This is a genomic window from Mesorhizobium sp. M0633 (genome assembly GCF_040320645.1).
Lineage (GTDB): Bacteria > Pseudomonadota > Alphaproteobacteria > Rhizobiales > Rhizobiaceae > Mesorhizobium.
The window spans coordinates 114,895-170,654 of the sequence record NZ_JAMYQC010000007.1 but is presented as its reverse complement, the minus strand read 5'-3'; the positions used below and the strand labels follow the sequence as shown (position 1 = coordinate 170,654).

Here is a 55,760-nt window from a genome sequence, read left to right as displayed (position 1 = left end):
GCAGCGTGATCGTGCCGAATACCCATAGCGGATTGGCGCCGAGCGTGCCGGCGGCCGCCTCGATTTTGCGGTCGACGGCCTCGATAGACAGCCGGATGGCCCGCACCATCAGCGGAAAGCCCATCACGCCGCAGGCGAGCGCGGCGCCAGTCCAGCGGAAGGAAAAAACGATGCCGAAATGTTCGGCCAGGAAAGCGCCGGCCGGACCACGTTTGCCGAAAGTCAAAAGCAGCAAATAGCCGGTCACCACCGGCGGCAGGATCAGCGGCAGATGCACCAGACCATTGAGCAGCGTCTTGCCCCAGAACTGGCCGCGGGCAAGCACAAGAGCGATCAGAATGCCCGGCGGCAGGCTGGCAATCATCGCCACGGTCGCCACCTTGATCGACAGCCGGACCGCATTCCATTCGTCGGGAGCGAGATCCAGCAGCCAGTTCATGTGCGGTGCCGTACGTCAGTTGCTCGGCGCGAGGATTGTAAAACCTTGCGCCTTGAAGAGTTCGCCAGCCTTGGCGGATTGCAGGCATTTCAGGAATGCCGGGGTATCCCTGCTCTTCGAATCGGCAAGCTGGGCGACCGGATAGATGATCGGCGGATGGGTACCCGCGGGGAAAGTGCCGACCACCTTGACGCCAGGTTCCGCATGCGCATCCGTGGCGTAGACGATGCCGAGTGCTGCCTCGCCGGTCGATACCAGTTTTAGAGCGGCGCGGACATTCTCGGCCTGCGCCACCTTGCCTTCGACCGAAGACCAGGCACCGAGCGATTCGAGGGCTGCCTTGCCGTATTTGCCTGCCGGCACAGCTTTGACATCGCCCATGGCAAGTTTGCCGTCACCGACGAGCTTGGCAAGATCGAAACCCTTTTCGATCCTGGTTTCAACCTTGGAATCCCGCGGCGCAACCAGCACGATCTGGTTACCGAGCAATTTCACTTCGGTGCCGGGCTTGGTCAGCTTCCTGTCGGCAAGATATTTCATCCAGTCGAGATCGGCCGAGATGAACAGGTCTGCCGGCGCGCCGCTTTCAATCTGCCTGGCCAGCGCCGAGCTCGCCGCGTAGGAAATGGTCGCCGCCTCGCCGACATCGGCCTCGCAGGCCTTGTTGACGGCATCGAGCCCATCCTTCAGGCTCGCCGCGGCAAACACGACCACCTTGTCATCGGCATGGGCCGCCGGCACCGCGGCCATCAGCATGGCGGCGAGACCCGCGATGGCAATCGTCGTCGAACCTTTGCGCGCCAGCATGAAACTCTCCTCGTCTCAGAACGCCCGAAGCCGTCCATCGATATATCCATGTGAACATAACAAGGAAAGGCTCTTTACCGCCGACGGCATTCTGAGCTGAGGTTTTCCCGGCCTGCGATAATCGTCGTTGGATACAGCGGCGTCGAAGCCGAAGGAAATATTCACATAAAATCAGCGACCCGGGATTGCGCGTGAGGTCGACGTCGGCCGATCGAGATTGATGCTGACAACGCCCGAGGGCGCAGCCGCAGTAGGCAATTTCGATATGGATGGTCAGGTATGGTGCTAGACCGCGATCGGCGCCTTGATCGTCGCGTCGGCGAAATAGTTCTCGAGCCGGAAATCCTCGAAGCGGAAGGCAAAGAGATCCTTCACCTCGGGATTGATCCACAGCGTCGGCAACGCCTTGGGCGTGCGCCGCAATTGTTCGCGCGCCTGTTCGAAATGGTTCGAGTAAAGATGCGCGTCGCCGAGCGTGTGGATGAAATCGCCGGGTTTCAATCCGGTCACCTGCGCCACCATCAGCGTCAGCAACGCATAGGAAGCGATGTTGAACGGCACACCGAGAAAGATATCGCCCGAACGCTGGTAGAGCTGGCAGGAAAGCTTGCCTTCCGAAACATAGAACTGGAACAGGCAGTGGCAGGGCGGCAAGGCCATGGCCTCCACCTCGGCCGGGTTCCACGCCGAAACGATCAGCCGCCGCGAATTAGGATTTTTGCGTATCTCCTTCAGAAGATTCGCAATCTGGTCGATGGCGCCGCCATGGCCGTCCGGCCACGACCGCCATTGTTTGCCATAGACCGGGCCGAGATCGCCGTTCTCGTCGGCCCACTCATCCCAGATCGAGACGCCGTGATCGTTGAGATATTTGATGTTGGTGTCGCCGGCCAGGAACCACAAAAGCTCGTGGATAATCGACTTCAGGTGCAGCTTCTTGGTGGTGGTGACCGGAAAGCCGCGGGCCAGGTCGAAGCGCATCTGGTAGCCGAATACCGAGCGCGTTCCGGTGCCGGTGCGGTCGCCGCGATCGGCGCCGTTTTCCAGCACATGCTTCAGAAGGTCGAGATACTGGCGCATCGGCTCCGGTCCGATTCGGGTTGTCAGCCATCATAGCCGAATGACCGTCGGCCGAACACAGCAAAGCGACACGATTCCAGCAGAAGCCTCACCAGCACCGGCGGCGAGGTTGCTCAGAGCGAGCCGAGCATGCCCAGATCCTTGGCGACGAGGTAATAGAATGTCACCCGGCTCTTGCTGTTGTCGGCCGCCATAGCCTTGCAGGTCTTTTCGATAGCCGCATCCGCCTTGGCACCGTCGGTGACGCCGAGCTTGCCGGCGACCCAGCTGTTCCTGACGCGCTTCAGTTCCTCCGGGTCGGTGCAGGACACCAGCGAGGAATCGCGGTTCCTGAGCGCGATGCCCAGATGCTTGACGATCTTGGCGACCGCGTCGGCATCCGCCGCCGCATCATATTTCTTTACGTCTGCGAGATAATCGGCCATCGAATTTCCCCTCGTCGGCGCCACGGGATCCGGTCAATGAGGATTGTGGCGCGCTGCCGCAAGTATGCGCTAGGTCTCCTCACCGCCACAAAGCTTCGGTTGAGACCGGCTGCAAGTCAACCCCTTGATGATCCACTTTAACACGGACGAAAGTGGCATTCCGGCCTTTCATTTTCCACCGTCAGTCCCTATATTCGCCTCGTCGGCTCGACCGACTATGGCGATAAACAGGCGATGAAATAAGCCGTTCGGACCCGGGGGCGGTACCCGGCGCCTCCACCAAAAACCGCTGCTCAGGAGCGGCTTTTGCTGGGGGCGAAATAGGATCGACGAAGGTGTAAAGATCGTACTTTTGCCCGGCATTGTACCACCGTTATCGGGCTAAACTTATAGTTGCCAACGACAACTATGCGGAAGCACGTCTCGCCGCGTAAGCGGTGCGATAGCTTCAATTCAAGCCCTAGTGGTTCGCACTTCTAGGCGGGGTTCGGAGGTACCTGGCAACAGAAACCTCCATTTCTCCCTCTCGACATATGCAGAAGCAGGCCCCGCCGGCCGGGCTTTCATGTGCCCTGACGGGTCCAAAAAATCCCTGTCTTCATACTTCCCCCATCCAATCCATGGATCAGAAATGCGAAACGATTCCAATCGGTTTTTCGTGCTGACCGGCGGTCCGGGCTCAGGCAAGACAACATTGATCGACTCTTAAGGTGGCAGGCCTCGCAACCTCGGGCGAAGCCGGGCGCAGCATCATTCACGACCAATTGGCGATAGGCGGCAAGGCCCTGCCCTGGCGGCTCTGTTCGCCGAGTTGATGCTGTCTTGGGAGTTGCGCTCCTACCGGATCGCGGGCGAGCAATCCGGCCTGGTCTTCTTCGATCGCGGCGTGCCGGACACTCTTGGCTATCTGCGCCTGACCGGGGTGCCGGTTCCCGATCACGCCACGAATGCCGCCCGACGCTTCCGCTATGCCAGGCGCGTCTTCGTCGCGCCGCCATGGCCAGAAATCTTTCGGCAGGACAACGAGCGCAAGCAAACGATGGACGAGGCTGAACGCACCTTTCACGCACTCGTCGCCGTTTACACGGAACTAGGCTACGAGCTGGTGCCGCTGCCCTTGGCGCCCGTCGAAACGCGGCTGCGGTTCGTCCTCTCCGAGACAGCGTCGTAGCGAAGCGCCGCAAGCGACGGTTTTGCGAAAGCCCAAGGGCCTCCCATCATCGGAACCTCCGATGGCAGCATTCGTTTCTTCCCGTTTCCCTTCTTCCACGCCTTTGCGGGACAAGGCCTCAGTTTCTCGCCGCGTGTGGTCATGCCCGGCGAGCTGCCTCATGGAGAGATAAGATGAACCAGGAAACCACACCGAAACACGAACGCATCCTGATCGTTGGCGGCAGTTCCGGCATGGGGCTGTCGCTGGCCGAACAGCAGCTTGCCGCCGGCGCCGAGGTTACGATCGTCGGCCGCTCCGAGGACCGGTTGTCGGCCGCACGGCAGCGCGTGCCTCACCCCGAAAGGCTGAGGACGATCGCAGCCGACGTCACTAGCGAGGACGAGGTCCAGCGCCTGTTCCAGGAGGTCGGCACGCTCGACCACATCGTCTCGACCGCCGCCGACGTCACCGGCGTCTATGTATTGCTTCCCGAGATGGACATCTCGGCGGCGCGGAAAGTGATGGATTCCAAAGTCGTCGGACCGCTTCTTCTTGCCAAGCATGGCGCGCCTCGTCTGACGCCTAGGGGATCGATCACGCTGACCTCAGGCATCGCCGCCTATCGTCCGGCGGCGAAAGGCTCGGTGGTGGCAGCCGTTAATGGGGCACTTGGCTCACTCGCCTACGCGCTTGCCGTCGAACTGGCGCCGATCCGCGTCAACGTCGTTTCGCCGGGCTGGGTCGACACGCCGATTTGGGATGCCGTCGTCGGCAGCGGAAAGGTGGCTGCGCTGGAGGCCATGGCAAAGCGTCTGCTCGTCGGCCGGATCGGCCAGGCAACCGACATTGCCCAGGCCATCACGTCCCTCATGCACAACGGCTTCATCACCGGAACCGTGCTTCATGTCGATGGTGGCCAGCGGCTGGTCTAGTGACGGCCAGACCTCGCGAACCATTGCGAGGAACAGCCGCATGACCGGCGCTTGAATGCGCCGGTGGCGCCATACCATGATGACCGGCGTCACCGGGCTGCTTGCGACCCAAGGCAACACGACAACATTGGCGTCAGCCGCGGAAGCCACGAGACGCGGAACCAGCGCGCATCCAAGACCGGCTGCGACAAGGCCCCGTATCGCACCCATGCTGGCGAACTCGCCGACGAGTTTTGGACGGTCAGGCAACGTTGCGGCAAACGTTTCGTCGAACATCCGCCTATAGACGCAACCGGGCTGGGTCACGAGGAAGGCCTCGTCAGCCAGGTCGTCGGGCGTCATGGCAGAATGTCCAGCCAATCGGTGATTTGCCGGCATTATGGTGACGAGCTCTTCCACTGCCACTTGCTCGCTTCGCAGCTCCGGCGCCGCCGCCGGGACGGCTCCGAAATGGAAAGATACGTCCAGCGCCCCGCTTGTCACGCCGGCACGCAACCCACTGCTATCGTCCGCCCTGAGGTTCAGTTTCACATCGGGATGGCGCCGATGGAATTCCGCCAGCAGAGCTGGCAAGCGTGTCGAGCAAAGCGTCTCCAGGCCGCCGACAGTCAGGCGACCGGCAACCGTGCCGCTCGCGTCGGCGACTGCGGAACGGGCTTCGTCCGCGAGGTCGAGGAGATCGTTTGCGTAGTCCAGCAGGCGTTGTCCCGCCGCCGTCAGCTTCAAGCCACGCCGTGACCTGTCGAACAGCGACGTGCCTAGATCGCTTTCCAGCGCCTGGATCTGTTCGGTCACGCTCGATTGGGCAAGATGAACCCGCTCGGAGGCGCGTGTGATGTTCAAGGTGGTGGCGACCGCCACGAAGGTTTTGAGATGTCGAAGCTGCATGTCCTGAACCCGTCATATAGGCATAGACTGCTTTGAACCGGGACGGCAAACGTGAAAAGGCCGGGAACATCGCCCGGCCTTTTTGTCTCGATAGGCGAAGTTTACTCCGCCGGCGCTTCCGCGACGTCCCGGCTGCGGCCGAGCGTTATTTTGGCCAGTGTGAAGGAGATCGCCGCGCAGAGCGTGATGCCCGCCACCATCGGCAGCGGCGTGCCGTCGAAAAACACGCCGGCGACGCCCATGGCGACCGCGCCGATGGCGAAGTGCAGCGTGCCCATCAGCGCCGACGCGGTACCCGCGATCTCGCCATGCTCTTCCATGGCCAGCACCGACGTCGTCGGGATGACCAGGCCGAGAAAGCCGTAGCCGATGAACAGCAGCGCCGCCATCACGTCGAGCCGGTCGACACCCGATGCCATCACCGCGAACAGCACCACCATCGTCGTCGCATAGCCGGTCACCGCGACGCGCACCACGCGCTGCAGCCCGAACCGCTCCGACAGCAACCCGGTCAGCTGCGACATGCCGATAAAGGCAACCGCATTGATCGAGAAGAACACGCTGTAGACCGAAGGCGACAGGCCATAATGGTCGATCAGGATGAAGGACGAGCTCGACAGATAGACGAAGAAGCTCGCAATGCCGAAGCCGGCGATGGCCGTCAGGCCAAGGAAGTTGCGGTCGCCCATCAGGAAGCGGTAGCCGGAAAGTGCCGTCCCGAAGGACGACCCGGCGCGCTCCTCGACCGGCCGTGTCTCCTTGAGCGAGGTCGCCAGCAGGATGGTGGCGAGCACGGCCGCGCCCGTCACCGTCCAGAACACGGCGCGCCAGCCGAAATTCTCGATGATCTGGCTACCGGTCAGCGGTGCCAGGATCGGCGACACCGAAAACACAAGCATCAGCAGCGACATCAGCTTGGCGGCCTCGGTGCCGGTATGCAGATCGCGCACGATCGCGCGCGGCACGGCCATGCCGGCGCTGGCGCCGAGCCCTTGCAGGAAGCGGAAGGCGATCAGCCATTCGATCGAGGGAGCCAGCGCCGAGCCGACGCCGCCGACCATGAACAGCGCCAGGCCGCCGTAGAGTGGCAGCTTGCGGCCGACCATGTCGGAGATCGGTCCGACGACGATCTGGCCGAAGCCCATGGAAAGAAAGAAGATCAGCAGGCTCATCTGCACCGCGGCAGTGCCGGCATGCAGATCCTCACCGATTGAAGGCAGGGCCGGAAGATACATGTCGATGGCAAACGGGCCGATCGCGGACAACAGGCCGAGCACGACCGCAATGCGGAGGAATTTGGCGTTCATGATAGCAGGCTCTTTCGAATTCTGGTTGCCGCCGAGGACCGGCGTATAACCCTAGGACGTTCCATCCCGTGGAGTTCCGACTCTTCTGCGGAACGAAACCCCTTCGTGCAAGTCCACAAATTTAGACAGGCTTGTCTAATTCGTCAACCACCTCTATATAGTTTTGCATGAAGGCCAACGTCTCTCCTGACATTTTCCCGCCGCGAGGCCACGAGGCCAAGCGCATGTCGATTGTCGATACCGCCGCCTCGGTCTTCTGCCGCGAAAGCTTTGCCGGTGCCAATATCGACATGATTGCCGCCGAGGCCGGCGTCTCCCGCCAGACCATCTACAATCATCACGGCGACAAGGAAAAACTCTTCGTTGCCATCGTCCGCGACCTCACCGAACGTTGCAATGCCGGCATCTTTGCCACGATTTCCACTTTTCCCGATCAGCCGAAGGATCTCGAGGCCGACCTCATCGCCTTTGCTGTGCGGATGAACCACAACTGCATCTGCAACCGCGACGGCAAATTCCTGCGCAAGCTGATCCAGACCGAGGGCGGGCGCTATCCCGAGTTGTTCGCCGAATGGCGCGAAGAAGGACCGGGCAGGACATGGCCAGCGATCGCCGCCCGCTTCGCCCGCCTCGCTCATGCCGGCTTCCTTGACATCGACGATCCCGATGTCGCAGCGCGCCAGTTCATGGCGCTTGCCAATGCCGAGTTGCAGACGACGTTCATGCTCGGCGGCACACCGACCGAGGACGAGGTGGTGCAGTCGGCGACAAATGGCGTGCGCACCTTCCTGCGCGCCTTCGGCAAGCGGCAGCCTATGGCCCGGGCAAGCAAACAGGGCGCGCTCGCCAGCGCTTGACGATCAAAGCCGTTTGACGATCAAATCGTCGGCAATGGGCTTCGCTTCCGCACGCCGGCGATCTATATCCGGTTTACGCCGCGCTCAAGCTTGATTACAGCTATCAGGACGATTCAACGGAACCCGACAGCCACATGGCCGACGACCACATCCGCTACGACATTCTGGCCCAGGAGGCGTTGCGCGGCGTCATGCGCAAGGTCCTGGCCGAGGTCGCGCGCACCGGTCTCCCGGGCAACCATCATTTCTTCATCACCTTTCTCACCGGCGCGCCGGGCGTGCGCGTGTCGTCGCGGCTGCGCGAGCGCTATCCCGAACAGATGACCATCGTCATCCAGTTCCAGTATTGGGACCTGAAGGTGAGCGACACCGGCTTTGAGGTCGGGCTGTCGTTTTCCGACGTGCCGGAGAAACTGGAAATCCCGTTCTCGGCCGTACGCGGCTTTTACGACCCGTCCGTCAACTTCGAGCTCGAATTCGACGTCAAGACCGATACCCCGGCGGAACAGGAGACAAAGGCCAAGCCTGCTCCCGAACCGCTGGCCATCGTCGCCGAGAAAAAGCCCGAGACGAAGAAGAAAACCGCCGAGGCGGAAAAGAAGCCTGCCGCGGCCGACGCCGGCGCCAAGGGCGCCGACGTGGTGTCGCTTGACGCCTTCCGCAAGAAGTGACCCGACGGGCGGCGTGACATGGCCGAGATCGTCAATCTCCGTCAGGCACGCAAGCAGAAGGCGCGAGCCGAGAAGGAGCGCCTGGCCGAACAGAACCGGGCGCTGCATGGCCGTTCCAAACCCAGCCGGGATCGCGACCGCCTGATCGCCGACAAGGCCGATAAATTCGTCGCCGGCCATCGCCGCGAAAATTCGGGCGATTCGGACAAATCCGATGCTTGAAGTGTGAGTAGGATCGTCTCGTGAGCCCGGTGGAAAAGCGCTCGGTCACCATTCGCGGCCACCGCACCAGCTATTCGCTCGAAAAGCCTTTTTACGACGACCTGGTCGCCATCGCGGCCGTGCGAAAACTGACGCTCGCCGCCCTTGTCGCCGAAATCGACGAGAGCCGCCCGCGCGATGCCAATCTCTCCTCGGCGCTCCGGCTCTATGTGCTGGATTGGGCCAAGCGCGGCAAGTTGTAGCCTTCAGGCAACGCTATCCTGTTTCCTGCGCCGGATACGGAAGCCCAGCAAAGCCGAGCGGTCGCGTTCTTCGGCCTGTTTCTTCGATCTGACGCGCATCAGGTCCTTCCAGCCGACATAGCCCACCAGCCGGGCATTTTCTCGCGTGACGACCGGCAAATGGGACACGTTCGCCATCAGCAGCTTGTCGGAGAGGCCCTCGAGATACTCATCCGGATAGGCCAGCGTGACCTTGCTGCCGGCCAGCAGTTCGCCAAGCGGCGTCGTGCGGTGCTTGCCGGCGCGTCTCCAGCGCAGGATCGCCGGCGGGTCGATGACGCCGAGCACGTGGCCTTCTTCATCGACGACCGGAAAGCTCGGATGCGTCATCACCTCGCGCACCCTGGTCAGGGCGAACGGATCGACACGGTATTCGCGAACCATGTGATGCCCTCGCCTTGCGATTTTTTCGGTGAGGATCGAACGCTTCATCAATAGCACGGTCACCGCATGCGCGGTGGCAGTCGCCGCAATCAGCGGCACCAGGACATGGGTGTTGCCGGTCAGTTCGACCGCAAAGAAGGTGGCGGTCAGCGGCGCACGCATGGTGCCGCCCATCGTCGCCGCCATCGCCAGCAGTGCCCAGCAGCCCGGATCCGCGGCCGGCAGGAAGCCGGCGAGGACCGCGCCCATCGCCCCGCCGATGATCAGCAGCGGCGCCAGCACACCTCCCGACGTTCCCGAGCCGAGTGCGACCGACCAGATGATCGCCTTCACCACCAACAGGGTGAGCGCGGCGGTCGCTATCGTGCGGCCATCCAGCATGTCGGCGATATTGTCATAGCCGACGCCGAGCGCCTGCGGCTCGATCAGCCCGCCAATGCCGACCACCGGGCCGCCGAGCATCGGCCACCACATCCAGTGTATGGGCAGCTTCTGGAAACCGTCCTCGCAGGCATAGACCATCTGGGTCAGCAACCCCGATAGCAGCCCGGCTGCCATGCCGACCAGCACCCAGCCGGCAAGGCCGGGAAATGAAACCTCCATGCCGCCCTGAAACGGGAAGATCGGCCCCGGCAGATGCAGCATGGTGCGCTCGACCTCGGCAATGATCGAGGCGACCGCCACAGGAATGAAGCTGCGCGGCGTCCATTCGAAGAGCAGCAATTCCACCGCAATCATGCCGGCCACCGCACCCGCCACCAGCAGCGTCTTGCGTTCATTGTCACTGACCGGCAGCATCTGCGCGATCAGCGAACCGATGGCGCCGCCGGTCATGATGATCGGCCCTTCCGCGCCGAATGGCCCGCCGGTACCGATCGAGACCGCCGACGACAACGGCTTCAGGATTGCCACCTTGGCGTCGAGCCGCGAGCGTCCGAGCAGGATCGCCTCGATGGCTTCGGGAATGCCATGGCCGCGAATCTTTTCGCTTCCGAAGCGAGCCATCAGACCGATGATCAGTGCCCCGATGACCGGAACAAATACCGAGGCATAGCCAAGCGGCGTATCCTGCAGTTTCAGGTCGGCGAGCGTAAACTGGCCAAAATAGGCGATGTTCGTGGCAAGCCGGATCAGCTTCAAAAGGGCAATGCCGGCAAACAACCCCGCCGTCGCCACCACCACCGCTATGCCGGCAATGAGCAGCACCCGGGCATCGGTGGTAAAATCGCGCAGATGGCCGGGGTTGGCGTGATCGGACTTCATTTGCAGACCTTGCTTTCTGGCGGCGTGCCGACTTGCGGATGGGTCGCCGGCCGTGCCACCGAAGATGGCGGGCACGAGCCATGTTGGTGCGCTCTGTATCGTAACACGATATAAATGTTCAAGGCCCGTTTGCGGCTTTGTCGGAAAGGAATCGATGGCAGACACTTCGAAGCCACAAAAGCGCGGCGCAACGATCGGGCCTGCCGACTACCAGAGGCTGTCCGAATTTCGTTACCTGATCCGCCGCTTTCTCGAATTCAGCCAGATCCAGGCGCAGGAAGCCGGCCTGACACCACGCCAGCATCAGGCCCTGCTTGCAATCAAAGGGTTTCCCGGCGGAGGGCCAGTGACCATTGGCGACCTCGCGGAGCGCCTGCGCATCCGCCATCACAGCGCAGTGGAATTGGTCAACCGTCTTTGCGAAGCCGGGCTCGTCGCAAGGGACCACGACGAGGAGGACCACCGCCGCGTGCTGCTGCGGCTGACCGAGCGCGCCGACGACAGTCTCGCCAACCTGTCAGCCGCTCATCTCGACGAACTCGGGCGGATCGAGCCGATGCTGAAGCGCTTGCTTGCTGGACTCGACACATAAGGGATGCGCCGTCACCCGCCATTCAGCGATTTTAGCAGATCGTCGATCGACGAGGGATCGAACTTGAGCTTTGGCGGGGGCTGCACTGGCGGTGGCACGTTATTTGCGGCCGGTGGCGCCCGTTCCGCTCGCTCCGCCGCGGCCTTGCGTTCGGCGTCGAGCCTTGCCTTCTCTTCCGAGGCGATCCGCAACGCCTCTTCCGCCCTCTGGCGTTGCTGTTCTTCGGCCTGCGCTGCTTCCTCGGCAGCCTGTTGCGCCGCCTTGGCTTTGGCTTCGGCCTTTGCAGCCGCCTCGGCTTTCGCCCTGGCCTCGGCTTCGGCCTTCGCCGCTGCATCCGCCTTCGCCTTGGCTTCAGCCTGCGCCCTGGCCTCCGCTTCGGCTTGGGCCTGCGCCTCAGCTTCGGCCTTTGCCTTGGCGTCCGCTTCAGCCTTCGCTTTGGCCTCAGCCTGGTCCCTCGCCTCCGCATCCGCCTGTGCCTTGGCGTCCGCTTCAGCTTTCGCCTTGGCTTCAGCCTGCGCCCTCGCCTCGGCTTCGGCCTTTGCCTTGGCGTCGGCCTCGGCCTTCAGCCGCGCTGCTTCCTGTTGTCTGCGCAGTTCCTCCGCCGCTCTTTCACGCTCGGTTTGCAGCGCAGCGTAGTAGCGCACCTCCCGCCGCAGCCTTTGTTTCTCGAGCAGTGCGGCTTGCATGGCTTCGACCCGCTGCTGCTCCTTTTCCAGCGCACGCTGGGTCAGGAACTGTGCCAGCGGCTCGCTGTCGAACTGCCGTTTGGTGGCGCCGAACGGCCCGTCGACGCTGAAATTCAAAATCGGTTCGGAGCCGACCAGCGCCTCGTCGCCGGGCCGGTAAGCGATCTCGCCCTTGGCGTCGACGGTGCTGGTGTTCAGATCGGCGGTGATGTCGGCGGACAGCGTCGCGCCCGGGCTTTCGAATTTGACCGGCGGCGCCCTCAGCGTGCCGCCGGCGATGGTTAAGGCAATATCGGTGTCCTGCGCCGGAAAACTGCCCGCCGCGGCGATCTGCGGCACGAAGCCGGCAGTCTTCGACGCGTCGATATCGCGCCCTATCGCATCGGCCTTGGCGATGAATGCGCCAAAGGCATCGGGATTGAAGCCGGCAATAGTCATGCCCTTGAGCGTTGCCGTGCCGGAACCGGACAGCGCCGCAACCATCGCGTCGACCGATTTGCCGCTGGTCGAAAGCGCCGTCGAGAACTCGCCGCTTCCGCTGATGCCGGCCTCCGGCAGCACGGCTGCCAGATCGGCGCCGGCGAGTTTCATCTGACCGGAGAAAAGCCCGGTGCCGTCATTGTTCTTGAGCTCGAACAGGCCACTCAACGCGCCGCCGAGGAACTTTGCCTTGAGGTCGGAAACGCGGATGCCCTCCTGGTCGAGCTGCAGCGACAGCGCAGCGTCATAGGCGGTGGCAAGCGGGCCGGCGGCAAGCGACGCCGCCGTCAGATCGAGATCGGCGGTAAATGGCAGACTGGATTTCTGGCTGAACGGTGCTGTCGGCCAGGTCCTGTCATTGACAAGGAAGGCCTGGTCACCGAACAGCATCACCGCGATCGGATCGAGGTCCAGCTCGTCCAGCGACAGCGCGCCGGCAAGATGCGGCAGCCCCTCTTTGATGTCGATATTTACGTCACCGGAAACCGCCGCTTCGTTGACGGCGCCGCTGAGGCCGCTCAGCACCAGGAGACCATTGCCGTAATCGGCATCGGCTGCAAGCGACGTCGACATGCCGGTGCCCATGCCGGGCAGGCCGACGCCGGTCGTCATCAGCCATGGCTCGATGTCGGCCGTTTCAAGGCTGACCTTGCCCTTGGCGGCCGCGCCCTGAGACGTGTCGGCAATTGTCCCGTCGAAACCAGCTTTGAAGTCGTTGCCGGCCAGGCTGAAGCGTGTCGCCAGGCCGCCGCCAAGTGTGCCTTTGGCCGAGACGTCGGTGGTCGCCTCGCCGAGCATGCCGAGCGGCAGTGCCGGCAGACCGTAAAGCGCCAGAAGTGCGGTGGCGTCGGCATTCCTTGCGTTGAAGGTCAGCGTCACCGGCGCTTCGAGAGGCCGGTCGAGCGCCCCTTTGCCGGACAACGACGCCGAAAAGGCCGAGCCACCGGCCTTGCCCTGTGCGCTCATTGCCAGTCCGGTCGTACCGTCGCCATTGTCTGCGGCACTCGTGACCGCGTCGATACGCGCATCCTGGAACAACTCGGGATAGGCAGCAGCACGCTCCGCCAGCCCCTTCAGCACCGCATTATCCGGATAATGCCGGACGGCGACGTCGATCAGCGGCTTGAGGTCGACGGCGACCACCGAGGCGTCGAGCTTGCCGGTCGGGCTCGCCGGGAAATCCTTGATCCGGCCGGTAGCGCTGATCGAGGCGCCGGCAAGTCCGCCGACCGACAGTCGGTCGATCTCAAGCAACCCCTCGCGCAATCTAAGCGCAGTATCGACGCTATCGGCGGTCAACCCGCCGGCGCTGACCGGCCCGGCCTTGATCTGGAAATCGAGGTCGCGATCGGAAAAGCGGTTGGCGCCCTTGTCGCTGACGAAGATCGAGGCGAAGGCGGCGAGCCCATCGACATCGAGTTCGCCACCTTCCAGTTGCATCAGCACCGATGGACGGGTGTCGTCGGGCTGGCTGGAATCGATGCGGCCGGAGAACTTCGCCTTGCCGAGGATGAGTTCGAGATCGCTGAAGGCCTGGTGCTTCTCGCTCAAATCCACCTTGGCCTTGAAGCCGGCGGCCGGCAAGCGGCGGATCGCCTCGTCGACGTCCTTCGACAGCCATGCGGCGAAGCCGGAGGGCTGCGCCACCGCCAGAAGCAGCGATCCGGTGAAACCGAAATGGTCCTCGACGCTGACCAAGCCATTGGCTTCCAGCTTGGCGCGGCCGGGCAGCGTGGCGGCCAGCGATTTTACCGCCCAGCCGCCCTCGGCCGGTTCGGCGGACAGATGCACGTCGCGAACCGTGGTGTCGCCTGCAACCACGGCCGGCAGTTTCACCTCGACCGTACCCGGTATGGTCGGCTTCGGTAGACCGAGCAGCGCCTGCTCCAGCGCCGCCACCCGCTCGGACAGCGTCAATCCGGCGCCGGCCGCCGCCCCTACGGCCTCGTCGAACTGCACCTGCGCGCCATTGGCCTCGATCGAGAAATGCGGCTTCAGCCCAAGGTCGACCGCAGCCTTGCCGTCGGCGGTGTAGGGATTGTCGAGCGGTCCCGTCTCGAAGCGGAATTCGTCGACGCCGAGCTTCTGGTGGTCGAGCGAAAACTTGCCGTTCAGCCTGAAGCCCGGGTCCGGTTTGCCGGCGCTGACTTTCAGTGCCTCGCCGCCGGTGCCGCGCAGCTGCGCCGCAGTTCGGTCTGCGCCCGATATCTTGAACTGGCCCGAATAGACCGCGGCGCCCTCGACGAGGCCCACATTGCCGTCGGTCTCGATGACCAGCGGATAGTCATCCGGATCGGCCTTGAGCCTGAGCCGCATTTGCCCGTCCGGTTCGGTCTTGCCGGTGGAAGCGGCGATCGTGGTCCGCAACCCGTCCAGCAACAGCGAGCCGTCCAGCCGCCAGGGGCCGGCCAGCGACTTGGCCGAGATCGTCGAGTTGATCTCGGAAATAAGATGGCTGCGCCCGCCGGCGGCGTGGCTGAGCGCGATCTGTCCTTCCGTCACCGTCAGCTTCTCGATGGAGATCTGGCCGGGATCGAAAGGCGAGGACGGCCGTATCGTCCAGTCGACCGTGCCGTCGGCGGCGATGTCGATCGTCGCCTTCGGCCGCACCAGGCGCATGTCGAAGATCAGCACCTCGCCGCGCAGGAATGGCGCGAGTTCTGCATCCATCGAAAAGGTTTCGACGGTCATCGCCGGCTGGCCGTTGGGGCCACCGGCAACGGCGACGTTGGAAAAGGTCACCGAGGGGAACGGCAACAGCCTTGCCGTCGCATCGCCTCGCACGGTCACCTTGCGGCCCAGAACGGCACTGGCCTCGCGCTCGAAATCGGCACGGTAACCTGTCCAGTCGACAAAGTACGGCACCACCAGCGCCGCACACAGCACCAGCACGAGAAGCCCACCAAAGATCACGAACAGGCGTGCGAGCATGAACTCCTAGACAGTTGATAGTAAAGTCAGTGGCACTCTACCCGCATCAGCGTGTCGATAAAGAGGCAAATCGGGGCGCGGCAGCGGCCTGATGTCAGTCCTTTCCCGGCAATATCTTGCCCGGGTTCATGATGTTCAGCGGGTCGAGCGCCTGCTTGATCGTGCGCATGATGTCGACGCCATGGCCGAGCTCATGCCGCAGGAAGCCGATCTTGCCTTGCCCTATGCCGTGCTCGCCAGTGCAGGTGCCGTCCATGGCGATGGCGCGCATATTGAGCCGCGCCACGAATTTTTCCGCCAATGCGATCTCCTTCGGGTCGTCCACGTCCATCAGCACCAGCACATGGAAATTGCCGTCGCCGGCATGGCCGACGATCGGCGCGATCAGGCCCATCTCGGCGATATCCGCTTCGGTCTCGGTGACGCATTCGGCAAAGCGCGAGATCGGCACGCAGACATCGGTCGAGAGGCCCTTGGCGCCCGGCCGCAGCGTCAGCGACGACCAGTAGGCATCGTGCCGGGCCTTCCACAATTTCGTCCGCTCTTCGGCGACGCTGGTCCACAGGAACGGACCGCCGCCATTTTCCTCGGCGATCATGCCGAAGGTCTCGGCCTGTTCGGCGACGCTGGCATCGCTGCCGTGGAACTCGACGAACAGGCAGGGGCTCTCCGGATAGTCGAGCTTCGAATAGGTCTTCATCGCCCGCATCTGCAGCGCGTTGACCAATTCTATGCGCGCCACCGGAATGCCCATCTGGATGGTCGCGATCACCGCGTTGCACGCCGCCTCGAGGCTGGGGAACGGACAAACGCCGCCTGAAATCGCCTGCGGAATGCCCTGCAGCTTCAAAGTCAGCTGGGTGATGATGCCAAGCGTGCCCTCCGAACCGATCAGCAGCCGCGTCAGATCATAGCCGGCCGAGCTTTTCTTGGCGCGCTTGCCGGTCGTCACTGCCTCGCCGTCGGCCATCACCGCCATCAATGACAGGACGTTTTCGCGCATCGTGCCGTAGCGCACCGCGTTGGTGCCCGACGCTCGTGTCGCCGCCATGCCGCCGAGCGAGGCATTGGCGCCCGGGTCGATCGGAAAGAACAGGCCGGTGTCGCGCAGGTGCCGGTTGAGATCCTCGCGCGTCACGCCGGGCTCGACGGTGCAGTCGAGGTCCTGCGGATTGACCGCAATGATGCGGTTCATGCGTGACGTATCGAGTGAGATGCCGCCGCCCGGCGCATTGGTGTGGCCTTCCAGCGAAGAGCCGACGCCGAAGGCGATCACCGGCACGCGATGCGCCGCGCATGCGCGCACGATCTCCTGCACCTCCTCCGTCGTCTCGGCAAAGGCGACGCCGTCCGGCGCCTGCGTCGGGATATAGGTCGTAGTGTGCGCGTGCTGGGCGCGGATCGCCTGGCCGGTCTGGAATCGCTCGCCGAGCCGCTGCTTGAGGATGCCGAGTACGGCGGCGATCCCTTCTTCGTTGCGCTCGACCGGATTGAGGTCGCTTAGAGCCATCGATTCCTCCGCGGATGGACCAGCGTCCACCCTTGTTCTGCATCTACGGATGCGTAGTCTCACCAACCACGCTCTGTCCAGTCCATGCTCATCCCGGCATGACGAGAAGGAAGTTTCCGATGCCCATCCCCGCCCCTTTCGTCTCTCGCGCCATGGACATCGAGGAGGCCTGGATCGACTACAATGGCCATCTCAACATGGCCTATTACAACGTGCTGTTCGACCGGTGCTCCGACGAAGCCTTCGAGATGATGGGGATGGGGCCGGACTATGTAAGGGAACGGCGGCTGACCATCTACACGGCGGAAGTCCATGTCTGCTACGTCCAGGAGTTGCATCTCGACCACAAGGTCACGGTCTCGTTCCAACTCCTCGACCATGACGAGAAGCGGCTGAGGGCCTATCAGGAAATCCGGCATCTCGACGGCTGGCTTGCCGCCACGTCCGAAACGCTGTCGCTGCACGTCGACATGGCTGGCCCGAAGGTAGCGCCCTTCCCCGCCGACGTCCTGGCCAGGGTGGAAGCGATGCGCGCCGCCCATGCCGCCCTGCCGATGCCGGAGCGCGCCGGCCGCTCGATCGGTATTCGTCGTAAGCCGGCTTGAACCACGGTCAAACCGCCGTTAACCTTACCGAGGTTTTAACGTGAACAAGCCGAATTGAGACGTTGAACGACTCAGCGCGGCGTTGGAAAACCGTCCGCATCGAATTGCGATACGGGCGGCGGAGCAGCAGCGGTTCGGGGAACGTGCATGAAAACCGATATCAAGGTCGAGGCGGACAGGCTGGCGGCTGATCCACGCATCACCGACTATGATTTCTGGCGCTCGCTGAAGAACCTCAATAACGAGATCTTCCACATCGCCAACAACAACGAGCCGATCCCCTTCGCCATGATCCGCTGGCGCGCCATCCTGAAGCAGGCGCGGATGAAACGCGGCCACGCCTGAACGGTGGGGGAAGAAACAGACCGGCCGTCCGGTTTGCATTTCTGATGATGTGCTGACGAACGATCCCAAGCGTCAAGGCTGGCGCTTCACCGCCCCCAGCGGCGAGCGCGCTGTCACCGGCGACGACTGGATGATCGCCGTATTGGTCATCGCGAACGGAATGATCCGGTCGATCACCCGCTCGAGCTCGGCCACCGAGGCGACATGCGCCAGCGCGATGAAACAGTCTTCACCGGTGACCCGGTCGCATTGGGCGATTTCCGGCAGGTCGCGGATGATTTCGGCCACGACGGCGAGCTGCCCCGGCACCGGCCTGATGCGCAGCCATGCCGACAGCTTCATGCCGAGCGCGGCCGGATTGATACGCACCGTATAGGCCTCGATCACACCGCTTTCCTGCAGCCGCTTGATGCGCTCGGCAACGCTCGGCGCCGACAGGCCGACCGACCGCGCCAGTTCGGCGGTGCTGGTGCGGGCGTCCTTTTCCAGCAGGCGCAGGATTTTCAGGTCCGCCGGATCCAGATCGCTATTTTCATTTCGAAGGCGTTTCAGCGGAATACTTCTTGCTTTCGGAAAGGAAATGGCCGCAATGCCCGGCCATCATCCATATCAATGGCAAAAATCGCCTGCGATACTGATCCCATGCAAGATCGGACGCAAGCCCCCGCAGCAAGTCCGGCACTCGCCGGCCCCGCCTTTACCTTGGCAAACGCGGTCCCGCCGCATCTCTGGTTCGGCGTCAGCGCCGTGTTCCACTATCTCGGACCGGCCTTGGCGGTGCTGCTGTTCCCGCATGTCGGCGTGCTGGGCATGGCTTGGCTGCGCATCGCCACCGCGGCACTCGTCTTTGCCCCATTGACCCGGCCATGGGCGGTCTTCGCCCGCGCCGATCGCTCGACGCGGTTGTTGCTTGTGGCTTTCGGCGCCTGCCTTGGGGTGATGAATTGCTCGTTTTACCTGGCGCTCGACCGGCTGCCGATCTCGCTGGTGGCGGCGATCGAATTCGTCGGCACCATCGGCGTTGCGCTTGTTGGCCTCAGAAGCCCGCGCAATCTCGCCGCCCTCGCAATCGCTGTCGCCGGCACCCTGTTGCTGATCGACGTCAAATGGTCGAGCGATCCCGTCGGCCTGTTCTGGGCCTTCCTCAACGGCACGCTGTTCGTTGGCTACATCGTGCTCGGCCACCGCGTTGCGCGCGGCGGCGCCGGCGATGGCATCGCCGGGCTGGGTGCCGCCATGGCGGTCGCCCTTCTCGTCGTTCTGCCGATCGGTTTCGCCGATGCTCTGCCGGCTTTCTCGGCGCCGCCGCTGCTGCTTGCGGCGGTCGGCGTCGGCATCTGCTCGTCGGTCATTCCCTATATTTGCGACCAGCTTGCCATGTCGCGGCTGCCGCGCTCCAGCTTCGCGCTGATGCTGTCTTTGCTGCCGGTCACCGCGACGTTGATCGGCGTCATTGTGCTGCGGCAGGTGCCGAGCCTCACCGACTGCATCGGCATCGCGCTGGTGGTGGCCGGCGTCGCCCTTCACAAACCGGCGCCGGCGCCCACCTGATCAGGCCAGCTTCTCCTTGAGGAAAGCGATCGTCCGGCCCCAGGCGAGGTCAGCCGCCTTCTTGTCGTAGCGGGCCGCCGACGTGTCGTTGTTGAAGGCATGGTTGGCGCCTTCATAGACATAGACCGAGTATTCGACATGAGCCGCGTCGAGTGCCTTCTTGAAGGCATCGATGCCGGCATTGGTGCGGGTGTCGAGCCCGGCATAATGCAGCATGAGCGCGGCCTTGATCTTCGGCACGTCCTCGGCCTTTGGCTGCATGCCGTAATAGGCGACGGCGGCGGCGAGGTCCGGCGCGTTGGCGGCCAGCATGTTCACCGTGCCGCCACCCCAGCAGAAGCCGACGGCGCCGACTTTGCCGTTGCCGTCCTTGTAGCCTTTGAGATAGGCGACCGTTGCCACGGCATCGGCGGCGACCTGTGCTGGATCGAGCTGGGAAAACAGGTCACGTGCCCTGTTTTCATCGTCCGGCGTGCCGCCGAGCGGTGTCATGAAGTCCGGCGCAAGCGCCACGAACCCTTCCAGCGCAACGCGCCGCGCCACATCGCGGATATGTGGGTTGAGACCCCTGTTCTCGTGCACCACGATGACGGTGCCAAGCTTGCCGGTCTGGTCCGCCGGCTTGACCAGATAGCCCTTCATCTCGCCAGCGCTGCCGGGATAGCTGATGTCCTCGCCATTCACACGCGGATCGTCTTCCGCCACGATTGCCGCCTGGGCCGAGTTCGCCGCCAGCAGCGGCGCGATCGCGGCAGCTGCCGCACCCGATCCGGCAAGCCTGGTCAATTGCTCCATGAAGCGCCGCCGGTCGAGCGTCAGATGCGCGTATTCGTCATAGGCATCGATCATCGCCTGGGTAATGACAGGCTCGGCGACAGTGGGTCCGGCAGGTGTTGTCATGGCTTGCTCCTCGGCCCCCCGCGGCAACATAGAGCCGAAGCTTGCCTGGTCCAGTCACGGCTGAGTGAGGCTGCCATAAGTCCCTGCACGAGGGCCGTGATGCCGCGCGCCGCACTGTTGTTAAATTTTGGTCCTTTGTGGCAATGCTAAATGCACGCACCACAATGTAAAAAGAAGGGCTATGCCTTACTCGGGCCATTTGGCGAACGAGAATGGCCATTTGGCGGGAAAAGAATGCCTGATTGACGACGAAGGAATACGCCCATGACCTTTCCCTCCCCGCTTCTGGCAAGTGGGTTCGCCCTCGCCGCTATGGCTTTGCTGGCGCTGCGGTTCACTGCCTTCACCGCATTCAAACGATCGTTGATCAAAATCCGCGCCAACCGGCACCCGCCCGCAAACACCAAAGCCTGAGGAAAGGTCATGGACGTTCAGGACATCATCAACACCGTCTCCCAGAAATCCGGTCTCAACCAGGCTTTGACGGAAAAGATCGCCGGCACGATTTTCTCGGTGCTCGAACACGAGGCGGAAGGCACGACTCTGTCCAGCTTCTTCGCCAAGATCCCGGGAGCCGACGCCCTGGCCAAGCAATATGATGTCATGGCTCCCGGCGCAGCTTCCGGTGGTGGCCTCCTGTCCTCGCTGGAGGGCGCGCTCGGCGGCGCTCTCGGCGAAAAGACCGGCGCGCTGATCAACGGCGTCGCCATACTAAAGGCATCGGGCCTCACGCTGGCACAGATCAGCCAGGCCGGCACGATGCTGGTCCAGCAGGCCGAGACAGCCGCCGGCCCGCAGCTGACCAGTGAGGTACTTGCATCGGTACCCGACCTGAAAGGGCATCTCGGGCTCTGAAGGAACTTCTCTATTTCGGCAGCGTATAGGCCATCACATAGTCGCCCGGCTTGGTACCGACCGAGCCGTGGCCGCCGGCAACGATGACGACCAACTGGCGCCCGTCGGCTACCGTGTAGGTCATCGGTGTCGACTGCCCGCCCGCCGGCAGCCGCGCCTGCCAGAGCTGTTTGCCGGTCGTCAGGTCATAAGCGCGCACATAGTCATCGACCGCCGCACCAAGGAAGGCGACGCCGCCGGCAGTGATCATCGGCCCGCCAATGCCGGGCACGCCGACCTTGAATGGCAGCGGCAATGGCGTCATGTCGTAGACGGTGCCGTTGCGATGCTTGTAGGCGACCTTTCCGGTCCGAAGGTCGGCACCCGCCACATAGCCCCAGGGCGGCGCTTGGCAGGGAATGCCTAGCGGCGACAGGAACGGCTTCAATATTACTGCGTAAGGCGCACCGTCATTGCGGTTCAGGCCTTGTTCGCTGCCCTTGGTGTCACCGGGCGGCGGCACGTCGGCGCGCGGCACCAGCTTGGAGATGAACGCCAGGTATGTCGGCATGCCGAACATCACCTGCCGGACCGGATCGACTGCCACGCCGCCCCAGTTGAAAATGCCGAAATTGCCGGGGTAGATCAGCGAGCCCTGCAGCGACGGCGGCGTGTAGCGGCCCTCATAGCGCAACTTCCGAAGCTCGATCCGGCAGGCCAGCTGGTCGAACATGGTAATGCCCCACATATCGGCGCCGGTCAGCGGTTTCGGACTGAAGCTGAGATCCGAGACCGGCTGCGTCGGCGAGGTATGGTCGCCTTCGATCGCGCCGCCCGGCGCCGGCACTTCCTTGACCGGAACGATCGGCTCGCCGCTGCGCCGGTCGAGCACATAGAGGTCGCCCTGCTTGGTCGGCCCGACCAGCGCCGGCACCACGCCATTTTCCGTGGTGATGTCGACCAGCGTCGGCTGCGCCGGCACGTCCATGTCCCAGAGATCGTGGTGCACGGTCTGCCGCACCCAGCGCAATTGTCCGCTGTTGAGATCGAGCGCGGTGATCGAAGAGGAGAATTTCTCGTCATTGGCGCTGCGCCCGGCGCCGAGCTGGTCCGGCGTCTTGTTGCCGAGCGGCACATAAAGCAGCCCGAGCTTCTCGTCGACGCTCGCCGTCGACCACATGTTGGGTGAGTTGTTGGTGTAGGTCTGGTCCGGCGGCAGCGGCGTCGTCTGGTCCGGATTGCCGGAATCCCAATTCCACAACAGCGCGCCGGTGTCGGCATCGTAGGCACGGATGACCCCGGACGGCTCCTGCGTCGAATAATTGTCGTTGACCGCGCCGCCGACGATGATCTTGTTGGCGACGATCAGCGGCGCCGAGGTCGAATAATAATAGCCCGGCTTCGGATATGGCATGTTGGCGAGCAGGTTCAGCGTGCCGCCTTCGGCGAAAGTCGGGCAGACCTGGCCATTCGCCGCATCGAGCGCGATTAGCCGGGCGTCGGATGTCGGCAGGTAGATGCGTGTGGCGCAGGGCTGGCCAGCGGCGACCTTGGCATCGGCATAATAGGACACGCCGCGGCAGGTCTGGTGCTGGCGGTCCTTGTTGAGCTTGACCTGCGGATCGAAGCGCCATTTCTCCTTACCGCTCGCGGCATCGATGGCGATGGCGAAATTATGCGGCGTGCAGATGTAGAGCGTGTCGGCGATTTTTAGCGGCGTCACCTGATAGGTCGTCTCGCCGATGTCGTCGGGCCCTTTCACGTCGCCGGTGCGATAGGTCCAGGCCGGCTGCAGATTGGCAACGTTTTCGGCGGTGATCTGGTCGAGCGGCGAATAGCGCTGGCCATATTGCGTGCGACCGTAATAGTGCCATTCGCCAGCCGGCACGTTGCCGCCGAGATCGGCCGTCGGCGTCACCTTGTCGGTGTTGAGTTCACCCGCAATATCCTTTGGATCGGTCGTCATCGAATAGCCGGCGACCGCAAGCGAGGCCAGCACGGCGAGGATCAGCGGCGCGCGTCCGTCGGGACCGGTAAGCCCGCGCCGCGCCCATGGCGTCAACAGCCATAGCGCGACAAGCACGATGATGCCGCCGCGCGGGCCGAGCTCCCACCAGTCGAAGCCGATCTCCCAGACCGCCCAGGCGAGCGTGCCGAGCACGATCGCCGCGTAGAGCCACAGCGCCGTGGATCTGCGCCTGTAGAGCAGCCAGGCCGCGACAAGGAAAGCTAGACCGACGATGACGTAGTACCAGCTGCCGCCCAGCGTCACGAGCCAGATGCCGCCGCCGCCAATCGCAAGGCCGATGAGGAAAAGGATCAGGGAGGTGATGACCACAGCCAAGACGGTGCTCCTTCGACTGGTGCGCTCCGCGACGCGTCCATGGGCAACCCCGCATTGCGTTCCTGCCCCCACGCAACTTTCTCCGGCCCGCTTCCCCTGTCAAGCAAGCTCGGCGTTTTACGGTGCCGGCCCATCGCAAGCCCGGCGTTTTGGTTAGCGGACCCATCCAGATTGTGAGTCTACCGACTGGACAGAGAACAAAACGGAGACACTTCTGGCCTTTCGCTGCCGAATCACTACATTCGGGGGAGATGTCCGGCTTTTCGGAAGACATGCCCTTTTTTGACGAACCGAACGCGCGGCCCGTGGCCCCGTCGGGCATTGCCGCGCGCGCCATGGCTGCCCGCAGCAACCAGAACAACGCGCCCGATTATCTCAACGGCCTCAACCCCGAGCAGCGGCTGGCGGTGGAAACCACCGAAGGCCCGGTGCTGGTGCTGGCCGGCGCCGGCACCGGCAAAACGCGCGTCCTGACCACCCGCATCGCCCACATCCTTGCCACCGGCAAGGCTTTCCCCTCGCAGATCCTCGCCGTCACCTTCACCAACAAGGCGGCGCGCGAGATGAAGCAGCGCATCGGCCTGTTGATCGGTGAAGGCAATGTCGAGGGCATGCCGTGGCTCGGCACCTTCCACTCGATCGGCGTCAAGCTGCTGCGCCGGCACGCCGAGCTGGCCGGGATCAAATCCGATTTCACCATCCTCGACACCGACGATGTCGTGCGCCTGATCAAGCAGCTCATCCAGGCCGAGGGCCTCGACGACAAGCGCTGGCCGGCCAAGCAGTTCGCCCAGATGATCGACGGCTGGAAGAACAAGGGGCTAGGCCCCACCGACATCCCCGAGGGCGATGCCCGTGCCTTCGCCAACGGCAAGGGCCGCGAGCTCTACAAGGCCTACCAGGAGCGGCTGAAAACGCTGAACGCTTGCGACTTCGGCGATCTCCTGTGCCACCCGATCCGCATCTTCCGCGCCAATCCGGACGTGCTGAAGGAATACCACAAGCGCTTCCGCTACATCCTCGTCGACGAATATCAGGACACCAACACCGCCCAGTACATGTGGCTGCGCCTGCTGGCCCAGCGGCCTCAATCCTCCCCCCTTGAGGGGGAGGTGCCCGCGAAGCGGGCGGAGGGGGTTGCCGCAGAAGGCACCGCTAGAGCGTCGAGCACTGCCGCCGGTAGGTCGAGCACTGCCGCACGGACCCCACCCGACCGGGCGTCGCCCGGCAACCCTCCCCTCAAGGGGGAGGGAAGCCCGCGCCTGTCCACCGTAAATATCTGCTGCGTCGGCGACGACGACCAGTCGATCTATGGCTGGCGCGGCGCCGAGGTCGACAACATCCTGCGCTTCGACAAGGATTTTCCCGGCGCCACCATCATCAGGCTGGAGCGCAACTACCGCTCGACCGCGCACATCCTCGGCACCGCCTCCCACCTCATCGCCCACAATCAGGGCCGTTTCGGCAAGACGCTGTTCACCGAAAAGATCGCCGAGGACGACGAGAAGGTGCATGTCCACGCCGCCTGGGATTCCGAGGAGGAGGCCCGCGCCGTCGGCGAGACCATCGAGGCCTATCAGCGCCAGAAGCACAATCTCAACGACATGGCGATCCTCGTCCGCGCGTCCTTCCAGATGCGCGAATTCGAGGACCGCTTCGTCACGCTCGGCCTCAATTACCGCGTCATCGGCGGCCCGCGCTTTTATGAGCGGCTCGAGATTCGCGATGCGCTGGCTTTCTTCCGCGTCGTCGCGCAAGGCGCCGACGACCTCGCCTTCGAGCGCATCGTCAACGTGCCGAAGCGCGGCCTTGGCGAGGCCACCATCCGCCAGATCCACGACACCGCACGGGCGCTGCGCATCCCGATGCTGGAGGCGGCGGCAAAACTTGCCGAAAGCGACGAGCTGAAGCCGAAGCCGCGCGCCGCGCTGCGCGAGGTCGCGGCCAATTTCGAGCGCTGGCAGAAGGCGCTGGAAACCACCCCGCACACCGAGCTCGCCGAGACCATTCTGGAGGAGAGCGGCTACACCGACATGTGGAAGAACGACCGCTCGGTCGAAGCACCCGGCCGGCTGGAGAACCTCAAGGAGTTGATCCGCTCCATGGAGGAGTACGAATCGCTGCGCTCCTTCCTCGAACACGTCGCACTCGTCATGGACGCCGAGCAGAATGCCGAGCTCGACGCGGTCAACATCATGACGCTGCATTCGGCCAAGGGCCTCGAATTCGAGACGGTTTTTCTCCCTGGCTGGGAGGAAGGGCTGTTCCCGCATCAGCGCGCGCTGGACGAGGGCGGCCGCTCAGGGCTGGAGGAGGAACGCCGTCTCGCCTATGTCGGCCTGACCCGCGCCAAGAAGAACCTGCACATCTGGTTCGTCTCCAACCGCCGCATCCACGGCCTCTGGCAATCGACCATCCCGTCGCGCTTCCTCGACGAACTGCCGGAAGCTCATGTCGAAGTTTCCGAGAGCGGCAACTCCTATGGCGGCTACGGCAATGCCTATGGCGGCGGCTCGTTCGCCTCCGGTCGCGGTGGCCAAGGGGCGGGCAGGCAGAACCCCTATGGAGCATCGCGCTTCGACAACATCGGCGGCAACAACGGCGCCGAGAAATCCGGCGCTTTCTCCAGCACCTATGCGACGCCGGGCTGGCAACGCGCCCAAGCGAACCGCACCGAGGCCACCGACCGCAATTGGGGCACGCGCTCCGGCCACCAGGTCGAGCGCATCGGCTATGGCGAAACCGACTCCGGCTACGGCGCCGGCCGCACCTCGGTCAAGGGCCGCACCATCGACGGCGAGCTGGTCGCCAAATCCGTCGCCGACACGCCGTCCCCCTTCAGCGTCGGCGACCGCGTCTTCCACCAGAAATTCGGCAACGGCAACATCTCGGCCATCGAAGGCAACAAGCTGACCATCGACTTCGACAAAGCCGGCCAGAAACGCGTGCTGGACGGGTTTGTGACGGGGGTTTGAGGTCGCCGGTCACCGATACCGCGCCTGGTTCCACTTATGGCCGAGCAGCGACAGGATGATGATCAGCCCGTTGAAGAACTGGACGTAGAAGCCGCTCAGGCCTGCCGCGACGACGCCGGTCTGGATGAAAGAGACCGTGACCGCGCCGATCGCGCCGCCGACAACAGTGCCGATGCCGCCCCAGGTCGGAGTGCCGCCGACGAACACCGATGCCAGCACCGGCAACAGGTATCCGTCGCCCGCCGTCGGCCACCAGGTGAAGTTGATCATCACCGAGAACGTGCCGGCGATTGCCGCGCCGATGCCGACGAAGACGAACACTTTTACCCTGACGCGCTTGACGTCGATACCCATCTGCTGGGCGCTGTCGGGATTGTCGCCGACCACCTTGACCTGCGCGCCGAAGCGATGGCGGTTGTAAAGCAGCGCCGACAGCACGACGAAGGCGATGGCCCAGAAGATCTGCACCGGGATGCCGTAGAGCTGGCTGGAGAAGATCTTGTAGGCCCAGCTGTCGGCAAGGCCGGTCAGCGCCGTCGACCTGCCCTCGTTGATGATCTGGATCAGGCCGCGCAGCAGGAAATTCATGCCGAGCGTGGCGATCAGCGACGACAGCCCGCCATAGACGACCAGTGAGCCGACCAGGAAGCCGAGCAGCATGCCGGTGACCATTGCGGCGGCAATGCCGAGGAACGGGTCGTAGCCGGCCTGCACGACCAGCGCAAACACCCAGGAGGCAAAGCCCATTGTCGCCGGAAACGACAGGTCGATCTCGCCGCAGGTGACGACGAAGACCAGCGGCACCACCACGAACAGCGCCACCGGCAGCGTGGTGAGTACGGAGCTGTAGAGATACCAGGTGGTGAACACGATCGGGTTGGCGATCATGAACACCGCCATCATGACGATGAACACGGCAAGCGTGCCGAGCGCGGCGCGGTTGTCGAGGATGAACCCGCGCAGCCAGTTGTCGGACGGGTGTCTCCACTCTTTCCCGGCGGTTTCGCCATGCGTGCCGCCGAGGGGGCTCTGCAGATCGGGTTCCATGGTCTTGCTCATCGTGCCGCCCTCCCCGCATCGCCCGCGTCGTGCAACCCCGGCAATCCGCTGGGGTGGGCGACGTCTTCCATGAAATTGATCAGGTCCTCGGCCGATTTGACCTCGCTGCGGTCGGCGGTGAGCGCGACCTTGCCGCGGTCCAGCACCACGAAGCGATCGGCGATATCGAAGACGTGGTGGATGTTGTGGCCGATGAACAGGATCGAGCGCCCGCTCGCCCGCACCTGGCGCACGAAGTGGAAGACCTTGGCGGTCTCGGTCAGCGATAGCGCGGTCGTCGGTTCGTCGAGGACTATCAGCTCCGCCTTCTTATAGATGGCGCGGGCGATCGCCACGCCCTGGCGTTCGCCGCCCGAGAGCTGGCCGACGATCGACTGTGGCGTGAACACTTTCGAGGTGAAGCCGATCTCGCGCATCAGCCGGCTCGCCTCCGCGATCTCCTTGTTGACCTTCAGCCAGCCAAGCCAGCCGGTGAGCTCGCGGCCCATGAAGATGTTGCGCACGATCGTCTGCTGCACGGCGAGCGCCCGGTCCTGGAACACGGTCTCGATGCCGGCGTCGCGCGAGCGCGCAGGGCTCCATCCGGTCACCGGCTTGCCGCGGACGAGAATCTCGCCGCTGGTCGGTTTGACCACGCCGGACAGGATCTTGATCAGCGTCGACTTGCCGGCGCCATTGTCGCCGATCAGGCCGACCACCTCGCCGCGATCGACGCTGAGATTGACCCCGCCCAGCGCATAGACCTGGCCGTAGGACTTGGTGATGTCGCGCAGTTCGATGATGCGTTCGGCCATGGCGATCCTCGCTTGATTGTCGCGTGCCGGCCTTTTCGCCGGCGGTCCCGCCGGCCGGGCCCGATCCCGGCCGGCGGCTTGGGAGGTCAGCGCAGCGCCTGTTTGGCGAGCTCGGCGACGATCTCGTAATTCTGTGGCGTGACGAAACCGGCGCCGGTATCGACATTCATCGGCGCAAGGCCGAGCACCACCTGCTGGCAGAGGCTGAGGATCGGCAGATAGCCTTGCAGGAACGGCTGCTGGTCGGCCGTCAGTTGCACCCAGCCGCCCTTGAAGCCCTCGACGATCTGCGGGCTGGTGTCGAAGCCGAAGTTGAAGATATCGCCCGGCTTCCTGCCCGCCGCCTGCATGTAAGTCGGGACGTTGCCCAGCATCTGTCCGCCGGGATAGCCAACCGCCTTGACGTCGGGATTGTTGAGCAGTGCCGCGGTGATCACCGGAAGGGCCAGATTGGGGTCGGAAGCCCATTCGCCGCTTGGCGGCGAGGAGAGCTGTATGACCTCGACGCCCGCTTCCTTGAGGGCAGCGACAGTGCCGCGCTCGCGCGCGCCGCGGCTCTCGTTTTCGAACGGGCCGATCATGATTGCCTTGTCGCCGGCCTTGAGCCCGGCCAGCTTGACCGCCTCGGCGCCGAGCGCGCGGCCCTGCTGCTCCTGCTGGGCGCCGACATAGCCGCCGCCGAACGCCGCCGTGACCGTCGGCACCGGCACGTTCTGGTACATCATCTTGATGCCGTCCTTGTGCGCCTGTTCGGCCAGCGGCATGATCGCGGCGTCGCCGGGGTGGCCCATCATGGCGATGCCTTGGGGCTTGACCGCGACAGCCTCGCGCAATTGCTGCACCATCTTCTCGACATCCCACTGGGAAAAGATGTAGTCGACCTTCGGCCCGAGATCGGCCGCCGCCTGCTTGGCACCATTATAGACGATCGTGCCGAAGGCATCGCCCTCGGCGCCGCCGACGAAGAAACGGATATGGACATCCTTGCACCACTGGGCATCGAGCGCCTGCGCCGGCAAGGTCGAGAGTGCGGCGGCGAGCGCCATCGCGGCCGCCGCGACGGTCGAGCGCAGAACTGTCCTTCTCATCGTAATGCTCATGCACTTATCCTCCCTTTGTTCCCTCGCTAGCCGAGGGGTTTTGACGATCGCTTCGGCATTGCGCCGCAATCTTTCGCTGGCCGGCACCTCCCGCCGGCTTGTCCTGTTTTTATGCATGTCGTTATCGCAAAACCGCTGGGCACTTTTGCGCGACATGCATTAGCCTCACACCGGGTTCGGCAGATAGCTCGCGCCTCCCCGGCATTGTTGGAGATAGTCCAGCGCACGCGCCTGGCCGGTGATCTCGAGATCGCCGCGGTAGACCGGGTCGTGCCAGCCCTCGATGTCGATGGCGCCCTTGTAGCCGGCCAGCCGCAGCTCGCTGATCACCCGCGTCCAGTCGCTATCGCCGAAGCCAGGGGTGCGCATCTGAACGAACGGCAGGCGGCCGAACACGCCATGTTCGCGGATCACGTCCCAGCGCACCGTCGCGTCCTTGCCGTGGACGTGGAAGATACGCGGCGCCCATTTGCGGATCTGCGGGATCGGATCGATCAGATAGACCAGCTGGTGGCAGGGCTCCCACTCCAGGCCGAGATTGTCATCCGGCAATTCGTTGAACATCAGCTCCCAGGCGTCCGGATTGTGGGCGATGTTCCAGTCGCCGCTGGCCCAGTTGCCGTCCATGGCGCAGTTCTCGAAGGCGATGCGCACGCCCTTGTCGGCGGCGCGCCTGGCCAAGGGTCCCCAGACCTCGCGGAAACGCGGCAGGCTGTCGGGCAGCGGCTTGCCGCGAATGCGGCCGGTAAAGCCGCTGACCACGTTGGTGCCGAACAGATGCGCGTTGTCGATGATCGTTTCCCACGCCTGCAGGACGCCGCGATCGACTTCGCCGCTCTCCAGCGGGTTGCCGAACACGCCGATCGACGAGACGACGACATCGGCGTCGCCGATCGCCTCGCGGATCTCGCCCGCCAGCCGTGGAATGTCCTTGCCGCCCAGCGTCTGCCAGAAGAACGGCTGGATGCTCTCGAAGCCGAGCGGCAGAATCTGCCTGACATAGGCGGCGGGGTCGTCGAGATTGGCCCGCACCATTGTGCCGATCCTGATATCGAGCAGCGGGTTTGGCATCATGATCCTTCCTGTGCGGCGATGGCGACCCGGCGCCCGGTTTCGGCGCTCTCGATCGCAGCGAAAACCATGGCCAGGCTCTTGATGTTGTCGGCGCCGCGCGTCTCCGGCTCGGTGCCGGTCTCGACGGCGCGGACGAAATCCTGGATGATGCCGAGATGGCCGCCGACGCGATCTGCCGGGTCGAGCGGCGGCACGGCTATCGGTTCGGTGCGGTCGAACAGGCCTTCACGGACCGGCCGCACGACTTCCGCCTTCAACCCGTCCGCGCCGTCCCAGACAATGCTGCCGCGCTCGGCGACGATCCGCCATGTACTGTCCCAGCTGGTACGGAAGCCGGCCGCGCACCAGCTGCCGGCATAGGTGAACAGCTTGCCGCCGCCGAGGTCGAAGCTTGCGGTTGCCGACGACCCTTGCCGATACCAGGAGTTGGCCGGCTCCCACTCCTGGCAATAGACGCCGGCCGGCTCGCCGGCGACCATGTAGCGGGCCGCATCGAATGTGTGGATCGCCATATCGAGCAGCAGCACATGGCGCATCTCTTCGCGAAAACCGCCGAAATGCGGCGCAACGAAGAAATCGGCGTGGATGCTGGTTGGCGCACCAATGGCGCCGGAATCGAGAAAGCGCCGGATGCGCCTGACATTGGCGACATAGCGGCGGTTCTGCACGACGGCATGGATGCGGCCGGCGCTGCGGGCCGCCTCGACAATGGCACGCGCATTGTCCGGGCTGTCGGCCAGCGGCTTTTCGGTCAAGAGATGGCAATGGTGGGCAAAGGCGGAAAGCGCGACCTCGCGGCGGGCGGCGGGAACCACGACGTCGAATACCGCGTCGGGCCTGGTCTGGTCGAGCACGGCGTCGAGCTCGGTTCCGATGACGGCGCCGGAAAGCTCGTATTCGCGCGCCCTTGCCCGCGCCCTTTCGGCGTCGATATCGACCAGGCCGACAATGGCGAGCCCGTCGATCTGCTTGGCCGCATCGAGCCAGGCTTTGCTCATCGCGCCGCAGCCGACCAGGACGACATTGATCATCCAGCACTCCTCCCTCTCGGCCCCTCCAGACCGATCGTCACGGCGTTCACGGCAGGGCCGCAAACGTTCTTCCGTAAACGTTTACGAGAACACACCCGATGGCGTAGAATGTCAATTGGCCGATAGCGAAAAACGTGATGCCGGCTTGGCCTGAAGAGCGGCCGGTGCTAGCCAAGCAAGGGGGAGAACTGTCCTTTGGCGTCCAGTATTCACGACCTTGCACGTCACCTGAATATTTCCATCGGCACGGTGTCGCGCGCGCTCAACGGCCGCGCCGACGTCAATGCCGACACGCGTCAGCGCGTGCTCGATGCGGCCAAGAAGCTGAACTATTCACCGAACCAGTCCGGCCGCAGCCTGCGGCGCGGCGCTACCCATTCGATCGCCTTCATGCTGCAGCCGCATCCGGGCGACCAGGAATATGGCGAGCCGTTCTTCATTCCGTTCCTGACCGGGTTGCAGGCCAAGCTCGCCGAAAGCGGCCTCGACCTGATCGTAGTGATGGGCGCGCCGGGCGACTATCAGCAGGAGCGCCTGCGCCGTGTCGTCGAGACGCGGCGGGCCGATGCGGTGGTGCTGGCCTGGACGCGGCGCGAGGACGAGCGCATCGACTATCTGACCCAGGCCGGTTTCCCGTTCGCAACGCTCGGCCGCAGCCGCTCCGGCGGCGATTCCTATCCCTCGCTCGACCTCGATTTCGAAAAAGCCGGGGCTGACGCGGTCGATCGTCTCGTCGCGCGCGGTCACCGCCGCATCGCCGCCATCCGCCCGTCGCTCGACCTCAATTTCGGCTATCTGTTCCTCGCCGGCTATCGCAAGGCGTTGCGGCGGCACGGCATCGAATTCGACCCCGAGTTGATCGCCGACGGCTTCATCAACGAGGCCGGCGGCTACGCGGTGACGCCGAAGGTCATGCGCTCCAAGGACCCGCCGACCGCCATCATCTTCAACAACGACGCGATGGCGCTTGGCGGCTGCAAGGCTTTGGCCGAGGCGGGCATCAAGCCCGGCCACGACATCGCGGTGATCGTCATCGTCGACACCCCGCTCTGCCGCTATTTTTCCCCGGCGCTGACCGGCTTCCGCCCGGCGCTTAAGCCGATGGGCGAGCGGTTGGCCGAAATGCTGCTGGCATCGATCCCGGCTTACGCCGGCGCCGAAGGCGCACGCATCATCCGTGAAGTCTGGCCGCTGGAACTGATCGCGCGCGACAGCGATTGAATCGCGGCGGTCACTGAGCAGGCTCAGATTGATCAAGACCCCCGCGCTCGCGCTCCGGCGTTGCGACCAGCGAGGCAGCGGCGGCATTGGCGGCGGCAAGTGCCGCCTCGACGGGCTCTCCACGCGCAAGCCACGCCGCAAAGGCGCCGACGAATTCATCACCGGCACCGTGGGTGCTGACCACCTCCACCGGCATCGCCGGCAAGGCGAATGCCTGGCCGTCGCGGTCGCAATAGGCAACGCCCTCGCCGCCGGCCGTGACGATTGCAGCCGGATAGAAACCGACGAGCATGCCGGCCGCCTTCGCAGCACCCTCGAGCGTGTCGACGACCGAAACGCCGGCCAGGAACTCCGCCTCGATGGCGTTGACGATGACGATGTCGGTCAGCGCGATCAGTTCGGCTGTCAGCTTTCGCGCCGGCGCCGCATTGAGAACGACGCGGCCGCCATACGCCTTCACCGCTCGCGCCGCGGCGATATTGGCGGCTTCCGGCACCTCGTTCTGCAGCAGCAGAACCGCCGTTTGCGCCATCAGCTCGGTCGCCTCCGCAATGTCCTTTTCGCCGAGAGTGAGATTGCTGCCCGAGACGATCACCGCGCCATAGTCGCCGCTGTCGTCGAAAATCGCCACGCTCATGCCCGAGCCGGCGCCCGAAGCCACTCCCACGAAGCGCTGGTCGACGCCGTTGCGACCGAGATTGTCGAGAAGCGCGCGGCCGAAATCATCGTCGCCGACAGCTCCGATCATCGCCGCACGCACGCCGGCCCGCGCTGCCGATACCGCCTGGTTGCCGCCCTTGCCGCCGCATTTCGGATGCCAGGCATGGCCGGTGACCGTTTCGCCCTTGCGTGGGCGATCGGGGGCTTCGACCATGACATCGTAATGCAGGCTGCCGAATACTGTCACTAGCGGCGGAGGAGCCGTCATGTGCCCTTATCTTTCCGTTTCGACGTCACCGCAGACATGGTGCGGCCGAGATTGCGCTCCGCCGCCTGGTAGTCGCGTTGCGCGACCGCGACGAACAGCGCGTCGAGGATGTTGAGCTGGGCAATGCGCGCCGCTGCGTTCTCACCCATCAACGGCGAGCCTTGGGCGGTCGAGCAAAGCACGATGTCGGCGACGGCTGCCAATGGCGAGTTGTCATAGTTGGTGATGGCCAGCGTGCGCGCGCCGCTTTTGCGCGCAAGTTGGATGGCGTCGATGACGGCGCTCGTGTTGCCGGAATGCGAAAAGCCGACGGCGATGTCGTCGGCGCCGAGCAGCGAGGCCGACATCAGCATCATGTGCGAATCGTCGTAAACGGAGGTGCGGATGCCGATGCGCAGGAATTTGTGCGAGACGTCGCGCGCGATCTGCGCCGAGCCGCCGACGCCGTAGAAATCGCGATTCCTGGCGCGGTAAAGCAGATCGGCGGCACGGTCGAAATCGTCCATGTCGAGGATGGCGAGCGTCTCCTCCAGCGCCTGGATAGAGGTGCGGAACACCTTCTGCACGATTTCCGCCGAACTGTCGTCCACCGACAGTTCCTGATGCATCTCGGCGGTCGGCAGGCGGCTGTATTCATAGACCGCCGTGCGAAAGTCGCGATAGCCGGAAAAACCCAGCTTCTTGGCGATCTTGACCACCATCGCCTCCGAGACACCGGCCTCCTCGGCGATCTGCTTGAGCGGTATGGTCTCGTCGAAGCCGCGCCGTCCGAAGACGGTTTCAACCACCTTCGCCTCGAGCGGCGTCAGATGCGGCATCATCATGCGGATGCGCGGTCCTACTGCTTTCAGGTCCAGCCCGGTCAAGGTCATCCACGTCCCCTCGTCACGCGATCGATAAGCATCGCGGCGAGGATTATAAGGCCAGTTGCCAGGAGCTGATAGAAGGACTGCACGTTCATCAGCGTCAGGCCGTTGCGCATGCTGCCAAGGATGACGGCACCCAGGATGGTGCCGACGACGCTGCCCTTGCCGCCCATCAGCGAGGCGCCGCCGATCGCCGCCGCCGCTATGGCGTCGAGCTCCCAGAGATTGCCCAGAATGGGTTCGGCCGCACCCAGCCGGCCGATCAGGATCTGCGCTGCAAGCGCTGCCAGCAGGCCCGAGATCATATAGGCGGCGATCTTGGTGCGGGCGATCGGCACGCCGGCTATGTAGGCCGCCTCCTCATTGCCGCCGACGGCGAGCAGATATTCGCCAAACGGCGTCTTCTTGAGGATGATCCAGGCAATCAGCGCGACCACGGCCACGATGATGACCGCCAACGGCAATCCGAACAGCGAGCCGTTGAAGATGGCACGGAAACCGGCAGGCAGGCCGAGCACCGGATTGCCGCCGGTATAGATCAGCGCCAGCGCCCGGTAGGTGCTGAGCGTTCCCAGCGTGACGATGAAGGGCTGCAGCCCGACATAGGCGACCAGCACGCCGTTGAGCAGTCCGCAGGCAAGGCCGATGGCGAAGCCGGCGGCGATGGCCAGCGGAAACGGCACACCGGCAACCAGCATCGAGGCCGAGATGACCGCCGAAAGGGCTGCCGTCGGCCCGACGGACAGGTCGATGCCGCCCGAGATGATGACCAGCGTCATGCCCAACGCCAGGCAGGCATTGATGCTCGATTGCTGCAGGATGTTGATCAGATTGCGCTCGGCAAAGAAGCCCGGGACCAGCGCCCCGAAGACGGCGAGGATCACCACCAGTCCGATCAGCGTGCCGGCGTCGCGCACGGAAAACCGGTGCAGGAAATCTGCCCTTGGGCGCGCTGCTGTGTGTTGGGTTATATCGGTCATCCGCTGGTCCTGTCCGTTATGCACCGGCCCGATGGCCTTGCGTCTTGCCGGCCTCAATCTCCGTTTGGGGTATGGCGTGCGCGGCGATCGCTTGTTCGCTGAGACTTGCGCGGCCCAGTTCGGCGGCGACCGTGCCGTCGCGCATGACCAGCACGCGGTCGGCGAGCCGGATCACCTCGGGGAGTTCGGACGACACGACGATTACCGAATGGCCTTCGGCGGCGAGTTCCTCGATCAGGTGGTAGATCTCCGCCTTGGCGCCGACATCGATGCCGCGCGTCGGCTCGTCGAATAGAAGGATCCGCGTTCCCGCCGCCAGCCAGCGGCCGATGATCGCTTTCTGCTGGTTGCCGCCGCTGAACAGGCGGATCGGCCGGTCGAGCAGGAACGGCCTGAGATTGACGCGTTTCATCTTCTCGGCTGTCACGCGCTTCAGCCGGCGATGGTCGATGAGGACGCGCGGCGCGAACACGCCCATCGAGGCCAGCGCCATGTTGCTGGAGATCGACCGCAACGGCACGATGCCTTCGCGCTTGCGCTCCTCCGGCACCAGGCCGATGCCGGCCGCGATCGCGTCGCGCGGACTGGAAAGTTTTACCGCCTTGCCGTCGATCTCCATTGCGCCTGATGAGGCCCGGTCGGCGCCGGCCAGCAGCCGCAGCAGTTCGGTGCGGCCGGACCCGACCAGGCCGGCAATGCCCAACACCTCGCCGCGATGCAGGTCGAACGAAACGTCACGGACCTTGGTTACCGAGGCGAGGCCACGCACGCTCAGCCTGATCTCGGGGGAAGCATGCGAGCGGTGTTGTTCCTGGGCGAGCTCGCGGCCGACCATCATCGAAACGACGGCCTTTTCCGACACCTGCGCGAGATCGACGGTTTCGACCACAACGCCGTCGCGCATGACAGTGGCGCGCTCGCAGATACCGAACACCTCGTCCAGCTTGTGCGAGACATAAACGACGGCGACACCGTCGCGTGCCAGACCTGCAATGACTTCCGCCAGTCGTTCGAACTCGCTCGGCGTGAGGCTCGACGTCGGCTCGTCCATCGCCACGATCCTGGCGCGGTCGAGCAGCGCCCGGGCAATCTCGACGATTTGCCGCTGCGCCACCTTCAGCGAGCCAAGCGGGGCTGCCGGGTCGATGGTCGTATCGATGGCGGCCAGGGCTTGCGCAGCGCGGCGTTCCTGCTCGCGCCGTGCGACGAAGACGCCGCCGCGCGTCAGCGGATGGCCGAGGAACATGGTCTGGGCGACGCTGAGGCGTGGCACCTGCTGTAATTCCTGATGGATCATCGCCACGCCCGCGGCGCGTGCGGCGACCGGATTGTTCAGCGTCACCGGCTTGCCGTCGATCAGCACGCTTCCCGCCGTCGGCCTGTAGACCCCCGACAGGATGCGCAGCAGCGTCGATTTGCCGGCGCCGTTTTCACCGAGCAGTCCATGGATTTCGCCGGCGCCGGTTACCGGGGACGCTGGCGATGACGTCGAACTTGCCGGCCTCGGTGATCGTGGTCTTGAAACCGTCGGTACGCTGGACGGCGGCGTAGACGCCGGCCTGGCCCTCGACGATGGCGACCTTGCCGCCGTCCGGCCGGTTCTTGATGAACCATTTGGCGACGCGCACGCCATTGTCGCGCTGGACATTACCGACATAATGCTCGGCCTGCGGAATAACAGCATCATTGACGTTGACCACCGGCACGTTGGCCGCCTTGGCCTGGTCCATGATCGGCTGCAGGTTGGAGTCGGTCTGCGGCGAGACGAGCAGCACGTTGTAGCCCTGTGTGACCAGGCCTTCGGCGATGGTGAGCTGGCCGAGCTGGTCGCCCTCGCTCTGCGCTGCCTGGTAGACGACGGGCACGCCGATGCGGTCGCCGAACGACTTGTAGCCCTCTCCCAGCGAGCGCCAGTATTCATTGGTCAGCGTCTTGGAGACCGCACCCGCCTTGGTGCCCTCGGGCAGCTTGGGGAACGCACCGAACCTGGCCTCGAGCTGCGACCAGTCGATGCGATCCTTCTCGGTGTCGGAATTGAGCGGCGCGAGGTCCGCGGAAAAAGCCGAGCCGATTGACAGCGCCATCAGGGCAGCGGCAGCGGTGGCAAGTAGAAATTTCATGGTCTTTCCTCCCTGGTTGAAAACGGTGATGGCGCCGGAGCTTCAGCTGTCCGGCCCGAGCATGGCTTCCTGGATGATGGCCTGCGAGGCGACCGCGTCCTGACGGTCGACGGCAGTGGACAGGCGATTGTCCTTTTCCAGCCGATCGACGACGCGCAGCATGCGCTTGACAGTCGCGATGTTGACTTCGCATTCGTGGACCGGGTCGAGCCCGGTCATGTCGGGGAACGTGTCGAAGTAGATGGCGCCGGCATAGCCGTCTCGACGGATCTGCCTGAGCAGCTCGATCGTCTGCAGCGTATGCACGGCCCCGACCATCAAGCCGTCGTCGCGCTTGGCATAGCCATCGTTGAGGTGCACGCCGAGCAGCTTGCTGTGCCGTGCCACGAGCGCAGCGGCGAAAGCCGGCTGCTCGTCGGCGTAGAGCACATGGGCGAAATCGAGCGTCACGCCGAGATTGGGCAGGCCGATCTCGCGGATCGCCAGCAACGTCGTCGCCGCATCGGGCATCAGGCTGTAGGAGCGCGGCTCGTTGGGTTTGTATTCAAGGCTGATCTGGCAATCGGGGTCATGCGCCGCAACTTCACGAATTCCATCGATTTCGTGTTGCCAGAGCGTCGCATAATCGGCCTGGAAAGCATAATCGAAGCCATCCTGCCCGAGCCACAGCGTCATCAGGCTGGCGCCAGCCTCGCGCGCGGCGTCGATCCCGGCCTTGGTCATGTCGATGGCCTCGCGGCGAACGGCCGGATCCGGATTGGTGAAGGCGCCGAGCTTGAAGGCCGGGTTGGAGTAGTAGCGCATGGCGAAACCATTGATGGAAAGCCCGAGATCGCCGAGTTTGCGCGCCATTTCCGCAGGCTTTTCATCGACATGGTCGGGAAAGTTGAGGTCGAGATCGGTCAACTCCGCAACCTTCGCCGCACGTGCCGCCATTTGCAGCATGGACGGTTTGCCGACAAGATCGGGCCACTCGGCCTGTGGCCGCGAGGCAAAGGAATTGAGGCGGGTGGCGAAACGACAGACTGTCATCGGTGGCCTTTCATCGTCATAACTTCACATAAGAACGATAATTTGTAAAGTTGTTAATTGCACTCTCGGCGGCGACGGATTCGCATGTCCAGGCCAGTTGCGACCACAAGGGTCAAAGCAAGCGCGGCACTGTCACGCAAGTATCATGTTCGCGTCCTAGATCGCTTCTCCGAAGGCTTTCGCGGCATCCTCGATGCGACGCGGCGCTTTTTCGGGCCCCGGCAGCTTTGTCTCAAAGAGGATATCCATGAAAAACCTGCACCGAACCGCGTCCCTCGCTGTCGCGCTGGCGATGTTCACCGCCTTGACTCCGGCCCTGGCAGAAAACTCCGCGACCGTCGGCGGCGTCAGCTTCGTCAACAAGGGCCTGGTCGGCGTCGGCCGCATCCCGGCCAGCCAGAAGGACAAGTTCGGCGAGACGTTTGGCTCCGGCTCAGGCATGTCGATCGATGCTGCCGGCTGGACGCATGGCGCCGACGGCTACAAGGGCTCGTTGTGGCTGTTGCCGGATCGCGGCTACAATGTCGTCGGTACTACCGACTACCGGCCGCGCCTCAACACGATTGCCATCGAGTTCGCTCCGATCACGCCGGGTGCAGTGCCAGCCGCCGGCCAGGAACAGTCGGGCCTCAGGGCGACGCTTGCCGACACCATGCTTTTGACCGACGACAAGGGCGCCGACGCAACCGGGCTCGATCCGCTCAACGGCGTGCGTGCCGCGACCGACGACATGCCGATCCTGCCCGAAGCCAACGGCAAGCTCGCGCTCGATAACGAAGCGATCGCACGGCTGCCCGACGGCACGATGTTCATCTCGGACGAATACGGTCCGAACATCTACCGCTTCTCCGCCGATGGGCGTCTGATGTCGGCAACGCAGCCGCCGGCGGCGCTTGTCCCGATGCGTCACGGGACGCCAAACTTTGCTTCCAACAATCCGGGACCTGGCGCGGCAGACCCAGATCCGAAGGATCCCGAAACCGGCCGTCAGAACAACCAGGGCCTCGAAGGCATGGCGCTGACGCCGGACGGGAAGTTCCTGATTGCCGTGCTGCAGTCGGCCCCAAGGCAGGATGGCGGCGATTCCGCCTCGACGCGCCAGAACACGCGCGTGCTGGTCTACGATGCCTCGGATCCCGGCCAGCTCAAGCTCGCGCATGAATATGTCGTGCCGCTGCCGGTGTTCACCGATGCCAAGGGCAAAACCAAGATCGCCGCGCAGAGTGAAATCGTGGCGCTGTCGGACAAGACCTTCCTGATGCTGGCGCGCGACAGCGGCAACGGCCAGGGGCTGAAGGGCGACACCTCGCTCCATCGCGAGATCAGCGTCGTCGATGTGTCGGCGGCAACCGACATCGCCGGCACAGAGTTCGACAAGGACAAGCCGCTGGCGCCCAAGGGTGAGCTCGATCCATCGGTGACGCCGGCCAAGCTGACGCCGTTCATCGACATCAACGACAAGAGCGAGCTCGGCCGCTTCGGGTTGCACAATGGCGCGCCCAACGACCGCAACAACCTTTCGGAGAAATGGGAGGCGATGTCGGTGGTGAGCGTCCTCGATCCAAAGCTGCCCGACGACTATTTCCTGTTCGTCGCCAATGACAATGACTTCCTCACGCAGGACGGCTTCCAGGTCGGCGCGGCCTACAAGGCCGAGGATGGCGCCGATGTCGACACCATGTTCCTGGTCTATCAGGTCACGCTCCCAGGCCTCACCGGGAAGTAGCGGCAGCCATACAGGCGGAGGCGCCGAACGCGTCCGCCTGAGCTGGCGCGATTGAACGGTCGTGCCCCTTCAGTTGCGGCTCGCCCGCGAAAAGACGGTGTCCTAAGCATCGCAAAACCTGCGACTGACGATCCAGTCGAAGGCACTTACCTCAACATCTCCGCGTCCCTTGGCACGCCTGCATCGATCGGCTCGGCCGTCCTGTTTGACACGGCGGCGATCTTCCCGGCGGCCGACAGGTTCGGGCGCACGAAGACCGGCACGACGCCATCGACGCGGCTGTAGAGGTCGATAATGTCCTGATTCATGAAGCGCACACAGCCGGAGGAAGCGTTCTTCCCGATGGAATCCCACTCCGGCGTGCCGTGCAGCCTGTACATCGTGTCCTTGCCGTCACGGAAGAGATACAGCGCGCGGGCACCAAGCGGGCTCTGCGGGCCGGGCGGCATGCCGTCCTTGTATTTCGCCAGTTCCGGCCGGCGTTGGATCATTTCCGGCGGCGGCGTCCAGACCGGCCACTTCTTTCTCGCCTGAACCACGGCGCTGCCGGTCCATCCGAAACCGGCCTTGCCGAGGCTGACGCCATAGCGAATTGCCTTGCCGCCGTCGCGCACCAGATAGAGGAAGTGCTCGGAAGTATCGACGACGATCGTGCCGGGTTTTTCTCCAGTCGGGTCGGCCACGATTTGACGCACGAATTTCGGATCGACCTTGGCTACCGGAATTGCCGGCAGTTGATAGCCCTCGTCGATGCGCGCGGCATACATGCTTGCGGCATCGCCGAGAGCCGGATCGCTTGGTGCCGCGGGCACCGGCGGCGCCGCCACGTCCGTCGTGGTGCACGACGAAAGAGCCACGGAGGCCGCGCCCAGAGCGGATGCACCAAGAAAGGCGCGCCGGTTCAGGCGCTCAAAAAACAACGGAATATCGGACATGAGCCCCCCGGCTTACCGATGAGATCCAGGAAAATGCGGCCCCACGCGTGCGGGATCAATATACGATTCCGAAAGGTTTGAGAAATGCTTAGATCAAGGCACGCCAGGCGGAATTTACAGCGCCGCATCGACCTCTCCCGTTAAATCGGCAATCATTGCGGACTCAGACAAGCCTTCGCCGAGTTGCCTGCCATGGACGACAACATGCCCCCGCGCCGGCGGACCGGCGACCTCACCAGTGGGCCTATCCCGCGCACCCTTCTACTGTTTGCCCTGCCGGTGCTCGGCTCCAATGTGCTGCAGTCGCTCAACGGCTCGATAAATGCCGTGTGGGTCGGCCGTTTCCTCGGTGAAGCGGCGCTGACCGCCACGTCCAATGCCAACCTTGTGCTGTTTCTCATCCTCGGCACCGTCTTCGGCATCGGCATGGCGGCGACCATCCTGGTCGCGCAATCCGTCGGCGCCCGCGATCTGCCCGAAGCCCGGCGCATCGTCGGCACCAGCGCCACCTTCTTCTTCCTCGTCTCGGTGGTGTTCGCGGTCTGCGGCTGGATCTGGGTCGATGCGATCCTCGATGCGCTCGGCACGCCGGCCGATGCGTTGCCGCTGGCGCGCTCCTATCTGCGCATCATCTTCCTCGCCGTGCCGATGATGAACCTGCTGTCCTTCGTCATGACGGTGCTGCGCGGCGCCGGCGATTCGCGCACGCCTTTCCTGTTCATGGCGCTGGCCGTCGTGCTCGACGTCGTTTTGAACCCGTTGCTCATCCTCGGCATCGGCCCGTCCCCGAACTCGGCATCGCCGGCTCGGCCACCTCGACGCTGATCGGCCAGACGGTAAGCGTGGTTGCCATCCTGATCGTGCTTTATGCGCGCAAGCACCCGCTGCGGCTGGCCGGCGCTAATCTCGCTCTGCTGCGGCCGGACCCGGCGCTGCTGCGCATTGTCGTCTTCAAGGGCGTGCCGATGGGCCTGCAGATGATCGTCGTTTCGGCTGCGGCGCTGACGGTGATGGGCATGGTCAACTCGTACGGCTCGCAGGTTGCAGCTGCCTACGGCATAGCCGCACAGCTCTGGACCTATATCCAAATGCCGGCGCTCGCCATCGGCGCCGCGGTGTCGTCCATGGCGGCGCAAAATGTCGGCGCCAGGCGCTGGGACCGGATTGGACGCATCGCCACCTCCGGCGTCGGCTTCAACCTTGTGCTCACCGGCATGCTCGTCGCGCTGCTGTTCGTATTCGATCGCGCGGTGCTCAGCCTCTTCCTTGGCAGCGACAGTGCAGCAATCGAGATCGCCACTCACATCAACAAGATCGCATCGTGGTCCTTCATCCTGTTCGGCATCACCATCGTGCTCTTCGCCACCGTGCGTGCCACCGGCGCGGTGATGCCGCCGCTGATCATCCTGGTGATCTCGGTGCTGCTGGTGCGCACCAGCTTCGCCTATTTCTTCCGAAGCGTGATCGGCGAGGAAGCTCTGTGGTGGAGCTTTCCGGCTGGCTCTATAACCTCGCTCGTGCTGGCCGCGGCCTATTATCGCTTCGGCCGCTGGCGCAGCCTGCACATGATCGAGAGCCGGCCGGCTGCCGGCGAACCGCCGGATACCGGCCTCGGCGTACCGCGCCAGCGCGCGCATCTTTCGCCCGAGACACCGAACGGCTGAAAGGTCGGCTCAGCGCGCGTATTTCGCGCCAAACCCGAGAGCGACCAGGGAAAAGACGACAATCATGCCGGCAAAGGCCAGGCTTGCCACGGTCGCACCTGCCACCGTCGACAGAACGCCGATGCCGATGACCGGCAGCGCGTTGCCGCAAAAACAGCAGATGAAGAAGGCCGAGACGACTTCGGCGCGCCGGTCCGCCGGCGCGATCTCGTTCACCACTTGCAAGCCGCCGCGATAGCCGAGCGCTGCCGCCACGCCGCACAAGGCGGTCCCGGCAATCATTATGGCCATCGAGGCGAAGACCTGCGCCGCAACAATCAGCGCGACGGTTGGGATCATCAGCGCGAGCGCCGCGAACATCGCGGCTCGGCTCGAAAGACGTGCTGTCGCTACAATGGTGGCGGCCGTCACGATTGCCAATTCAAAGAACAGAGCGCCGGCTTCGGCATGGTTGGTTACCTGCAGTTGCTGCGCCAAAATGCTCGGTGCGAGTGCTGCATAAAAGCCGACCAGCGCCATTGCGCCAAAGCCGGTCACCGCCGGCGCAACGAAACTTGCGCGGATGTCATCGGGCACGGAAAGCCGCGGTCGCATCGAAACGTCAGCCAGTTTCCCTGGCCGCGAAACGGTTTCCCGCGTGCGCCAGACCAGCAGGGTTACAGTCGCGAGCATCGCCAGGTAGACGACGAATGTCAGCCTGAGCGGCCAGGGCGCGTATTCGGCGAGCAACCCGGCCCCCAGCGCACCGAGGCCGAGGCCGAGAAAATTGGTGCTGGTGGCAATCGTCGCCGCCTGTGACTTGTCGTCGGTCGGGAGCAATTCGGCGAGCCAGGCGGTGCCGGTGCCCGCGCCGACGCCGATTCCCAGTCCGCTCAGAATTCGGGCGATGTCGAGCCAGGCGACATTTTCGGCGAACAGGAAAACCACCGCGCTGACGACGGCCACCGCTATCCCGGCCAATGCCATTGGACGGCGCCCGATGACATCGGACACACGCCCCAACATCAGCAGCGCCGCCAGATTGCCGATGACATAGACGGCGTAGACCAGCGTCAAAGTGATCTGCGAGAAGCCGAAGAGCTGCTTGTAGATGATGTAAAGCGGCGTCAGCGCCGTGCTGCCGGCGAAAAGAGCCGCAATCATGGCGGCCACGGCGGCCGCTGCAGCGCGGCCGCCGAGTTCGTAATCGCGCGTTATGACTTGAGCGTGAGCGGTCATTTTTCGACCTTTGATAGCGTGATATTCGGGACCTGACACTCTAACGCCGTTTTCGCGTCAGCCGTTCCCCTCCCCCTTCTTGCTCCTGACAACTTGGCTTGCTCCTGACAACTTGGGCAGCTTTTGCCGATAGCGCCGAGTGATATCCTCTTCTAACGTCAGAGGATTGTCAGGGGAGATTCATGGGCAAGGGACGAGTCGAGGCATTCACCGATGGCGTGGTCGCCATCATCATCACCATCATGGTGCTGGAATTGAAGGTGCCGCATGGCGAGGATTTTTCCGCGCTGGCACCACTCTGGCCGATCTTCCTCAGCTATGTGCTGTCCTTCATCAATGTCGGCATCTACTGGAACAATTTGCACAACATGTTCCATACCGTGCAGCGGGTCGACGGCCGCGTGCTGTGGGCGAACCTCAACCTGCTGTTCTGGCTATCGCTGATGCCGGCGACGACAGCCTTCATGGGTGAGAACCATTTCGCGCCGGTGCCGGTTGCCGTCTATGGCGTCGACCTGGCGCTCTGCGCCATCGGCTTCAACATCCTCACCATGGCCCTGCATCGACTGCACGGCAACGAGACTCTCTTCGCCAGGGCGTTGGGCAATGACCTCAAGGGAAAGATCTCGCTGGTCCTCTATCTTTCCGCCATCGCGCTGACCTTCGTCAATCACTGGATCGGTGTCTCGATCTATGTCCTGGTGGCGATGATCTGGTTCGTGCCGGACAGGCGCTTCGAGCGGCTGATCGAGAAATAGGCCCCGTCTAGCCTCGCATTGCTTTCAGCTTTTCCGCTACCGAAGCGGCAAGGTCGGCGTAGCGCTCCTCCAGCCGCTCGGCCGCCTTGATCACTGAAAAATCATGGCCGAATTTCTCAAGCGCCATACGCAGCTTTTCGACGAACTCCGCCTGTTTTTCGAGCACCGAAAACAGCGTTTTCACTTGCGCTTCGCTGATGTCGGGATTGGCAAGCATCTGCGGCACCTCGCGGCTCATCTGGTCGCCGGTTGCGGTCTGTTCTTTCAGGATCTCGATCCAGTCGGTCAATCGTCAGTCTCCTTTTTCGACATCAGCATGCGCAGCGCCCGCCGACGCGGTCAACCCGAAGATGCCGGCATCGGCTTGCGCGAGCCTCTTTCCGCGCTAAGTTCGCCGCGGCCAGAACAGGAGAAAATCATGACCACCGACGCCGAGATCCAGACCGCCCTGCCCGCACTTGCCTCCGGCAATGTCGCCGTCATCACCGGCGCGGCCAGCGGCATCGGCCTTGCCGCCGCCAAACGGCTGGCGGCGATGGGCATGAGGATCGTGTTGGTCGATATTGGCGGCGCACGCCTCGATGAGGCCCGACACGCCGTCGCCGCCATCGCCGGCGACAGCGCCGTACTTGCCGTCGCCGCCGATGTCTCGAAGGCCGACGAACTCGACCGGCTGGCCGAAAGCACATTCGGCGCCTTCGGCGACGTATCGCTGCTGATGAACAATGCCGGCGTCGGCAACAATCCCGGCAAGCCGTGGGAGAACCGCGACGCCTGGAAACGGCTGCTGGATATCAATTTCTGGGGCGTCGTCCATGGCGTCGAGGCCTTTGCGCCGCGCATGCTGGCGGCGGGAAAGCCGGGCCTGATCGTCAACACCGGCTCCAAGCAAGGCATCACCACACCGCCCGGCAACCTCGCCTACAACGTTTCCAAGGCGGGCGTGAAGACCTATACCGAGGGCCTTGCACACGCGCTGCGCAACGAGCCGGGCGCCAGTGTCGCGGCGCATCTGCTTATCCCCGGGTTCACTTTTACCGGCCTGACCGAAGGTGCGACCGAAAAGCCGGCCGGCGCCTGGACCGGCGAGCAGGTCATCGACTTCATGCTGGCCTCGCTACTGCGTGGCGATTTCTACATCCTGTGTCCCGATAACGAGGCGACCCGGTCCATGGACGAAAAGCGCATGGCCTGGGCGATTGGCGACATCATCGAGAACCGTCCTGCTCTGTCGCGCTGGCATCCGGACTACAAGGATGCTTTCGCGGCATTCATGACACGCAGCGCATGATCCCGAACCGAAGATCACCGTAGCAAAGAATCGGATCCGATCTTCGCAGGTATGCGCCAGACCTTTATATCACGCCGCCGCATGCTTCTTCGTGTTCCGCTTCTTCGCCATGGCTTTCTCGGCTGCCAACTCGGCAAGCTTCTGATCATGCCGCTTCGCTGCCTGTTCGCATTTCTTGCGGATCTCTTCGACTTCGGTCTCAGTCAGGTGTTCGATACCGATGAAGGTGTTCTGGGCTGTGCTGACCCGGATCAATTCGTCGAGCTTCGCCTGGATCGCGGCGCCATCGCGGTTCTGGGTGTTCTGGATGAGAAACACCATCAGGAAGGTGACGACCGTCGTGCCGGTGTTGATGACGAGCTGCCAGGTGTCCGAAAAGCCGAACATCGGCCCGCTTGCCGCCCAGACGACGATGATCAGGAAACAGACGGCAAACGTCGGCGGCAGGCCGGCAAAATGGGCGACGTTGTTGGCGATCCTGGTGAAAAGCTTCTCAATCATTCAAACTCCCTCAACAGCCGGGCGACGAACCCGGACGGAAGCCGAGTTCATTGTGTCTGCAGAAACAGTTGGCAGCCGCTCCTGGTTCCCTCGTGGCGGAAGGTCGCGGGTACATTGTTGGAGGAGCAGATCGCGCAGGCCGTCGGACCGCTTGCAGATGCGCCCGAAGTCAGGCGGCGCCGTTTTCCCAGCGGTCGAGGAAAGCCTCGATGGGCAAGGCCTGCATGTCGGGGACTGCCCTGGCCAGTTTCTCGAGCGGCCAGTCCCACCAGGCAAGACGTTCGATCCGGGCCGCAGTTCCCGCGCTGAAGCGCTGCCGCAATGGCCTGGCCGGAACGCCGGCGACGATTGCATAGGCCGGCAGGTCTCGCGTCACCACCGCATTGGCACCGACGATCGCGCCGTTGCCGATCACTATGCCAGGCATGATCACGGCGCCATGGCCGATCCAGACATCATGGCCGATGCTGACGGCTCTCGCCCGCCGCCGGTCGCGGAATGCCTGATCGACACCCAGCCAGCGGAAGTACTCGTTGGGCCGATAGCTGATTTTGTGCTGCGTCAGCCGCTCGACCGGATGCTCCAGCGCATTGATGCGGCTGTTGGCGGCGATCGAGCAGAATTTGCCGATCGTCGTATAGATCGCCTCGGCGTGGCGCTCGAAGTAGGAGAAGTCGCCGACCGTCACCTCGCGCAGGATGACCCGCTCCCCGATCGACGCGTGGCGTCCAAGCTTGCACGCCTTCAGCTCCGCCGTCGGATGGATGCGCGGCTCGGGATCTTTCAGGACAAGGTGTTCGGGACGGTCCATGCGCGCGCTTTACGCCCGCGCGCATAGTCTCGCAAGCCGAGTGCAGCGCCGCGCATCAGTTTGGACGCGCCAAGGACCCTGTAGCACCTTAAGTCTCTATTTCGGCTTGCCGCTGGTCCACACCACGTTCTGGCCGTAGAGCGGCACGGTGGTGACCGACATTTTTGCCGAGCCATCCTGCACCTGGCGTGAATGCGACAGGTAGATCAGCGTCTCGTTGGCCTTGTCGTAGATACGGTTCACCACCTGCTTTTTCCAGATCAGGCTGATGCCTTGCTTGAACACCTCCTCGCCGGCCTCGCTCATGTCGATGTCGCCAATGGTGATCGGCCCGGTCTGGCGGCAGGAGATCGAGGAATCGGACGGGTCCTCGAACCAGTTGCCTTTCTGCAGGCGGTCGATCACGCCACGGTCGAAATAGGAGACGTGGCAGGTCACGCCCTCGACCTTCGGATCCTTGATCGCCTCGACGATGATATCGTTGCCGAGCCAATCGACGCCGACCTTGCCGACTTCCTCGGCGGCGGCCGCGCCGGCGCCAATGACAAGGCATGCGGCTAACGCGCCGCCAATCAGTCTTCGCAAAGAGGCCTCCTGCGGTTCAAATTTTGCCGACCTCAGGTGGGACGAACGGCAGCGCTTTGCAAGCAGATCGCCTCCCACAGGATTGCCGGTTGCGGCAACGCGACATCTTTGCGTCGGCGCGACCGAACCGCTAAGAGTGTTCGCCAAGCCAGGGCCTTCACGGCGCCAACCCGGCGCCCGATGGAATAACGACGGACTTTCACTGATGATGCGTTCAATTCTGGTCGGTATTCTCGTCCTGATGGCCGCCGGAATCGGCTGGCTCACCTTCGACTGGTACCGCGGACATTATGGCGGCGAGCCGTTCGGAGCACCGTTCACGCTGGTCGACCAGAAGGGCGCGCCGGTCACCGAAGCCGCGTTTCGTGGCCACCCCAGCGTCGTCTTCTTCGGCTTCACGCACTGTCCGGAAGTCTGCCCGACCACGCTTTTCGAGTTGGCCGGCTGGCTGAAGACGATGGGCGACGACGGCAAGAACCTGCGTGCCTATTTCGTTACGGTCGACCCGGAGCGCGATACGCCCGAAATCATGAACACCTATGTCAGCAATTTCTCCGATCGCATCCTCGGCATATCAGGCGATCCCGACAAGGTCCACGCCATGGCCAAGTCCTTCGGCATCTACTGGAAGAAAGTCGACACGAACGACGGCGACTACACGATGGACCACACTGCTTCGGTGCTGCTGCTCAACGCCAAGGGCGATTTCGCCGGCACCATTGCCTATGGCGAAAGCCCGGATGCCGCCATCGCCAAGCTCAAACGGCTGGCGGCGGAAGGTTGACACATCCGGTAATGACGCAGACGCGTTTGTATTTCACCGCGGGCAAGATCGAGGCTGACCGCATCTTCGCGGCGCTCGGTGCGGCATTCGACGATGAGGGCCTGCCGATTGCGGTGCTCGAGGTCGACGAGGACCGCGACATCCACGAAGTATCGCTCTATGCCGACGACGACGTTGATGCGGTCGAGGCGCGGCTTAGGGACATCCTTGCCGGACTGTCGCTGTCGAAACCGATAGCGCGCGAAGCGCTGCCCGACATCGACTGGGTGGCGCGCTCGCTGGAGGGATTGAAGCCGGTGCGGGCCGGGCGCTTCTTCGTCCATGGCGCGCATGACCGCAGGAAGCGCCACAGCGGCGAGCTCGCCATCGAGATCGAGGCCGGCCTTGCCTTCGGTACCGGCCATCACGGCACCACCGCCGGCTGCCTCGAAATGCTGGAGCAGGTCATACAGCGCGAGCATCCGCGCAACGCGCTCGACCTTGGCACTGGCAGCGCGGTGCTCGCCATCGCGGTGGCCAAGCTCGCGCATGTTCCGGTGCTGGCGACCGACATCGACCCGGTCGCCGTCAAGGTGGCCGCCGCCAATGCGCGGCTGAACCAGGTCAAGGGGCTCATTGAAACGGTGGCGGCGCCCGGTTTTCATCATCCGATCTTTGCCGCGCGTGCGCCCTTCGACCTGATCGTCGCCAACATATTGGCGCGGCCGCTGATGCGTCTGGCTCCGCAAATGGCCGGACATATCGCGCTCGGTGGCTCGATCGTTTTGTCGGGCATCCTCGAGCGCCAGCGCGATGCGGTAATCGCGGCCTATGTCGGCCAGAAATTCCGGCACGTCCGCACCTTGCACCGCGAGGGCTGGGTGACGATTCACCTCAAGCGCTGAGGCGCAGCGCCTTCAACGCAAGCCGGAATCAGCTCGGACCTAGCGCGAGTTCGCCGCTTTCTTCAGCTGTTCGCGATCGTAGCCGTGAGCTTTCAGCGTTTCGTCGTCAAAGCCAAGCAGAACGCCGCTCACATACCGGCTCGCCTCGCGCTGGCGAGCTTCGATCAGCGCTTTCACAGCGTTTCTGAAAAATCCGCGTCTAGGTGAAATCGTGGACATGACGGTCTCCTTTGCAGGGCAATAGGACTCTTTCCTCCACGTGAAGAAGGTAAGCCTTGCTGACGCTTTTTGAAATCGCCGATTCTGCATGGCCTCCATGCGCAAAGAGACACGCAGCAACCGGGAATGATCGTTCCGAAAATCGATTCCGATTTTCGAGGTCATGCGCTACGGTCGCGCCAGCATTCGAGGAGAGCCGACATGTTCCAGACCTTCGATTCCGCCGGCGATCCGGCCGTTGGCAAGCCGCGCGTAGCAATGCTGCGCCAATGGTTGGCGGCGAACGGGCTGGATGGCTTCATTGTGCCCCGTGCCGACGAGCACCAGGGCGAATATGTCGCCGATCGCTCGGCACGGCTGAAATGGCTGACCGGCTTCAGCGGCTCGGCCGGCGTCGCCATTGTGCTTGGCGAGCGCGCCGTCATGTTTGTCGACGGGCGCTACACGCTGCAGGTGCGCCAGGAGGTCGATCTCGACATCTTTTCGATCGAGAGCCTTGTCGACAACCCGCCGGCCAACTGGATCAACGACAATCTCGGCAAGGGCGTGCGGTTGGGCTTCGATCCGTGGCTCCATACGATCAGTGACGTCAAGGCGCTGAAGGCCTCGGCCGAGAAATCAGGCGCGATACTGGTGCCGCTCGAAGAGAATCCAATCGACGCCATTTGGCAGGACCAGCCCGGGCCGCCACTGGCGCCGGTCGAGATCCACCCGATCGGCTTTGCCGGCGAACTGGCCAAGGACAAGCTGGTGCGGCTGGCGGCGGCCACCGAGAAGGACGGCGCCACCCATGCCGTGCTGACCGACCCCTCCTCCATTGCCTGGGCCTTCGACATCCGCGGCGGCGACGTACCGCACACACCGCTGGCGCTCGGCTTTGCCGTGCTCGCCGCCGACGGCTCGCATCTGCTTTTCATGGACCAGCGCAAGTTTTCGCGCACCGTCGCGGCCTACCTGACGCAGCTCGCCGAATTGCACGAACCAGGTGAATTCGAATCGGCAATCGTCACCCGGGCCAAGGGCGGCGCAAAGATCGCGCTGGACCCGGTTCTCGCGGCGGACAAGCTCAGAATGCTGGTCGAGGATAATGGCGGCACCGTCATTGCCACGGCCGATCCGGCCCGCATTCCACGCGCAACAAAGAACAAAGCTGAGATCGCCGGCGCACGCGCCGCACATCGCCGCGACGGCGCCGCGGTCGCCAAGCTGCTGTGCTGGCTCGACCGCCAGAAGCCCGGCACGCTCGACGAAATCGCCGTTGTGACCAGGCTTGAGGAGACGCGCCGTCAGACCGGCGAAGAAACGCAGATGCCGCTGCGCGACGTATCGTTCGATACCATCTCCGGCGCTGGTCCTAACGGCGCCATCATGCACTACCGCGTCTCCCGCGCCACCAATCGCAAGGTGGGGGATGGCGAACTGTTCCTGCTCGATTCCGGCGGGCAGTACCAGGACGGCACCACCGACATTACCCGCACGGTTCCGATTGGCGCGCCAACCGAGGAGATGCGCGAGCGCTTCACGCTGGTGCTGAAAGGCATGATCGGCATCTCCATGCTGCGCTTCCCCCAGGGCACGCGCGGCTCCGAAATCGATGCAGTGGCGCGCCTGGCGCTATGGAGACACGGCTGCGATTTCGCCCATGGCACTGGGCACGGTGTCGGCTCCTATCTTGCCGTGCATGAGGGCCCGCAGCGTATCGCCAAGACCGGTACCGAAAAGCTGCTGGCCGGCATGATCCTCTCCAACGAGCCCGGCTATTACAAGGAAGGTTCCTACGGCATCCGCATCGAGAACTTGATTCTGGTGACACCGGCCGAGGCAATCGAGGGCGGCGACATCGCCATGCACGGCTTCGAGACGCTGACGCTGGCTCCGATCGACAAGCGGCTGATCCGGTCGGACCTTTTAACCCGCGACGAGTTGCATTGGCTTGACGAATACCATGCCCGCGTACTGGCCGAGATCGGACCGATGCTCGACGGCGAGACGCTGGCCTGGCTGGAAAAAGCAACCGCCCCGCTGCCGCACGACCTCAAGCAATAGCGCCGGCGGCAACGCCGGTTGGCAGGCTTTGCTCCGCAAGCAGTCCCTGCAAAGCGGTGACGTTGGGAGAACCGGCTCCCTTGCGCCAGAACAACACCGTGACGGCGTTGTCTTCGTCAGAGGGCAGTTCGTGCAGCTTTAGCCAGCGGCTTTCCGGGAAACCCGAAAGCACGCTTTTCGGCATCAGCGCTATGCCCATGCCAGCCACCACGCAACCAAGGATGGCATGGTATGAACCAAGCTCGATGGTTTTCTCGGCCATGAACCCTCTGCGCGCATACCATTGTTCCAGCCGCTTGCGGTGCGGACAGCCGTGCTCGAAGGCTATCATGGTTTTGGGCATGTCCAGGTGGTCTTCGACCGAAACGCGCGATGCCGCCGAGACAATGACCAGCTGCTCGTGGAATGCGGGCAGCTTTTCGAACGGAACGTCAGCGATCGGCTCGGCTGCGAACGCTGCATCGAGTTCGCCGGCAAGCATGGCGGTCGCGAGAACCTGCGGATTGCCGGTGCGCAACTGGATTTCCACTTCGGGATAACGTGCGTGATAATCGGCGAGCAGACTTGGAAGCCGTGCCGCGGCGGTGCTCTCCATAGCACCTAGGCGAAGCGTGCCGCGCGGGCGTGGATCGAGCATCGCCGTTCGCGCCTCCTCCGCAAGCGCCAGCAGCCGATCCGCATAGCCGACCAATTTGTGACCGGCCGGCGATACGTGCAGGCGCTTGCCCTCCCGGATAAACAGCTGCACGCCGAGATCCTCCTCGAGCTGCCGGATGCGTGTGGTCACGTTCGACTGCACGCGAAACAGTTTTTCCGCCGCCCTGGTGATTCCGCCCTCACGCACCACCGTGCGGAAGATGCGCAGATCGGTCAAATCCATACATCTCTCCTGGAGAACATAACGATCTTAATTATTCATTTTAACTGATTATGCCTTTCCCGTAAATCGCCGGTGTAGCTGCCGATCAACACGGCAAACCAGGGGAGATGGAAATGTCGCGTGAGCCCTTCGGCATCCAGCCGATCGATCTAAGCGCATTGACGCCGAAGCAGCGCGAAGCACTCTATAGCGACGCCGTGCGTTGCGCCCACCAGGAGAGAGCGGAGGCGATCCGGCTGAGCCTGTCGCGGGTCGGCGCGGCAATAGTCGCTGCGGTAAAGCGCATGTGTGCTCTCGCCGCCAAGGCAAAAGTCGATCAGCCGACGAGCTGCCGCGCGAGGATCAGCACGGCAGCACCCGCCAGGAACATCGCCATCAGGCCGCCGCGCAGTGAGACAAGGCCGGCGACGATCAAGGCTGCCCATTCCGCCGACCCGGCGCTGAGCGCCGCCGGCGCCACCAGCGTGGTCAGCACCGCCGCCGGCACGGCGTTCAGCCCGGCTTCGACGCGCGGATGGATATGGTCGAAGCGTGAGATCACCAGATGACCGCCGATGCGGGTCAGATAGGTTGCGATCGAAGCGGCGATGATGATCCACAAGGTCGTGCTCATGGCCGTGCCTCCACGCCGCTGTGGCGGGGCGGCAGGATGACGGCGAGCAGCACGCCGGCCAGCGCGCCGATGGAGACATGCCAGGGCGAGCCGACCGTTTTGTATGCAATGATGGAGGCGGCAGCGCTGGCGACGACCACCGGCAGCCACAGCGGCCGCTTACGGAAGCTCATGACCAGGCCGAGAAAATAGATCGGCAGCAGGAAGTCGATGCCCAGCGCGTGGGTGTCGGGAATAAGCTTGCCGAACATCGCGCCGAGCGCGCTTTCAATCACCCAGAACACATAGACCGGCAGCCCAAGCCCCATATACCAGGTAAACCCGACGGTCTCGCCGGCCTCCGCCTTGCGCTCGGCCACCGCGAACTGCGGATCGGTCAGCACAAAATAGCCTATCGCCTGCTGCACCAGCGGCCAATGCGCAATGCGCCGGCCGATGCCAGCCGAATAGAGGACATGGCGAAAATTCACCGCGAAGATCGACAGCACGATCAGCCACGGCGCGACATGCTGGCCGAACAGCTCGATGCCCACCATCTGGCTGGCGCCGCCGAACACCGTTGCGCTCATCAGGAACGCTTCGAGCACGGAAAACCCGTTGTCGACGGCGAGCGCCCCGAATAGTAATGCAAACGGCGCCGACGCCACCACGACGGGCATGCTGAGCCGCACGCCGTCCCAGAAATCGCTTTTCGCTCCGTTTTCGGAGATTGCTTCCGCCGACATCGATCGCTCCTTGGGAACGGCCGTATGTAGAGAGAGCGGCCCGGCTTGTCACACCAATTTGCTTGAGGCAAACGATCAGCGGAAATGATGGCTGAAGCGTCGCGGCAAGCTCCCTTCCGAGCCTAGCGCGGCGAAGCCTTGCCTTCGATCGCCCTGCCCCAGTCGAGCAGCGGTTTTGCCCGCATGGCGAAGTCGACAAGCTCGTCGACCAATCCAGCTCCGTAGATATCCGCCGGCTCGATTGCGTGCCGGACGGCAAAATGCCGGTTGCGGATCGCGGCAGCGAGATCGGGCTCGGCGATATGCTCGAAGCCGCGCGGCGTGCGCTTCATGCAGCCGTCCGGGTCGAACTCGAGGCCGTTCTTCTTCAGCGCCGCAACGAGGCTGCGGAATTCAGCGGACCGCTTCGCGATCGCGTTGCGCAGCGCCAGCAATAGCTCCGGTCCGGGCTGCCACCAGGCAACGGCGGCAAAGCAGCGCTCCAGCCCGATATGGACGTAAAACACGCCCTGTTCCATCTTGGTGCCGTCGGGCGAAAGGATCGCCGACAAATGCCGGTTATAAGGCCGTTTGTCCTTGGCGAAACGCACGTCGCGGTTAATCCGGAACAGCGACTTCTTGCGGTCGCCGCGCAGGCCGAGCCCCGCGGCCGTGAAGCGCTCGGAGAGCGTCTCGACCAGATCGCCGAAGGGATCGCGCAGGTCGCGCTCGAAAAGGTCGCGGTTTTCCAAAAACCACTCCCGGCTCTGATGAAAATCCAGCGCCTTGAGGAAGGGAATGGCCTTTTGCCCAAAACCGTTGAACGCAGCCGCCATCACCCGCCCTTGCCAATCCGCTGCAGCCAGGTGTCTTCGTCGATCACCTCGATGCCGAATTTGGTCGCCTCCTTCAGCTTGGAACCGGCGCCTGGCCCTGCCACCAGGAGATCGGTCTTCGCGGAAACCGAGCCGGCGACCTTCGCGCCGAGACGTTCAGCCATCGCCTTGGCCTCCGGGCGCGTCATCTTTTCCAGCGTGCCTGTAAACACGATTGTCTTGCCGGCGACCGCACTATTGGCTGAGACGTTCACAATGTACGGCTTCGGGTGGATCTGTGTGAGCAGCGCTTCAAGCACGGCGTCGTTGCGTTCATTGCCGAAGAAATCGCGAAGGGCGCCTATCACCGTATCGCCGATGCCGTTGATCGAAGGAAAAACGGTGTGTGGATCGGCTGCCGCTGCCGTCTCCTTGCCAATGCGGATCAACTCCTCGATCGTCGAGAAGGTTCGGGCAAGCACAGCGGCCGTCGTTTCGCCGATATGGCGGATGCCCAGCGCGAAGATGAAGCGATCGAGTTCGGGTTCGCGGCGGGCGTCGATGGCAGCGAAGAGCTTGTCGAGGCCGTCATAGTTGCGTTCCTCGACGCTGCGTACATTCTTGCGCGTTTTGCCCGATGCGGCCTCGCGCTGCCTGGC

Annotated in this window: 52 protein-coding genes, 1 other RNA gene and 4 pseudogenes (2 of these 57 only partly in view); 22 read left to right on the top strand and 35 right to left on the bottom strand. The window is 63.7% G+C overall.

Annotated features, from left to right (window positions below; all coding sequences use genetic code 11):
• From modB to NKI47_RS09830, 4 genes are all read right to left on the bottom strand, one after another.
• Positions 1-439: the 5' portion of a molybdate ABC transporter permease subunit gene (gene modB, locus NKI47_RS09845; RefSeq protein ID WP_023676699.1), read on the bottom strand. The gene continues 266 nt to the left of window position 1, outside the view; 439 of the gene's 705 nt are visible here — the first part of the coding sequence; its start codon is at positions 437-439; the stop codon falls past the left edge of the window.
• Between the two features lie 15 nt (positions 440-454).
• On the bottom strand, positions 455-1,246 hold the full coding sequence (modA, locus tag NKI47_RS09840) for a molybdate ABC transporter substrate-binding protein (protein WP_352589558.1): 792 nt from the start codon (positions 1,244-1,246) through the stop codon (positions 455-457).
• A 285-nt stretch (positions 1,247-1,531) separates the two neighbouring features.
• Complete coding sequence (locus NKI47_RS09835; protein WP_023676701.1) at positions 1,532-2,326, bottom strand: thymidylate synthase; 795 nt, start codon at positions 2,324-2,326, stop codon at positions 1,532-1,534.
• Positions 2,327-2,439: 113 nt separating this feature from the next.
• Entirely contained in the window at positions 2,440-2,751 is a 312-nt protein-coding gene (locus NKI47_RS09830) for a DUF2853 family protein (RefSeq protein ID WP_023676702.1), read from the bottom strand.
• 162 nt (positions 2,752-2,913) lie between these two features.
• Here NKI47_RS09830 and ssrA point away from each other — a divergent pair.
• The 3 genes and pseudogenes from ssrA (at position 2,914) to NKI47_RS09815 (ending at position 4,836) form a co-directional block, all read left to right on the top strand.
• Positions 2,914-3,269, top strand: a transfer-messenger RNA (tmRNA) gene (gene ssrA / locus NKI47_RS09825).
• 113 nt (positions 3,270-3,382) lie between these two features.
• Positions 3,383-3,922: pseudogene (locus tag NKI47_RS09820) on the top strand (AAA family ATPase).
• Positions 3,923-4,095: 173 nt separating this feature from the next.
• Entirely contained in the window at positions 4,096-4,836 is a 741-nt protein-coding gene (locus NKI47_RS09815) for an SDR family oxidoreductase (protein ID WP_031211759.1), read from the top strand.
• A 66-nt stretch (positions 4,837-4,902) separates the two neighbouring features.
• Here the strand turns inward: NKI47_RS09815 and NKI47_RS09810 are convergent.
• Positions 4,903-5,724, bottom strand: a pseudogene (locus tag NKI47_RS09810) (LysR family transcriptional regulator); the annotation flags it as partial.
• Positions 5,725-5,825: 101 nt separating this feature from the next.
• Positions 5,826-7,031: a multidrug effflux MFS transporter gene (locus NKI47_RS09805; RefSeq protein ID WP_023676705.1), complete on the bottom strand. Its 1,206-nt coding sequence runs from the start codon at positions 7,029-7,031 to the stop codon at positions 5,826-5,828.
• A 167-nt stretch (positions 7,032-7,198) separates the two neighbouring features.
• On the opposite strand from NKI47_RS09805, the gene NKI47_RS09800 reads away from it, so the two are divergent.
• The 4 genes from NKI47_RS09800 to NKI47_RS09785 all read left to right on the top strand — a co-directional run bounded on the left by NKI47_RS09800 (position 7,199) and on the right by NKI47_RS09785 (position 9,023).
• Positions 7,199-7,888 (top strand): TetR/AcrR family transcriptional regulator, encoded by a 690-nt coding sequence (locus NKI47_RS09800; protein WP_023676706.1) that lies wholly within the window; start codon positions 7,199-7,201, stop codon positions 7,886-7,888.
• 134 nt (positions 7,889-8,022) lie between these two features.
• Positions 8,023-8,559 (top strand): SspB family protein, encoded by a 537-nt coding sequence (locus tag NKI47_RS09795; RefSeq protein ID WP_023676707.1) that lies wholly within the window; start codon positions 8,023-8,025, stop codon positions 8,557-8,559.
• 18 nt (positions 8,560-8,577) lie between these two features.
• Positions 8,578-8,781 (top strand): DUF4169 family protein, encoded by a 204-nt coding sequence (locus NKI47_RS09790; RefSeq protein ID WP_023676708.1) that lies wholly within the window; start codon positions 8,578-8,580, stop codon positions 8,779-8,781.
• Positions 8,782-8,801: 20 nt separating this feature from the next.
• Complete coding sequence (locus NKI47_RS09785) at positions 8,802-9,023, top strand: ribbon-helix-helix domain-containing protein (protein WP_352450079.1); 222 nt, start codon at positions 8,802-8,804, stop codon at positions 9,021-9,023.
• A gap of 3 nt (positions 9,024-9,026) precedes the next feature.
• Here the strand turns inward: NKI47_RS09785 and NKI47_RS09780 are convergent, their stop codons facing one another.
• Positions 9,027-10,709 carry a chloride channel protein gene (locus NKI47_RS09780; RefSeq protein ID WP_352589555.1) on the bottom strand — a complete coding sequence of 561 codons (1,683 nt, stop codon included), beginning with the start codon at positions 10,707-10,709 and terminating at the stop codon, positions 9,027-9,029.
• Positions 10,710-10,863: 154 nt separating this feature from the next.
• Between NKI47_RS09780 and NKI47_RS09775 the strand changes: the two genes are divergently transcribed.
• On the top strand, positions 10,864-11,301 hold the full coding sequence (locus tag NKI47_RS09775; RefSeq protein WP_352589552.1) for a MarR family winged helix-turn-helix transcriptional regulator: 438 nt from the start codon (positions 10,864-10,866) through the stop codon (positions 11,299-11,301).
• 11 nt (positions 11,302-11,312) lie between these two features.
• Here the strand turns inward: NKI47_RS09775 and NKI47_RS09770 are convergent, their stop codons facing one another.
• Together NKI47_RS09770 and NKI47_RS09765 are read right to left on the bottom strand one after the other, a co-directional pair.
• On the bottom strand, positions 11,313-15,398 hold the full coding sequence (locus tag NKI47_RS09770; RefSeq protein WP_352589549.1) for an AsmA family protein: 4,086 nt from the start codon (positions 15,396-15,398) through the stop codon (positions 11,313-11,315).
• A gap of 94 nt (positions 15,399-15,492) precedes the next feature.
• Positions 15,493-16,908 (bottom strand): FAD-binding oxidoreductase, encoded by a 1,416-nt coding sequence (locus tag NKI47_RS09765; RefSeq protein ID WP_352589546.1) that lies wholly within the window; start codon positions 16,906-16,908, stop codon positions 15,493-15,495.
• A 119-nt stretch (positions 16,909-17,027) separates the two neighbouring features.
• Here NKI47_RS09765 and NKI47_RS09760 point away from each other — a divergent pair, with 119 nt between their 5' ends.
• Together NKI47_RS09760 and NKI47_RS09755 are read left to right on the top strand one after the other, a co-directional pair.
• Positions 17,028-17,513, top strand: coding sequence for a thioesterase family protein (locus NKI47_RS09760; protein ID WP_352589543.1), 486 nt, complete (start codon positions 17,028-17,030; stop codon positions 17,511-17,513).
• Positions 17,514-17,660: 147 nt separating this feature from the next.
• The gene (locus tag NKI47_RS09755; RefSeq protein ID WP_023676715.1) at positions 17,661-17,858 is read left to right on the top strand and encodes a hypothetical protein; all 198 of its coding nucleotides are present in this window, start codon (positions 17,661-17,663) and stop codon (positions 17,856-17,858) included.
• Between the two features lie 72 nt (positions 17,859-17,930).
• Here the strand turns inward: NKI47_RS09755 and NKI47_RS09750 are convergent, their stop codons facing one another.
• Positions 17,931-18,410, bottom strand: coding sequence for an Lrp/AsnC family transcriptional regulator (locus NKI47_RS09750; RefSeq protein ID WP_352589729.1), 480 nt, complete (start codon positions 18,408-18,410; stop codon positions 17,931-17,933).
• A gap of 90 nt (positions 18,411-18,500) precedes the next feature.
• Here NKI47_RS09750 and NKI47_RS09745 point away from each other — a divergent pair, with 90 nt between their 5' ends.
• A complete protein-coding gene (locus tag NKI47_RS09745; protein ID WP_352589540.1) occupies positions 18,501-19,409 on the top strand; it encodes an EamA family transporter in 909 nt (302 codons plus the stop codon).
• Here NKI47_RS09745 and NKI47_RS09740 read toward each other — a convergent pair whose 3' ends face one another.
• Complete coding sequence (locus tag NKI47_RS09740) at positions 19,410-20,309, bottom strand: dienelactone hydrolase family protein (RefSeq protein ID WP_352589537.1); 900 nt, start codon at positions 20,307-20,309, stop codon at positions 19,410-19,412.
• Between the two features lie 423 nt (positions 20,310-20,732).
• Here NKI47_RS09740 and NKI47_RS09735 point away from each other — a divergent pair, with 423 nt between their 5' ends.
• The gene (locus NKI47_RS09735) at positions 20,733-21,164 is read left to right on the top strand and encodes a hypothetical protein (protein ID WP_023676720.1); all 432 of its coding nucleotides are present in this window, start codon (positions 20,733-20,735) and stop codon (positions 21,162-21,164) included.
• 10 nt (positions 21,165-21,174) lie between these two features.
• Here NKI47_RS09735 and NKI47_RS09730 read toward each other — a convergent pair whose 3' ends face one another.
• Positions 21,175-23,487 carry a glucose/quinate/shikimate family membrane-bound PQQ-dependent dehydrogenase gene (locus NKI47_RS09730; protein WP_352589534.1) on the bottom strand — a complete coding sequence of 771 codons (2,313 nt, stop codon included), beginning with the start codon at positions 23,485-23,487 and terminating at the stop codon, positions 21,175-21,177.
• A gap of 251 nt (positions 23,488-23,738) precedes the next feature.
• On the opposite strand from NKI47_RS09730, the gene NKI47_RS09725 reads away from it, so the two are divergent.
• The gene (locus NKI47_RS09725) at positions 23,739-26,462 is read left to right on the top strand and encodes an ATP-dependent helicase (RefSeq protein ID WP_352589531.1); all 2,724 of its coding nucleotides are present in this window, start codon (positions 23,739-23,741) and stop codon (positions 26,460-26,462) included.
• A 9-nt stretch (positions 26,463-26,471) separates the two neighbouring features.
• Here NKI47_RS09725 and NKI47_RS09720 read toward each other — a convergent pair whose 3' ends face one another.
• From NKI47_RS09720 to NKI47_RS09700, 5 genes are all read right to left on the bottom strand, one after another.
• Positions 26,472-27,521: an ABC transporter permease gene (locus NKI47_RS09720; protein WP_352589528.1), complete on the bottom strand. Its 1,050-nt coding sequence runs from the start codon at positions 27,519-27,521 to the stop codon at positions 26,472-26,474.
• Entirely contained in the window at positions 27,518-28,315 is a 798-nt protein-coding gene (locus NKI47_RS09715; RefSeq protein ID WP_352505623.1) for an ATP-binding cassette domain-containing protein, read from the bottom strand. The genes NKI47_RS09720 and NKI47_RS09715 overlap by 4 nt, the downstream gene beginning before the upstream one ends.
• Positions 28,316-28,401: 86 nt before the next feature.
• Positions 28,402-29,415 (bottom strand): substrate-binding domain-containing protein, encoded by a 1,014-nt coding sequence (locus NKI47_RS09710; RefSeq protein ID WP_023676725.1) that lies wholly within the window; start codon positions 29,413-29,415, stop codon positions 28,402-28,404.
• A gap of 165 nt (positions 29,416-29,580) precedes the next feature.
• Positions 29,581-30,489: a sugar phosphate isomerase/epimerase family protein gene (locus tag NKI47_RS09705; protein WP_352589524.1), complete on the bottom strand. Its 909-nt coding sequence runs from the start codon at positions 30,487-30,489 to the stop codon at positions 29,581-29,583.
• Entirely contained in the window at positions 30,486-31,520 is a 1,035-nt protein-coding gene (locus tag NKI47_RS09700; protein ID WP_352589521.1) for a Gfo/Idh/MocA family protein, read from the bottom strand. Before NKI47_RS09700 ends, NKI47_RS09705 begins: the two co-directional genes overlap by 4 nt.
• Positions 31,521-31,715: 195 nt before the next feature.
• Between NKI47_RS09700 and NKI47_RS09695 the strand changes: the two genes are divergently transcribed.
• On the top strand, positions 31,716-32,741 hold the full coding sequence (locus tag NKI47_RS09695) for a LacI family DNA-binding transcriptional regulator (RefSeq protein WP_352589518.1): 1,026 nt from the start codon (positions 31,716-31,718) through the stop codon (positions 32,739-32,741).
• 10 nt (positions 32,742-32,751) lie between these two features.
• Here NKI47_RS09695 and NKI47_RS09690 read toward each other — a convergent pair whose 3' ends face one another.
• The 6 genes and pseudogenes from NKI47_RS09690 to NKI47_RS09665 form a co-directional block, all read right to left on the bottom strand.
• Entirely contained in the window at positions 32,752-33,669 is a 918-nt protein-coding gene (locus NKI47_RS09690) for a ribokinase (RefSeq protein WP_352589515.1), read from the bottom strand.
• Positions 33,666-34,541, bottom strand: coding sequence for a MurR/RpiR family transcriptional regulator (locus NKI47_RS09685; protein WP_023676730.1), 876 nt, complete (start codon positions 34,539-34,541; stop codon positions 33,666-33,668). Before NKI47_RS09685 ends, NKI47_RS09690 begins: the two co-directional genes overlap by 4 nt.
• A complete protein-coding gene (locus NKI47_RS09680; protein WP_352456543.1) occupies positions 34,538-35,515 on the bottom strand; it encodes an ABC transporter permease in 978 nt (325 codons plus the stop codon). Before NKI47_RS09680 ends, NKI47_RS09685 begins: the two co-directional genes overlap by 4 nt.
• Before the next feature lie 16 nt (positions 35,516-35,531).
• Positions 35,532-36,983: pseudogene (locus NKI47_RS09675) on the bottom strand (sugar ABC transporter ATP-binding protein); the annotation flags it as partial.
• Positions 36,952-37,635: pseudogene (locus tag NKI47_RS09670) on the bottom strand (substrate-binding domain-containing protein); the annotation flags it as partial. The pseudogenes NKI47_RS09670 and NKI47_RS09675, both read right to left, overlap by 32 nt.
• A gap of 42 nt (positions 37,636-37,677) precedes the next feature.
• Positions 37,678-38,667, bottom strand: a complete 990-nt coding sequence (locus NKI47_RS09665) for a TIM barrel protein (protein ID WP_352589512.1) — start codon at positions 38,665-38,667, stop codon at positions 37,678-37,680.
• A gap of 247 nt (positions 38,668-38,914) precedes the next feature.
• Here NKI47_RS09665 and NKI47_RS09660 point away from each other — a divergent pair, with 247 nt between their 5' ends.
• Positions 38,915-40,393, top strand: a complete 1,479-nt coding sequence (locus NKI47_RS09660) for an esterase-like activity of phytase family protein (protein ID WP_023676736.1) — start codon at positions 38,915-38,917, stop codon at positions 40,391-40,393.
• A gap of 146 nt (positions 40,394-40,539) precedes the next feature.
• On the opposite strand, the gene NKI47_RS09655 is transcribed toward NKI47_RS09660, so the two are convergent.
• Complete coding sequence (locus tag NKI47_RS09655) at positions 40,540-41,328, bottom strand: L,D-transpeptidase (RefSeq protein WP_023676737.1); 789 nt, start codon at positions 41,326-41,328, stop codon at positions 40,540-40,542.
• Between the two features lie 192 nt (positions 41,329-41,520).
• Here NKI47_RS09655 and NKI47_RS09650 point away from each other — a divergent pair, with 192 nt between their 5' ends.
• Both NKI47_RS09650 and NKI47_RS09645 read left to right on the top strand, forming a co-directional pair.
• Positions 41,521-42,153 (top strand): MATE family efflux transporter, encoded by a 633-nt coding sequence (locus tag NKI47_RS09650; protein WP_352589509.1) that lies wholly within the window; start codon positions 41,521-41,523, stop codon positions 42,151-42,153.
• 17 nt (positions 42,154-42,170) lie between these two features.
• Positions 42,171-42,992 carry an MATE family efflux transporter gene (locus tag NKI47_RS09645; RefSeq protein WP_352589506.1) on the top strand — a complete coding sequence of 274 codons (822 nt, stop codon included), beginning with the start codon at positions 42,171-42,173 and terminating at the stop codon, positions 42,990-42,992.
• A 9-nt stretch (positions 42,993-43,001) separates the two neighbouring features.
• Here NKI47_RS09645 and NKI47_RS09640 read toward each other — a convergent pair whose 3' ends face one another.
• Positions 43,002-44,210, bottom strand: a complete 1,209-nt coding sequence (locus NKI47_RS09640) for an MFS transporter (RefSeq protein ID WP_352589503.1) — start codon at positions 44,208-44,210, stop codon at positions 43,002-43,004.
• Between the two features lie 182 nt (positions 44,211-44,392).
• Between NKI47_RS09640 and NKI47_RS09635 the strand changes: the two genes are divergently transcribed.
• A complete protein-coding gene (locus tag NKI47_RS09635) occupies positions 44,393-44,968 on the top strand; it encodes a TMEM175 family protein (RefSeq protein ID WP_023676740.1) in 576 nt (191 codons plus the stop codon).
• A gap of 7 nt (positions 44,969-44,975) precedes the next feature.
• On the opposite strand, the gene NKI47_RS09630 is transcribed toward NKI47_RS09635, so the two are convergent.
• Positions 44,976-45,257 carry a hypothetical protein gene (locus tag NKI47_RS09630; protein WP_352589500.1) on the bottom strand — a complete coding sequence of 94 codons (282 nt, stop codon included), beginning with the start codon at positions 45,255-45,257 and terminating at the stop codon, positions 44,976-44,978.
• Positions 45,258-45,386: 129 nt separating this feature from the next.
• Here NKI47_RS09630 and NKI47_RS09625 point away from each other — a divergent pair, with 129 nt between their 5' ends.
• On the top strand, positions 45,387-46,259 hold the full coding sequence (locus NKI47_RS09625) for an SDR family NAD(P)-dependent oxidoreductase (protein ID WP_352589497.1): 873 nt from the start codon (positions 45,387-45,389) through the stop codon (positions 46,257-46,259).
• 69 nt (positions 46,260-46,328) lie between these two features.
• Here NKI47_RS09625 and NKI47_RS09620 read toward each other — a convergent pair whose 3' ends face one another.
• The 3 genes from NKI47_RS09620 to NKI47_RS09610 form a co-directional block, all read right to left on the bottom strand.
• The gene (locus NKI47_RS09620; protein ID WP_031211766.1) at positions 46,329-46,760 is read right to left on the bottom strand and encodes a low affinity iron permease family protein; all 432 of its coding nucleotides are present in this window, start codon (positions 46,758-46,760) and stop codon (positions 46,329-46,331) included.
• A gap of 169 nt (positions 46,761-46,929) precedes the next feature.
• A complete protein-coding gene (locus tag NKI47_RS09615; protein WP_352589494.1) occupies positions 46,930-47,571 on the bottom strand; it encodes a DapH/DapD/GlmU-related protein in 642 nt (213 codons plus the stop codon).
• 96 nt (positions 47,572-47,667) lie between these two features.
• Positions 47,668-48,156: a CreA family protein gene (locus tag NKI47_RS09610; protein ID WP_352589491.1), complete on the bottom strand. Its 489-nt coding sequence runs from the start codon at positions 48,154-48,156 to the stop codon at positions 47,668-47,670.
• A gap of 205 nt (positions 48,157-48,361) precedes the next feature.
• On the opposite strand from NKI47_RS09610, the gene NKI47_RS09605 reads away from it, so the two are divergent.
• Together NKI47_RS09605 and NKI47_RS09600 are read left to right on the top strand one after the other, a co-directional pair.
• Positions 48,362-48,940, top strand: coding sequence for an SCO family protein (locus NKI47_RS09605; protein ID WP_352450110.1), 579 nt, complete (start codon positions 48,362-48,364; stop codon positions 48,938-48,940).
• 11 nt (positions 48,941-48,951) lie between these two features.
• Positions 48,952-49,824, top strand: coding sequence for a 50S ribosomal protein L11 methyltransferase (locus NKI47_RS09600; protein WP_352589488.1), 873 nt, complete (start codon positions 48,952-48,954; stop codon positions 49,822-49,824).
• Positions 49,825-49,863: 39 nt separating this feature from the next.
• Here NKI47_RS09600 and NKI47_RS09595 read toward each other — a convergent pair whose 3' ends face one another.
• Positions 49,864-50,208 (bottom strand): hypothetical protein, encoded by a 345-nt coding sequence (locus NKI47_RS09595; protein WP_352589485.1) that lies wholly within the window; start codon positions 50,206-50,208, stop codon positions 49,864-49,866.
• A gap of 36 nt (positions 50,209-50,244) precedes the next feature.
• Here NKI47_RS09595 and NKI47_RS09590 point away from each other — a divergent pair, with 36 nt between their 5' ends.
• Entirely contained in the window at positions 50,245-52,089 is a 1,845-nt protein-coding gene (locus NKI47_RS09590) for an aminopeptidase P family protein (RefSeq protein ID WP_352589482.1), read from the top strand.
• On the opposite strand, the gene NKI47_RS09585 is transcribed toward NKI47_RS09590, so the two are convergent.
• From NKI47_RS09585 to ligA, 5 genes are all read right to left on the bottom strand, one after another.
• Complete coding sequence (locus NKI47_RS09585; protein ID WP_352589479.1) at positions 52,079-52,969, bottom strand: LysR family transcriptional regulator; 891 nt, start codon at positions 52,967-52,969, stop codon at positions 52,079-52,081. The genes NKI47_RS09590 and NKI47_RS09585 overlap by 11 nt on opposite strands.
• A 316-nt stretch (positions 52,970-53,285) precedes the next feature.
• A complete protein-coding gene (locus NKI47_RS09580) occupies positions 53,286-53,582 on the bottom strand; it encodes an AzlD family protein (protein WP_352589476.1) in 297 nt (98 codons plus the stop codon).
• A complete protein-coding gene (locus NKI47_RS09575; RefSeq protein ID WP_352589473.1) occupies positions 53,579-54,307 on the bottom strand; it encodes an AzlC family ABC transporter permease in 729 nt (242 codons plus the stop codon). The genes NKI47_RS09580 and NKI47_RS09575 overlap by 4 nt, the downstream gene beginning before the upstream one ends.
• A 122-nt stretch (positions 54,308-54,429) precedes the next feature.
• The gene (locus NKI47_RS09570) at positions 54,430-55,122 is read right to left on the bottom strand and encodes a DUF2461 domain-containing protein (protein WP_352589470.1); all 693 of its coding nucleotides are present in this window, start codon (positions 55,120-55,122) and stop codon (positions 54,430-54,432) included.
• Positions 55,122-55,760: the end of an NAD-dependent DNA ligase LigA gene (gene ligA / locus NKI47_RS09565; protein ID WP_352589467.1), read on the bottom strand. 1,569 nt of this gene lie beyond the right edge of the window; 639 of the gene's 2,208 nt are visible here — the last part of the coding sequence; its start codon lies off the right edge, out of view; its stop codon occupies positions 55,122-55,124. Before ligA ends, NKI47_RS09570 begins: the two co-directional genes overlap by 1 nt.

What these genes read in the sequence shown, in the direction of transcription:
- modA (WP_352589558.1), bottom strand. Translation starts at nt 1,246, where the DNA reads ATGCTGGCGCGCAAAGGTTCGACGACGATTGCCATCGCGGGTCTCGCC.
- NKI47_RS09835 (WP_023676701.1), bottom strand. Translation starts at nt 2,326, where the DNA reads ATGCGCCAGTATCTCGACCTTCTGAAGCATGTGCTGGAAAACGGCGCC.
- NKI47_RS09830 (WP_023676702.1), bottom strand. Translation starts at nt 2,751, where the DNA reads ATGGCCGATTATCTCGCAGACGTAAAGAAATATGATGCGGCGGCGGAT.
- NKI47_RS09815 (WP_031211759.1), top strand. Translation starts at nt 4,096, where the DNA reads ATGAACCAGGAAACCACACCGAAACACGAACGCATCCTGATCGTTGGC.
- NKI47_RS09805 (WP_023676705.1), bottom strand. Translation starts at nt 7,031, where the DNA reads ATGAACGCCAAATTCCTCCGCATTGCGGTCGTGCTCGGCCTGTTGTCC.
- NKI47_RS09800 (WP_023676706.1), top strand. Translation starts at nt 7,199, where the DNA reads ATGAAGGCCAACGTCTCTCCTGACATTTTCCCGCCGCGAGGCCACGAG.
- NKI47_RS09795 (WP_023676707.1), top strand. Translation starts at nt 8,023, where the DNA reads ATGGCCGACGACCACATCCGCTACGACATTCTGGCCCAGGAGGCGTTG.
- NKI47_RS09790 (WP_023676708.1), top strand. Translation starts at nt 8,578, where the DNA reads ATGGCCGAGATCGTCAATCTCCGTCAGGCACGCAAGCAGAAGGCGCGA.
- NKI47_RS09780 (WP_352589555.1), bottom strand. Translation starts at nt 10,709, where the DNA reads ATGAAGTCCGATCACGCCAACCCCGGCCATCTGCGCGATTTTACCACC.
- NKI47_RS09775 (WP_352589552.1), top strand. Translation starts at nt 10,864, where the DNA reads ATGGCAGACACTTCGAAGCCACAAAAGCGCGGCGCAACGATCGGGCCT.
- NKI47_RS09770 (WP_352589549.1), bottom strand. Translation starts at nt 15,398, where the DNA reads ATGCTCGCACGCCTGTTCGTGATCTTTGGTGGGCTTCTCGTGCTGGTG.
- NKI47_RS09765 (WP_352589546.1), bottom strand. Translation starts at nt 16,908, where the DNA reads ATGGCTCTAAGCGACCTCAATCCGGTCGAGCGCAACGAAGAAGGGATC.
- NKI47_RS09760 (WP_352589543.1), top strand. Translation starts at nt 17,028, where the DNA reads ATGCCCATCCCCGCCCCTTTCGTCTCTCGCGCCATGGACATCGAGGAG.
- NKI47_RS09755 (WP_023676715.1), top strand. Translation starts at nt 17,661, where the DNA reads ATGAAAACCGATATCAAGGTCGAGGCGGACAGGCTGGCGGCTGATCCA.
- NKI47_RS09745 (WP_352589540.1), top strand. Translation starts at nt 18,501, where the DNA reads ATGCAAGATCGGACGCAAGCCCCCGCAGCAAGTCCGGCACTCGCCGGC.
- NKI47_RS09740 (WP_352589537.1), bottom strand. Translation starts at nt 20,309, where the DNA reads ATGACAACACCTGCCGGACCCACTGTCGCCGAGCCTGTCATTACCCAG.
- NKI47_RS09735 (WP_023676720.1), top strand. Translation starts at nt 20,733, where the DNA reads ATGGACGTTCAGGACATCATCAACACCGTCTCCCAGAAATCCGGTCTC.
- NKI47_RS09725 (WP_352589531.1), top strand. Translation starts at nt 23,739, where the DNA reads ATGTCCGGCTTTTCGGAAGACATGCCCTTTTTTGACGAACCGAACGCG.
- NKI47_RS09720 (WP_352589528.1), bottom strand. Translation starts at nt 27,521, where the DNA reads ATGAGCAAGACCATGGAACCCGATCTGCAGAGCCCCCTCGGCGGCACG.
- NKI47_RS09715 (WP_352505623.1), bottom strand. Translation starts at nt 28,315, where the DNA reads ATGGCCGAACGCATCATCGAACTGCGCGACATCACCAAGTCCTACGGC.
- NKI47_RS09710 (WP_023676725.1), bottom strand. Translation starts at nt 29,415, where the DNA reads ATGAGCATTACGATGAGAAGGACAGTTCTGCGCTCGACCGTCGCGGCG.
- NKI47_RS09705 (WP_352589524.1), bottom strand. Translation starts at nt 30,489, where the DNA reads ATGATGCCAAACCCGCTGCTCGATATCAGGATCGGCACAATGGTGCGG.
- NKI47_RS09700 (WP_352589521.1), bottom strand. Translation starts at nt 31,520, where the DNA reads ATGATCAATGTCGTCCTGGTCGGCTGCGGCGCGATGAGCAAAGCCTGG.
- NKI47_RS09690 (WP_352589515.1), bottom strand. Translation starts at nt 33,669, where the DNA reads ATGACGGCTCCTCCGCCGCTAGTGACAGTATTCGGCAGCCTGCATTAC.
- NKI47_RS09685 (WP_023676730.1), bottom strand. Translation starts at nt 34,541, where the DNA reads ATGACCTTGACCGGGCTGGACCTGAAAGCAGTAGGACCGCGCATCCGC.
- NKI47_RS09680 (WP_352456543.1), bottom strand. Translation starts at nt 35,515, where the DNA reads ATGACCGATATAACCCAACACACAGCAGCGCGCCCAAGGGCAGATTTC.
- NKI47_RS09665 (WP_352589512.1), bottom strand. Translation starts at nt 38,667, where the DNA reads ATGACAGTCTGTCGTTTCGCCACCCGCCTCAATTCCTTTGCCTCGCGG.
- NKI47_RS09660 (WP_023676736.1), top strand. Translation starts at nt 38,915, where the DNA reads ATGAAAAACCTGCACCGAACCGCGTCCCTCGCTGTCGCGCTGGCGATG.
- NKI47_RS09655 (WP_023676737.1), bottom strand. Translation starts at nt 41,328, where the DNA reads ATGTCCGATATTCCGTTGTTTTTTGAGCGCCTGAACCGGCGCGCCTTT.
- NKI47_RS09650 (WP_352589509.1), top strand. Translation starts at nt 41,521, where the DNA reads ATGGACGACAACATGCCCCCGCGCCGGCGGACCGGCGACCTCACCAGT.
- NKI47_RS09640 (WP_352589503.1), bottom strand. Translation starts at nt 44,210, where the DNA reads ATGACCGCTCACGCTCAAGTCATAACGCGCGATTACGAACTCGGCGGC.
- NKI47_RS09635 (WP_023676740.1), top strand. Translation starts at nt 44,393, where the DNA reads ATGGGCAAGGGACGAGTCGAGGCATTCACCGATGGCGTGGTCGCCATC.
- NKI47_RS09625 (WP_352589497.1), top strand. Translation starts at nt 45,387, where the DNA reads ATGACCACCGACGCCGAGATCCAGACCGCCCTGCCCGCACTTGCCTCC.
- NKI47_RS09620 (WP_031211766.1), bottom strand. Translation starts at nt 46,760, where the DNA reads ATGATTGAGAAGCTTTTCACCAGGATCGCCAACAACGTCGCCCATTTT.
- NKI47_RS09615 (WP_352589494.1), bottom strand. Translation starts at nt 47,571, where the DNA reads ATGGACCGTCCCGAACACCTTGTCCTGAAAGATCCCGAGCCGCGCATC.
- NKI47_RS09605 (WP_352450110.1), top strand. Translation starts at nt 48,362, where the DNA reads ATGATGCGTTCAATTCTGGTCGGTATTCTCGTCCTGATGGCCGCCGGA.
- NKI47_RS09600 (WP_352589488.1), top strand. Translation starts at nt 48,952, where the DNA reads ATGACGCAGACGCGTTTGTATTTCACCGCGGGCAAGATCGAGGCTGAC.
- NKI47_RS09595 (WP_352589485.1), bottom strand. Translation starts at nt 50,208, where the DNA reads ATGACCTCGAAAATCGGAATCGATTTTCGGAACGATCATTCCCGGTTG.
- NKI47_RS09590 (WP_352589482.1), top strand. Translation starts at nt 50,245, where the DNA reads ATGTTCCAGACCTTCGATTCCGCCGGCGATCCGGCCGTTGGCAAGCCG.
- NKI47_RS09585 (WP_352589479.1), bottom strand. Translation starts at nt 52,969, where the DNA reads ATGGATTTGACCGATCTGCGCATCTTCCGCACGGTGGTGCGTGAGGGC.
- NKI47_RS09580 (WP_352589476.1), bottom strand. Translation starts at nt 53,582, where the DNA reads ATGAGCACGACCTTGTGGATCATCATCGCCGCTTCGATCGCAACCTAT.
- NKI47_RS09575 (WP_352589473.1), bottom strand. Translation starts at nt 54,307, where the DNA reads ATGTCGGCGGAAGCAATCTCCGAAAACGGAGCGAAAAGCGATTTCTGG.
- NKI47_RS09570 (WP_352589470.1), bottom strand. Translation starts at nt 55,122, where the DNA reads ATGGCGGCTGCGTTCAACGGTTTTGGGCAAAAGGCCATTCCCTTCCTC.